At 59.3% G+C, this 57,671-nt stretch carries 53 protein-coding genes, 2 tRNA genes and 2 rRNA genes (2 of these 57 running past the window's edge); 31 read left to right on the top strand and 26 right to left on the bottom strand.

Annotated features, from left to right (window positions below):
• The 4 genes in view from MRY17_RS03515 to hemA are tightly spaced (each overlapping or abutting the next) and all read right to left on the bottom strand, a layout consistent with a single transcriptional unit that may run on beyond the window.
• Positions 1-410 carry the 5' portion of a molybdopterin-synthase adenylyltransferase MoeB gene (locus MRY17_RS03515; RefSeq protein WP_243353302.1) on the bottom strand. Its footprint begins 346 nt before the window's first position, so only the first 410 of its 756 coding nucleotides appear in the window; the start codon lies at positions 408-410; its stop codon lies off the left edge, out of view.
• Positions 404-1,234 carry a peptide chain release factor N(5)-glutamine methyltransferase gene (gene prmC / locus MRY17_RS03510; RefSeq protein WP_243353301.1) on the bottom strand — a complete coding sequence of 277 codons (831 nt, stop codon included), beginning with the start codon at positions 1,232-1,234 and terminating at the stop codon, positions 404-406. The genes MRY17_RS03515 and prmC overlap by 7 nt, the downstream gene beginning before the upstream one ends.
• Positions 1,235-2,317 (bottom strand): peptide chain release factor 1, encoded by a 1,083-nt coding sequence (gene prfA / locus MRY17_RS03505; protein ID WP_057725882.1) that lies wholly within the window; start codon positions 2,315-2,317, stop codon positions 1,235-1,237.
• Entirely contained in the window at positions 2,314-3,603 is a 1,290-nt protein-coding gene (gene hemA / locus MRY17_RS03500; RefSeq protein ID WP_181282216.1) for a glutamyl-tRNA reductase, read from the bottom strand. The genes prfA and hemA overlap by 4 nt, the downstream gene beginning before the upstream one ends.
• Before the next feature lie 304 nt (positions 3,604-3,907).
• Between hemA and MRY17_RS03495 the strand changes: the two genes are divergently transcribed.
• The 18 genes from MRY17_RS03495 (at position 3,908) to MRY17_RS03410 (ending at position 18,243) form a co-directional block, all read left to right on the top strand.
• Positions 3,908-5,632 carry a tetratricopeptide repeat protein gene (locus tag MRY17_RS03495; RefSeq protein WP_181282215.1) on the top strand — a complete coding sequence of 575 codons (1,725 nt, stop codon included), beginning with the start codon at positions 3,908-3,910 and terminating at the stop codon, positions 5,630-5,632.
• Between the two features lie 4 nt (positions 5,633-5,636).
• Positions 5,637-6,254, top strand: coding sequence for a lipoprotein insertase outer membrane protein LolB (gene lolB / locus MRY17_RS03490; protein ID WP_065891723.1), 618 nt, complete (start codon positions 5,637-5,639; stop codon positions 6,252-6,254).
• Positions 6,255-6,303: 49 nt separating this feature from the next.
• Positions 6,304-7,107, top strand: a complete 804-nt coding sequence (gene ispE, locus MRY17_RS03485; RefSeq protein ID WP_199771578.1) for a 4-(cytidine 5'-diphospho)-2-C-methyl-D-erythritol kinase — start codon at positions 6,304-6,306, stop codon at positions 7,105-7,107.
• Between the two features lie 37 nt (positions 7,108-7,144).
• A tRNA-Gln gene (locus tag MRY17_RS03480) sits at positions 7,145-7,219 on the top strand.
• 46 nt (positions 7,220-7,265) lie between these two features.
• Positions 7,266-8,207: a ribose-phosphate pyrophosphokinase gene (locus MRY17_RS03475; protein WP_003208392.1), complete on the top strand. Its 942-nt coding sequence runs from the start codon at positions 7,266-7,268 to the stop codon at positions 8,205-8,207.
• Between the two features lie 136 nt (positions 8,208-8,343).
• Positions 8,344-8,946, top strand: coding sequence for a 50S ribosomal protein L25/general stress protein Ctc (locus tag MRY17_RS03470; RefSeq protein ID WP_124356940.1), 603 nt, complete (start codon positions 8,344-8,346; stop codon positions 8,944-8,946).
• A gap of 167 nt (positions 8,947-9,113) precedes the next feature.
• On the top strand, positions 9,114-9,698 hold the full coding sequence (gene pth, locus MRY17_RS03465; protein WP_003188350.1) for an aminoacyl-tRNA hydrolase: 585 nt from the start codon (positions 9,114-9,116) through the stop codon (positions 9,696-9,698).
• Between the two features lie 21 nt (positions 9,699-9,719).
• Complete coding sequence (gene ychF / locus MRY17_RS03460; RefSeq protein WP_057725888.1) at positions 9,720-10,820, top strand: redox-regulated ATPase YchF; 1,101 nt, start codon at positions 9,720-9,722, stop codon at positions 10,818-10,820.
• A 313-nt stretch (positions 10,821-11,133) separates the two neighbouring features.
• Positions 11,134-12,054, top strand: coding sequence for a sigma 54-interacting transcriptional regulator (locus tag MRY17_RS03455; protein ID WP_199771554.1), 921 nt, complete (start codon positions 11,134-11,136; stop codon positions 12,052-12,054).
• A gap of 158 nt (positions 12,055-12,212) precedes the next feature.
• Entirely contained in the window at positions 12,213-12,398 is a 186-nt protein-coding gene (locus tag MRY17_RS03450) for a hypothetical protein (RefSeq protein ID WP_181282213.1), read from the top strand.
• Between the two features lie 74 nt (positions 12,399-12,472).
• Positions 12,473-12,838 carry a hypothetical protein gene (locus MRY17_RS03445; RefSeq protein ID WP_181282212.1) on the top strand — a complete coding sequence of 122 codons (366 nt, stop codon included), beginning with the start codon at positions 12,473-12,475 and terminating at the stop codon, positions 12,836-12,838.
• 7 nt (positions 12,839-12,845) lie between these two features.
• Positions 12,846-13,652: a type III secretion system inner membrane ring lipoprotein SctJ gene (gene sctJ, locus MRY17_RS03440; RefSeq protein WP_181282211.1), complete on the top strand. Its 807-nt coding sequence runs from the start codon at positions 12,846-12,848 to the stop codon at positions 13,650-13,652.
• Positions 13,653-14,161: 509 nt separating this feature from the next.
• Positions 14,162-14,794 (top strand): type III secretion system stator protein SctL, encoded by a 633-nt coding sequence (sctL, locus tag MRY17_RS03435; protein ID WP_243353300.1) that lies wholly within the window; start codon positions 14,162-14,164, stop codon positions 14,792-14,794.
• 101 nt (positions 14,795-14,895) lie between these two features.
• Positions 14,896-15,132, top strand: a complete 237-nt coding sequence (locus tag MRY17_RS03430; RefSeq protein WP_124356934.1) for a hypothetical protein — start codon at positions 14,896-14,898, stop codon at positions 15,130-15,132.
• Positions 15,119-15,547, top strand: coding sequence for a type III secretion protein (locus tag MRY17_RS03425; RefSeq protein WP_191956587.1), 429 nt, complete (start codon positions 15,119-15,121; stop codon positions 15,545-15,547). The genes MRY17_RS03430 and MRY17_RS03425 overlap by 14 nt, the downstream gene beginning before the upstream one ends.
• On the top strand, positions 15,540-17,675 hold the full coding sequence (gene sctC / locus MRY17_RS03420; RefSeq protein ID WP_243353299.1) for a type III secretion system outer membrane ring subunit SctC: 2,136 nt from the start codon (positions 15,540-15,542) through the stop codon (positions 17,673-17,675). Before MRY17_RS03425 ends, sctC begins: the two co-directional genes overlap by 8 nt.
• Positions 17,672-17,875, top strand: coding sequence for an HrpT family type III secretion system protein (hrpT, locus tag MRY17_RS03415; protein WP_124356931.1), 204 nt, complete (start codon positions 17,672-17,674; stop codon positions 17,873-17,875). The genes sctC and hrpT overlap by 4 nt, the downstream gene beginning before the upstream one ends.
• Positions 17,876-17,985: 110 nt before the next feature.
• Entirely contained in the window at positions 17,986-18,243 is a 258-nt protein-coding gene (locus tag MRY17_RS03410; RefSeq protein ID WP_347710227.1) for a hypothetical protein, read from the top strand.
• Here the strand turns inward: MRY17_RS03410 and sctU are convergent, their stop codons facing one another.
• The 11 genes from sctU to sctW all read right to left on the bottom strand — a co-directional run bounded on the left by sctU (position 18,244) and on the right by sctW (position 28,387).
• Positions 18,244-19,341: a type III secretion system export apparatus subunit SctU gene (gene sctU, locus MRY17_RS03405; RefSeq protein ID WP_181282207.1), complete on the bottom strand. Its 1,098-nt coding sequence runs from the start codon at positions 19,339-19,341 to the stop codon at positions 18,244-18,246.
• The gene (sctT, locus tag MRY17_RS03400; protein WP_243353297.1) at positions 19,338-20,126 is read right to left on the bottom strand and encodes a type III secretion system export apparatus subunit SctT; all 789 of its coding nucleotides are present in this window, start codon (positions 20,124-20,126) and stop codon (positions 19,338-19,340) included. Before sctT ends, sctU begins: the two co-directional genes overlap by 4 nt.
• Before the next feature lie 10 nt (positions 20,127-20,136).
• Positions 20,137-20,400: a type III secretion system export apparatus subunit SctS gene (sctS, locus tag MRY17_RS03395; RefSeq protein ID WP_124356927.1), complete on the bottom strand. Its 264-nt coding sequence runs from the start codon at positions 20,398-20,400 to the stop codon at positions 20,137-20,139.
• Positions 20,401-20,407: 7 nt separating this feature from the next.
• Complete coding sequence (gene sctR / locus MRY17_RS03390; RefSeq protein WP_124356926.1) at positions 20,408-21,061, bottom strand: type III secretion system export apparatus subunit SctR; 654 nt, start codon at positions 21,059-21,061, stop codon at positions 20,408-20,410.
• Complete coding sequence (locus tag MRY17_RS03385; protein WP_243353296.1) at positions 21,058-22,071, bottom strand: FliM/FliN family flagellar motor switch protein; 1,014 nt, start codon at positions 22,069-22,071, stop codon at positions 21,058-21,060. The genes sctR and MRY17_RS03385 overlap by 4 nt, the downstream gene beginning before the upstream one ends.
• Complete coding sequence (locus MRY17_RS03380; RefSeq protein ID WP_243353295.1) at positions 22,065-22,424, bottom strand: type III secretion system HrpP C-terminal domain-containing protein; 360 nt, start codon at positions 22,422-22,424, stop codon at positions 22,065-22,067. Before MRY17_RS03380 ends, MRY17_RS03385 begins: the two co-directional genes overlap by 7 nt.
• A 101-nt stretch (positions 22,425-22,525) precedes the next feature.
• The gene (locus tag MRY17_RS03375) at positions 22,526-22,954 is read right to left on the bottom strand and encodes a YscO family type III secretion system apparatus protein (RefSeq protein WP_181282204.1); all 429 of its coding nucleotides are present in this window, start codon (positions 22,952-22,954) and stop codon (positions 22,526-22,528) included.
• Positions 22,941-24,299, bottom strand: coding sequence for a FliI/YscN family ATPase (locus MRY17_RS03370; protein WP_243353294.1), 1,359 nt, complete (start codon positions 24,297-24,299; stop codon positions 22,941-22,943). Before MRY17_RS03370 ends, MRY17_RS03375 begins: the two co-directional genes overlap by 14 nt.
• Positions 24,296-25,195, bottom strand: a complete 900-nt coding sequence (locus tag MRY17_RS03365) for an FHA domain-containing protein (RefSeq protein ID WP_243353910.1) — start codon at positions 25,193-25,195, stop codon at positions 24,296-24,298. Before MRY17_RS03365 ends, MRY17_RS03370 begins: the two co-directional genes overlap by 4 nt.
• A 37-nt stretch (positions 25,196-25,232) precedes the next feature.
• Positions 25,233-27,326, bottom strand: a complete 2,094-nt coding sequence (gene sctV, locus MRY17_RS03360) for a type III secretion system export apparatus subunit SctV (RefSeq protein ID WP_181282203.1) — start codon at positions 27,324-27,326, stop codon at positions 25,233-25,235.
• Positions 27,323-28,387: a type III secretion system gatekeeper subunit SctW gene (sctW, locus tag MRY17_RS03355; RefSeq protein ID WP_191956584.1), complete on the bottom strand. Its 1,065-nt coding sequence runs from the start codon at positions 28,385-28,387 to the stop codon at positions 27,323-27,325. The genes sctV and sctW overlap by 4 nt, the downstream gene beginning before the upstream one ends.
• A gap of 264 nt (positions 28,388-28,651) precedes the next feature.
• On the opposite strand from sctW, the gene MRY17_RS03350 reads away from it, so the two are divergent.
• The 3 genes from MRY17_RS03350 (at position 28,652) to MRY17_RS03340 (ending at position 30,440) form a co-directional block, all read left to right on the top strand.
• Positions 28,652-29,203, top strand: a complete 552-nt coding sequence (locus tag MRY17_RS03350) for an RNA polymerase sigma factor (protein ID WP_181282201.1) — start codon at positions 28,652-28,654, stop codon at positions 29,201-29,203.
• 222 nt (positions 29,204-29,425) lie between these two features.
• Positions 29,426-29,502, top strand: a tRNA-Met gene (locus MRY17_RS03345).
• Between the two features lie 158 nt (positions 29,503-29,660).
• Entirely contained in the window at positions 29,661-30,440 is a 780-nt protein-coding gene (locus tag MRY17_RS03340; RefSeq protein WP_181282200.1) for a PhzF family phenazine biosynthesis protein, read from the top strand.
• Positions 30,441-30,486: 46 nt separating this feature from the next.
• Here the strand turns inward: MRY17_RS03340 and MRY17_RS03335 are convergent, their stop codons facing one another.
• Positions 30,487-34,656 carry an AvrE-family type 3 secretion system effector gene (locus MRY17_RS03335; RefSeq protein WP_243353293.1) on the bottom strand — a complete coding sequence of 1,390 codons (4,170 nt, stop codon included), beginning with the start codon at positions 34,654-34,656 and terminating at the stop codon, positions 30,487-30,489.
• A gap of 317 nt (positions 34,657-34,973) precedes the next feature.
• Between MRY17_RS03335 and ggt the strand changes: the two genes are divergently transcribed.
• Positions 34,974-36,803, top strand: coding sequence for a gamma-glutamyltransferase (gene ggt / locus MRY17_RS03330; protein ID WP_243353292.1), 1,830 nt, complete (start codon positions 34,974-34,976; stop codon positions 36,801-36,803).
• A gap of 61 nt (positions 36,804-36,864) precedes the next feature.
• Here the strand turns inward: ggt and MRY17_RS03325 are convergent, their stop codons facing one another.
• A complete protein-coding gene (locus tag MRY17_RS03325; protein ID WP_065888066.1) occupies positions 36,865-37,503 on the bottom strand; it encodes a LysE family translocator in 639 nt (212 codons plus the stop codon).
• Between the two features lie 138 nt (positions 37,504-37,641).
• Between MRY17_RS03325 and MRY17_RS03320 the strand changes: the two genes are divergently transcribed.
• Both MRY17_RS03320 and MRY17_RS03315 read left to right on the top strand, forming a co-directional pair.
• Positions 37,642-38,451: an AraC family transcriptional regulator gene (locus MRY17_RS03320; RefSeq protein WP_243353291.1), complete on the top strand. Its 810-nt coding sequence runs from the start codon at positions 37,642-37,644 to the stop codon at positions 38,449-38,451.
• A gap of 491 nt (positions 38,452-38,942) precedes the next feature.
• On the top strand, positions 38,943-39,179 hold the full coding sequence (locus MRY17_RS03315; RefSeq protein WP_065888068.1) for a hypothetical protein: 237 nt from the start codon (positions 38,943-38,945) through the stop codon (positions 39,177-39,179).
• Between the two features lie 136 nt (positions 39,180-39,315).
• Here the strand turns inward: MRY17_RS03315 and MRY17_RS03310 are convergent, their stop codons facing one another.
• Positions 39,316-40,605: an MFS transporter gene (locus MRY17_RS03310; RefSeq protein ID WP_243353290.1), complete on the bottom strand. Its 1,290-nt coding sequence runs from the start codon at positions 40,603-40,605 to the stop codon at positions 39,316-39,318.
• 185 nt (positions 40,606-40,790) lie between these two features.
• Here MRY17_RS03310 and MRY17_RS03305 point away from each other — a divergent pair, with 185 nt between their 5' ends.
• The 3 genes from MRY17_RS03305 to MRY17_RS03295 all read left to right on the top strand — a co-directional run bounded on the left by MRY17_RS03305 (position 40,791) and on the right by MRY17_RS03295 (position 45,334).
• Complete coding sequence (locus tag MRY17_RS03305) at positions 40,791-42,209, top strand: short-chain fatty acid transporter (protein WP_181282195.1); 1,419 nt, start codon at positions 40,791-40,793, stop codon at positions 42,207-42,209.
• A gap of 132 nt (positions 42,210-42,341) precedes the next feature.
• The gene (acpA, locus tag MRY17_RS03300) at positions 42,342-44,042 is read left to right on the top strand and encodes an acid phosphatase (protein WP_243353289.1); all 1,701 of its coding nucleotides are present in this window, start codon (positions 42,342-42,344) and stop codon (positions 44,040-44,042) included.
• A gap of 122 nt (positions 44,043-44,164) precedes the next feature.
• The gene (locus MRY17_RS03295; RefSeq protein WP_243353288.1) at positions 44,165-45,334 is read left to right on the top strand and encodes a hypothetical protein; all 1,170 of its coding nucleotides are present in this window, start codon (positions 44,165-44,167) and stop codon (positions 45,332-45,334) included.
• A gap of 58 nt (positions 45,335-45,392) precedes the next feature.
• On the opposite strand, the gene can is transcribed toward MRY17_RS03295, so the two are convergent.
• The gene (can, locus tag MRY17_RS03290; RefSeq protein WP_003188288.1) at positions 45,393-46,037 is read right to left on the bottom strand and encodes a carbonate dehydratase; all 645 of its coding nucleotides are present in this window, start codon (positions 46,035-46,037) and stop codon (positions 45,393-45,395) included.
• A 139-nt stretch (positions 46,038-46,176) separates the two neighbouring features.
• Between can and MRY17_RS03285 the strand changes: the two genes are divergently transcribed.
• On the top strand, positions 46,177-46,581 hold the full coding sequence (locus tag MRY17_RS03285) for a serine kinase/phosphatase (RefSeq protein WP_243353287.1): 405 nt from the start codon (positions 46,177-46,179) through the stop codon (positions 46,579-46,581).
• A 166-nt stretch (positions 46,582-46,747) separates the two neighbouring features.
• Here the strand turns inward: MRY17_RS03285 and rimI are convergent, their stop codons facing one another.
• Both rimI and MRY17_RS03275 read right to left on the bottom strand, forming a co-directional pair.
• Positions 46,748-47,200 (bottom strand): ribosomal protein S18-alanine N-acetyltransferase, encoded by a 453-nt coding sequence (rimI, locus tag MRY17_RS03280; protein WP_243353286.1) that lies wholly within the window; start codon positions 47,198-47,200, stop codon positions 46,748-46,750.
• Entirely contained in the window at positions 47,193-47,936 is a 744-nt protein-coding gene (locus MRY17_RS03275) for an energy transducer TonB (protein WP_124360459.1), read from the bottom strand. Before MRY17_RS03275 ends, rimI begins: the two co-directional genes overlap by 8 nt.
• Before the next feature lie 187 nt (positions 47,937-48,123).
• On the opposite strand from MRY17_RS03275, the gene mksB reads away from it, so the two are divergent.
• Genes mksB through mksF form a run of 3 tightly spaced genes read left to right on the top strand, consistent with a single transcriptional unit; the run spans position 48,124 to position 52,935 of the window.
• The gene (mksB, locus tag MRY17_RS03270; protein WP_181284918.1) at positions 48,124-49,401 is read left to right on the top strand and encodes an Mks condensin complex protein MksB; all 1,278 of its coding nucleotides are present in this window, start codon (positions 48,124-48,126) and stop codon (positions 49,399-49,401) included.
• Positions 49,391-50,098 carry an Mks condensin complex protein MksE gene (gene mksE / locus MRY17_RS03265; RefSeq protein ID WP_057725924.1) on the top strand — a complete coding sequence of 236 codons (708 nt, stop codon included), beginning with the start codon at positions 49,391-49,393 and terminating at the stop codon, positions 50,096-50,098. The genes mksB and mksE overlap by 11 nt, the downstream gene beginning before the upstream one ends.
• Complete coding sequence (gene mksF, locus MRY17_RS03260; protein WP_243353285.1) at positions 50,095-52,935, top strand: Mks condensin complex protein MksF; 2,841 nt, start codon at positions 50,095-50,097, stop codon at positions 52,933-52,935. Before mksE ends, mksF begins: the two co-directional genes overlap by 4 nt.
• 176 nt (positions 52,936-53,111) lie before the next feature.
• Here mksF and MRY17_RS03255 read toward each other — a convergent pair whose 3' ends face one another.
• The 5 genes from MRY17_RS03255 to MRY17_RS03235 all read right to left on the bottom strand — a co-directional run.
• Complete coding sequence (locus tag MRY17_RS03255) at positions 53,112-55,415, bottom strand: PqiB family protein (RefSeq protein WP_181284920.1); 2,304 nt, start codon at positions 55,413-55,415, stop codon at positions 53,112-53,114.
• Positions 55,408-56,031 (bottom strand): paraquat-inducible protein A, encoded by a 624-nt coding sequence (locus MRY17_RS03250; RefSeq protein WP_181284921.1) that lies wholly within the window; start codon positions 56,029-56,031, stop codon positions 55,408-55,410. Before MRY17_RS03250 ends, MRY17_RS03255 begins: the two co-directional genes overlap by 8 nt.
• Entirely contained in the window at positions 56,018-56,677 is a 660-nt protein-coding gene (locus MRY17_RS03245) for a paraquat-inducible protein A (protein ID WP_191956567.1), read from the bottom strand. Before MRY17_RS03245 ends, MRY17_RS03250 begins: the two co-directional genes overlap by 14 nt.
• Positions 56,678-56,824: 147 nt before the next feature.
• A 5S ribosomal RNA gene (rrf, locus tag MRY17_RS03240) occupies positions 56,825-56,940 on the bottom strand.
• Positions 56,941-57,091: 151 nt separating this feature from the next.
• Positions 57,092-57,671 (bottom strand): 23S ribosomal RNA (locus tag MRY17_RS03235) (it continues 2,312 nt past the right edge of the window).

Raw genomic sequence — 57,671 nt, 5'->3', positions numbered from 1 at the left:
TTGACCGCTTCGCGGGTGGAAAAGTTGTCGCTGCAATCGAGTACCACGTCCACTGCCGCAACTGCCGCCACCAATGAATCGGCATCCAGCGCGGCGCGATGGGCGACCAGTGTGACCTCGGGATTGATCGCGCTCAGCCGGCCCATGGCCGAATCGACCTTGGTCTGCCCGACGCTGTGGGTGTCGTGGATGATCTGGCGTTGCAGGTTGGTCAGGTCGACCGTGTCGAAATCCGCCAGATGCAGCTCGCCCACCCCGGCGGCCGCCAGGTACAGCGCGACCGGCGCACCCAGCCCCCCCAGGCCGACGATCAATGCGCGGCTTTTTTTCAGGCGCAACTGGCCGTCGATGTCGACCTGCTGCAACAGAATCTGCCGGCTGTAGCGCAACAGCTCGCGGTCACTCAGCACGGGCGGCGTCCCAGGGTGATGCGTTCATGGCCGCCGAGGTCGATGCGGCTGTGCACTTCGTCAAAGCCTTCACCGAGCAACAGCTCGCGCACGGCCGAGGCCTGGTCGTAGCCATGCTCCAGCAACAGACGGCCACCGGCATTCAAGTGGGCCGGGGCTTGTGTGATGATCAGGCGCAGGTCGTCCAGCCCGTCATGGCCGGCCACCAGTGCGCTGGCCGGCTCGAAGCGCACATCGCCTGCCGCCAGGTGCGGATCGTTGGCGGCGATATACGGCGGGTTGCTGATGATCAGGTCATAGCGATGCCCTTGCAACGCACTGAACCAATGGCTATTGAGCACCGCCACGTTAGTGAGGTGCAGCCGCTGGCGGTTGCGCTCGGCCAGGGCCACGGCTTCCAGCACGCGGTCGACCGCCGTGACCTGCCACATCGGGCGTTCACTGGCCAGGGCCAGGGCGATGGCACCGCTGCCAGTGCCCAGGTCCAGGACCCTGGCGGGCATCGCCTGCAACAATTCCAGGGCGGCTTCCACCAGCAGTTCCGTATCCGGACGCGGGATCAGCGTGTGCGGGGCGACCTCCAGGTCCAGCTTCCAGAAACCTTGCTGGCCGAGGATATAGGCCACCGGCTCACCGCCGCGACGGCGCTGCAGATAGTCCGCAAAAGCCAGCGCGTGTTCGCTGCTGACGATCTTTTCCGGCCAGGTGTGCAAGTAGCTGCGGGATTTGCCCAGGGCTGCGGCCAGCAACAATTCGGCATCCAGGCGCGCAGTGGGCGAGTCGGGCAGGTCGGCGGCGCGCAACAGGCTGGCAATGATGGTCATTTATTCACCTATCGCCGCCAACTGATCGGCCTGGTATTCGGCGAGCAGCGGCTCGATCACCGCGTCCACGCCACCGGCAAGGATTTCGTCCAGGGAATACAGGGTGAGGTTGACGCGATGGTCGGTGACCCGGCCCTGGGCAAAGTTATAGGTGCGGATGCGCTCGGAACGGTCGCCCGAACCCACCAGCAACTTGCGCTCGCTGGCGATCGCGTTGGCGGCGGCGCTGGTCTGCTGATCATTCAACTTGGCCGATAGCCAGGACATCGCCCGCGCGCGGTTCTTGTGCTGGGAACGTTCTTCCTGGCATTCCACCACGATGCCCGACGGCAAGTGGGTGATGCGGATCGCCGAGTCGGTCTTGTTGACGTGCTGGCCGCCCGCACCCGACGAGCGGTAGGTGTCGACGCGCAAGTCCGCCGGGTTGATCTCGATCGCTTCCTGCTCGTCCGGCTCGGGCAACACCGCCACGGTACAGGCCGAGGTGTGGATACGGCCTTGGGACTCGGTCGCCGGGACGCGCTGCACACGGTGTACGCCGGACTCGAACTTGAGCTTGCCGTAGACGTTATCGCCTTCAACCCGCGCAATGACTTCCTTATAGCCGCCGTGCTCGCCTTCGTTCTCGGAGAGGATTTCCACCCGCCAGCCGCGACGCTCGGCATAACGCGAGTACATGCGAAACAGGTCGCCGGAGAAAATCGCCGCCTCGTCGCCACCGGTGCCGGCACGGATTTCGAGGAACACGTTGCGCCCGTCGTTAGGGTCTTTGGGCAGCAACATCCGTTGCAGGTCGCCTTCCAGCTCAGCGAGTTTTTCCTTGGCCTCGCGCACTTCTTCCACGGCCATTTCGCGCATGTCCGGGTCGTTGTCCTTGAGCAGCGCCTGCGCGCCCTCAAGGTCGGCCTGCACTTTGAGCAGGTTTTTGTAGGTGACCACCACCGGTTCAACTTCGGCGTATTCCTTGGAATAGGCGCGGAACTTGGTTTGATCGGAGATGACCTCGCCATCGCCGAGCAAGGCGGTCAGTTCTTCGAAACGGTCCTGGAGTACATCCAGCTTATTGAGCAGTGAAGCTTTCATTGCGGTTTTTTATCCGAAGAGCTATCTGACGCGCCCTCACCGAGGGCAAAGAGTTCCTGGGCCATGGCCAGCGCATCGAGGCGGCCTTCGGCGGTAAGCTTTTTCAACTGTACGCTGGGGGCGTGGAGCAGCTTGTTGGTCAGGCCACGGGCCAGTTGCATCAACACCTCTTCGGCGCTGCTGCCATTGGCCAATAGGCGCTGGGCCTTGATCAGCTCCTCATCGCGCAGGCGTTCGCCCTGCTGACGATACGCCTTGAGCACGTCTACCGCCGCCAGCTCGCGCAGGCGCACCATGAAATCTTCAGCGCCGACGCTGACCATTTCTTCGGCGGCCTGGGCAGCGCCCTGGCGGCTCTTGAGGTTTTCGGCGACCACTTCGTGCAAATCATCGACGCTATAGAGGTAAACGTCGTCCAACTCGCCGACTTCGGGCTCGATATCCCGGGGAACGGCGATATCCACCATAAAGATCGGCTTGTGCTTGCGCAGCTTCAATGCGCTTTCGACCGCGCCCTTGCCCAGGATCGGCAACTGGCTGGCGGTGGAGCTGATGACGATGTCGCTGCGCACCAGCTCAGCCGGGATGTCCGACAGCAGCACAGCATGCGCGCCGAACTGCTCGGCAAGGATGCTCGCGCGCTCAAGCGTGCGGTTGGCCACCACGATACGCTTCACGCCCAGCTCGTGCAGGTGACGGGCGACCAGGGTAATGGTTTCGCCCGCACCGATCAGCAGCGCCTGGCTGCGCTGCAAGTCGCTGAAAATCTGCTTGGCCAGGCTGACGGCGGCAAACGCCACAGACACCGGGTTCTCGCCGATGGCCGTGTCGGTGCGCACTTGCTTGGCTGAATTGAAGGTGGCCTGGAACAGACGCCCCAGCAGCGGCCCGACAGTGCCGGCCTCGCGGGCCACGGCGTAGGCCGACTTCATCTGGCCAAGAATCTGCGGTTCGCCCAACACCAGCGAATCCAGACCGGACGCCACGCGCATCATGTGACGAACGGCCGCATCGTCTTCATGCACGTAGGCGCTGGCGCGCAGGTCATCGAGGCTCAAATGGTGATAATCGGCCAGCCAGCGCAGCACCACATCCGCAGACAGATGTTCCTGCTCTATATAAAGCTCACTGCGATTGCAGGTCGAAAGGATTGCAGCTTCGCGGCTGTCGGTAAGCCGGCACAGCTGCTGCAAGGCCTCAACCAACTGCTCTGGGGTAAACGCTACGCGCTCGCGCACGTCTACGGAGGCAGTCTTGTGGTTAATACCGAGTGCGAGAAAGGCCATTCAATATCGCTGATGATGTCGGGAAGCCGACAATTGTCCTACTTCGAAAGATCCAGAACAACCACCGTCGTCTATTGTCCCTATACGTTGTGCCTATAAAGGCACCCTGTAGGAGCGAGCTTGCTCGCGAAAAACGCAGGAACACCGCTGAGTGCCAGGCTTCCCGCGTTATCGTTGACGATCTTCGCGAGCAAGCTCGCTCCTACAAGGTGGAGCAATAAGCGTATTCCGAGTGCCCCGGTTATGTTTGGCCGAAGGCTTGTGTCATGATGATCCGACCGCAGGTTAGTCGTCCTCTTCCTATATGAATAGATCTTCCGCGTTGCTCCTTGCTTTTGTCTTCCTCAGCGGCTGCCAGGCCATGGCACCCGTGTCGCCGGACGCTGCGCAGCCGGTGGAGGACAGCACCCCCGTCCCTGAAAAGCCCAAGGTTTATTCCTCGTTCAGCGAAGAAACGGTCTACAGCCTGCTGACCGCCGAACTGGCCGGCCAGCGTAATCGCTTCGATATCGCCCTCGACAATTACGTCACCCAGGCCATCAATACCCAGGACCCCGGTATCTCGGAGCGGGCGTTTCGCATCGCCGAGTACCTGGGCGCAGACCAGGCCGCGCTGGACGCCTCGTTGATCTGGGCGAAAAACGCCCCGGACGACCTGGAGGCTCAACGTGCAGCCGCCGTGCAGTTGGCACGCGCCGGGCGCTATGACGACTCCATGATCTACATGGAAAAAGTCTTGCAGGGCAAGGGCGATACGCATTTCGACTTCCTGGCATTGTCGGCCGCCGACACCGATCAGGACACACGCAATGGGCTGATGAAGAGTTTCGACCGCCTGCTGCAAAAGCATCCAAAGAACAGCCAGTTGATTTTCGGAAAAGCCTTGCTGCTGCAACAGGACGATGAAGCCGACGCCGCCCTCAAGCTGCTGGAACAGAACCCGCCGGAAGACGGTGAAATCGCACCGATTCTGCTGCGCGCACGCTTGCTGCAGAACCTCAACCGCGGCAAGGAAGCGATCCCGCTGCTGGAAAAAAGTATCAAGAAATATCCGGACGACAAGCGCCTGCGCCTGACTTACGCGCGGATGCTGGTTGAGCAGGACCGTATGGAGGACGCCAAAGTGCAGTTCGCCAACCTGGTCCAGCAATACCCGGACGACGACGAGCTGCGCTATTCCCTCGCGCTGGTGTGCCTGGAAGCCAAGGCCTGGGACGAGGCCAAGGGCTATCTGGAAGAGCTGGTGGCGCGCGAAAGCCACGTGGACTCGGCACACCTGAACCTCGGCCGCATCGCTGAAGAGCGCAACGACCCGCAAGCGGCCCTGGTTGAATACGCCCAGGTCGGCCCGGGCAACGATTATTTGCCGGCGCAGTTGCGCCAGGCCGATATCCTGATGAGCAATGGTCGTACCGACGAAGCGGAGAAACGCCTGGCTGCGGCCCGCGATGCCGAACCGGACTACGCGATCCAGTTGTACCTGATCCAGGCCGAAACCCTGTCGGCCAATAACCAGGGCGAACGCGCATGGAAATTGTTGCAACAAGCGTTGCTGCAATACCCCGACGACCTCAACCTGCTGTATACCCGAGCCATGCAGGCGGAAAAACGCAATGACCTGGCGCAGATGGAAAAAGACCTGCGCCTGATCATCAAGCGTGACCCGGACAACGCCATGGCACTCAACGCCCTTGGGTATACCTTGTCCGACCGCACCACGCGCTACGCCGAAGCCAAGGCGCTGATCGAACAAGCCCACAAGCTCAACCCGGAAGACCCGGCCGTGCTCGACAGCCTGGGCTGGGTCAACTATCGCCTGGGCAATCTCGACGAGGCCGAGCGCCTGCTGCGCCAGGCGCTGGAGCGCTTCCCCGATCATGAAGTCGCCGCACACCTGGGCGAGGTGCTGTGGGCCAATGGCAAGCAGCGCGAAGCGCGACAGATCTGGGAAAAATTCCTCAAGGAACAACCCGAAAGCCCCATTCTGCGCGGCACCATCAAGCGCTTGACCGGATCCGAGACCCTATAAGCTTATGTTTTTGCGCCACGTTATCGTTTTCAGTTTCATCGCCCTGCTCGCCGGTTGTGCGGGTTTTGGTTCACGCGAATCCGTTGAAGGCCAGGGCAACCCGGCACAATGGCAACAGCACAAGGACCAGCTCAGCAGCATCGACGGCTGGCAGATCGAAGGTAAGGTCGGGGTGCGCGCGCCGAAGGACTCCGGCAGCGGCACCTTGTTCTGGCTGCAACGACAGGATTACTACGATATTCGCCTCTCCGGCCCACTGGGTCGCGGTGCGGCCCGCCTGACCGGCCGACCGGGGCAAGTGAGCCTTGAAGTGGCCAACCAGGGCCGCTACGAAGCAACCTCCCCGGAAGAACTGCTGGAACAGCAGATCGGCTGGAAACTGCCCGTATCGCACCTGGTTTGGTGGGTGCGGGGACTCCCGGCGCCGGACAGCAAAAGCCGCCTGAGCCTCAATGGCGACAGTCGCCTGGCCTCCCTGGAGCAGGATGGCTGGCAGGTCGAGTACCTGAGCTATGTGCAACAGAACGGTTACTGGCTGCCCGAACGCATCAAGCTGCACGGCACCGACCTTGACGTCACGCTGGTGATCAAGGACTGGCAACCGCGCAAGCTGGGGCAATAACGTGACTGCCGCAAAACTCACGCTGCCCTCCCCCGCCAAACTCAATCTGATGCTGCACATCCTGGGCCGTCGCGAAGACGGCTACCACGAGCTGCAGACGCTGTTTCAATTTCTCGATTACGGCGATGAATTGACGTTCGCCGTGCGTGACGATGGCGTGATCAAGCTGCACACCGAATTCGCAGGCGTGCCCCACGACAGCAACCTGATCGTGAAAGCGGCGAAAAATCTTCAGCAGCAATCCGGCTGCCAACTCGGCATCGATATCTGGATCGATAAAGTCCTGCCCATGGGCGGCGGTATCGGTGGGGGCAGCTCAAATGCCGCGACCACATTGCTTGGGCTCAACCACTTGTGGCAATTGGGCTGGGACCAGGATCGCCTGGCTGCACTGGGCCTCACGCTCGGTGCTGACGTCCCGGTTTTCGTGCGTGGGCATGCCGCATTTGCTGAGGGTGTGGGAGAGAAACTGACCCCTGTAGACCCCGAAGAGCCGTGGTATCTCGTGCTTGTGCCGCAAGTATCTGTAAGTACAGCAGAAATTTTTTCAGATCCGTTGTTGACACGTAACTCTTCTCCCATTAAAGTGCGCCCCGTTCCCAAGGGAAACAGTCGAAATGACTGCTTACCGGTTGTAGCAAGGCGTTATCCAGAAGTACGTAACGCTTTGAATTTGTTAGGTAAATTTACCGAAGCAAAATTAACCGGAACTGGAAGTTGTGTGTTTGGGGGCTTCCCAAGCAAAGCTGAAGCTGATAAAGTCTCGGCCCTTCTTACAGAGACCCTTACAGGGTTTGTAGCAAAGGGAAGCAACGTTTCGATGTTGCATCGCAAGCTGCAAAATCTGCTCTAAAAGGAATCGAGTGTTAGGCACTCGTTGCAACAGATACAGGGGCGTCGCCAAGCGGTAAGGCAGCAGGTTTTGATCCTGCCATGCGTTGGTTCGAATCCAGCCGCCCCTGCCATTTTCTAATACTCATCCAGGTTACCCTCAGCCTCTAGGTACTGCGCGTGTCCAAGATGATGGTCTTTACGGGGAATGCCAACCCCGATCTGGCTCGACGTGTCGTACGTCAGCTGCATATCCCTCTCGGTGACATCTCTGTCGGTAAATTCTCCGACGGCGAAATTACAGCCGAGATCAATGAAAACGTTCGCGGTAAAGACGTCTTCATTATCCAGCCGACCTGCGCTCCGACCAACGATAACCTGATGGAACTCGTCGTGATGGCTGATGCCTTCCGCCGCTCCTCAGCGACTCGAATCACAGCTGTAATCCCTTACTTTGGTTATGCCCGTCAGGATCGCCGTCCGCGTTCCGCACGTGTGGCCATCAGCGCGAAAGTCGTTGCTGACATGCTGACCGTGGTAGGTATCGACCGTGTGCTCACGGTTGACCTGCACGCTGACCAGATCCAGGGATTCTTCGATATTCCGGTAGACAACATCTACGGCTCCCCCGTTCTGGTGGATGACATCGAAGACCAGCGCTTTGAAAACCTGATGATTGTGTCCCCGGACATTGGTGGCGTCGTGCGTGCACGGGCTGTTGCCAAATCCCTGGGCGTGGACCTCGGGATCATCGACAAACGCCGCGAGAAAGCCAATCACTCTGAAGTGATGCATATCATCGGTGATGTCGAAGGGCGTACCTGTATTCTGGTTGATGACATGGTCGACACCGCCGGCACCCTGTGCCATGCGGCGAAAGCCTTGAAAGAGCACGGTGCCGCAAAAGTCTTCGCCTACTGCACGCACCCTGTGCTGTCGGGCCGAGCGATCGAGAACATCGAGAATTCCATGCTGGACGAACTGGTGGTGACTAACACCATCCCGTTGTCCGCTGCAGCTCAAGCCTGTTCGCGTATCCGTCAACTGGATATCGCACCGGTAGTTGCCGAAGCGGTTCGCCGCATCAGCAACGAAGAATCGATCAGCGCGATGTTCCGCTAAGGGTCATACCTGCGGATCACTCACTGACGAAAAGCGCCCCGCCCCAGCATTCCGCTGGGGCGGGGCTTTTTTGCCCATATCGAGTTCGGCGCTGGTCGCAAACGCCCCTCGATCATGGCTATTTTGGAGATACAACATGAACGATTTTACTCTGAACGCCCAAGCGCGTACTGACCTGGGGAAAGGTGCGAGCCGCCGCCTGCGTCACGCCGCCAACATCCCAGCCGTTGTCTACGGTGGTAACAAGCCTGCTGAATCCGTGACCATTCTGGCCAAGGAAATCGCCAAGCTGTTCGAAAACGAAGCGGCCTACAGCCACGTTATCGAACTGAACGTCGATGGCGCCAAGCAGAACGTGATCGTTAAAGCGATGCAGCGTCACCCTTCCAAGCAGTTCATCATGCACGCTGACTTCGTTCGCGTTGTAGCTGGCCAGAAACTGACCGCTATCGTGCCTGTGCACTTTGTGGGTGAAGAAGCGCCGGTCAAGAAAGGCGGTGTTGTTTCCCACACCACCACCGAGATCGAAGTGACCTGCTTGCCGAAAGACCTGCCTGAGTTCATCGAAGTCGACCTGTCGGCTGCTGAAATCGGCACCATCATTCACCTGTCCGACCTCAAGGCCCCTAAAGGCGTTGAGTTCGTTGCACTGGCTCACAACGACGACAAGGCTGTTGCCAACGTCCACGCGCCACGTGTTGTAGCTGAAGATGAAGCTGGCGAACCCGCTGCAGAGTAATACGCTCTGTAACGAAGGAGCTTGAGGAAACATCGCGGACCGAAACGTAGCGAGAAAGCGGGCGATAACGCGGCGTTTACTCTTGAGTAAATGATGTAATGTTGTCCACTTTCGCCGCACTCAAGTCAGGCGATGTTATCCACAACTCCAAAGGAAGGGCCCCTGTCGTGACTGCCATCAAACTGATCGTTGGCCTGGGAAATCCAGGCGCCGAATACGAACAGACCCGGCATAACGCGGGGGCCCTTTTTGTTGAGCGCATCGCCCACGCCCAAGGCATCAACCTTGTGGCCGATCGCAAATATTTTGGCCTGACCGGGCGTTTCTCGCACCAGGGTCAGGATGTTCGTCTGCTGATTCCCACCACCTACATGAACCGCAGCGGCCAGGCTGTCGCGGCGCTTGCGGGATTCTTCCGGATCAAGCCCGAAGAAATCCTGGTGGCCCATGACGAACTGGACCTGCCACCCGGCGTTGCCAAACTCAAGTTGGGCGGCGGGCATGGTGGGCACAATGGCCTGCGCGACATCATCGCGCAGCTGGGTAATCAGAATAATTTCTACCGTCTGCGGCTCGGCATTGGCCACCCAGGCGTTGCCAGTATGGTTTCAAATTTCGTCCTGGGTCGTGCGCCACGCGCCGAACAGGAAAAACTCGATGCCAGCATCGATTTTGCCCTCGGCGTGCTGCCGGATATCTTCGCCGGTGAATGGAACCGTGCGATGAAAAACCTGCACAGCCAGAAGGCCTGACTTTTACCGAGGGGAAACACCATGGGATTCAATTGCGGCATCGTCGGCCTTCCCAACGTCGGCAAATCCACCCTGTTCAACGCCCTGACCAAGTCCGGTATCGCAGCGGAGAACTTCCCCTTCTGCACCATCGAGCCCAACAGCGGTATCGTGGCCATGCCTGACCCGCGCCTGGCGGCGTTGGCGGCCATCGTCAACCCCAAGCGCATCCTGCCGACCACCATGGAATTCGTCGACATTGCCGGCCTGGTAGCCGGCGCCTCGAAAGGTGAAGGCCTGGGCAACAAGTTCCTCGCCAACATCCGTGAGACCGATGCCATCGCCCACGTGGTCCGCTGCTTTGAAGACGAGAACGTGATTCATGTCTCCAACAGCGTCGACCCCAAGCGCGACATCGAGATTATCGACCTGGAACTGATCTTCGCCGACCTCGACAGCTGCGAAAAGCAACTGCAGAAAGTCGCGCGTAACGCCAAGGGCGGTGACAAGGATGCAGTGGTCCAGAAGGGCCTGCTGGAGCAGTTGATCGCTCACTTCACCGAAGGCAAGCCTGCGCGCAGCTTGATGAAGAACATGAGCACCGACGAAAAAGCGGTAATCAAGGGCTTCCACCTGCTGACCACCAAGCCGGTAATGTACATCGCCAACGTTGCTGAAGACGGCTTCGAAAACAATCCGCTGCTGGATGTGGTCAAAGCCATCGCCGACGAAGAAGGTGCGATCGTTGTACCGGTATGCAACAAGATTGAAGCGGAAATCGCCGAGCTGGACGATGGCGAAGAAAAAGACATGTTCCTCGAGGCCCTGGGCCTGGAAGAGCCTGGCCTGAACCGCGTGATCCGCGCCGGTTACGAAATGCTGCACCTGCAGACCTATTTCACCGCCGGTGTAGAAGAAGTGCGCGCGTGGACCGTGAAGGTCGGTGCCACCGCGCCACAGGCTGCTGGCGTGATCCACACCGACTTTGAAAAAGGCTTTATCCGTGCCGAGGTGATCGCTTACAACGACTTCATCCAGTACAAGGGTGAGGCCGGTGCCAAGGAAGCCGGTAAGTGGCGCTTGGAAGGTAAGGAATACATTGTCAAGGATGGTGATGTGATGCACTTCAGGTTCAACGTATAAGCCGCAACGCAACTTCATATGTAAGAAAAAGCCGATGCAATGCATCGGCTTTTTTGTGGGTGCTACTTCCACTTTCAATACTTATAAATAGCAAAAGTTAAAGTTTAAGACTTATCCTACTCAACATCCCACCCTCTAATGAGAAAAAGGCTTGCACAAGACATACATTTCGCTCACCTTGATTTCTATCACAACCAGATCACTTTTCTTATTCAATCCCCCATACTCTCCTTATCATTTACGTTCCAGTGGCCCGAACTTACAGGCAGCCCCATCAACAACGATTTGAACGCAACAACGGAGCACTCACATCATGGCGGCCCTTCAAAAGGACAGCGAAGTTGCCCACCCACTCATTGAAAGTACAGACATTGAACAAACTCTAAAGAGCACGGCTCCTCTTAAAATAGACATTCTGTTACTGGGTGAAACCGGCACGGGCAAAGACACACTGGCCCAACAAATTCATCGTTTATCCGGCCGTCAGGGCAACTTCGTTGCCGTGAACTGTGCCGCCATTCCCGAAAGCCTCGCGGAAGGCCAGTTATTCGGTGTGAACAGTGGCGCCTACACCGGTGCGGTCCAATCCCGTGCGGGGTTCATCGAGGCCGCTCACTTGGGCACTCTGTATCTGGATGAGGTCGACAGTATGCCGCTGTCGCTGCAAGCGAAACTTTTGCGTGTACTGGAATCTCGGGGTGTCGAACGACTGGGCTCGACGCGCTTTATCCCCGTTGATATGCGCGTCATTGCATCTGCCCAACAATCACTTGGCGACATGGTCGAACGCGGCACCTTTCGGCGCGACCTCTATTACCGCCTCAATGTCGTCAGCATCAATCTAACGCCTCTACGAGACCGACAGGAACGAATTATCCCACTGTTTTTGAGTATGGTTCGCCAGGAGGCAGAACATTTTAATTACACCGCGCCAACACCATCCGGCGCATTAATTCAGCAACTGCTATGCCATACCTGGCTTGGCAACATACGCGAGCTGCGATCTGCCGCCAAACGTTTTGTGCTGGGACTGACGCCACTTTGCGAGCCCGCAGGGGATGAGAATTCGCAAAGTTTGAGGGGAAGACTGCAACAAATAGAAAAAACGCTCATAGAAGCCGCGCTAAAACGCCATGACTACTGCGTGGAGCGTGCAGCATTAGAGCTCGGAACGTCCAAGCGAACACTCTATTATCGATTGAAGCACCTGAACATATTGCGCTGTCTGGATTGAAAACTGTTACATATGCATAGAAACATCTTGAAATCCTGATTTAGGAACCTTCTGGCGTTACTTTGCCACATATTTCACGAGCTTCAGCTCGCTAGCTATCAGGCAGGAATACCCGCCTGATGTGCCATCAACCTACGCTATCAGTAAAGGTACTCACTATGTCTAATCCTATTGGTAACCCTTTTCAGTCATTCGGCGGCGGCGTTGACAACACGACGACGAAAGCAATAAGTGATCAGCTGATGCGAGAAAAAAATGCGCAAAACCTTAAACAGACGAAAGACGGTATTGATATGGAATATTCAAACAAAGTGATGCAGCAAATCGGTCAGGCGAAAGCCTAAACGCCAGACTTACTGCCTCCTTTGTTGTTTCCAGGAGGCAGTTCTCTCCCCCACTAGTACTCACGGAGCTTCCTATGATCTCTAAAATTGAGTGGGCACCAGAGACTCGAATGGCCACCCAGGAAAATGGAATAACGACCGCCTCCAGCACCTCCTCGCTGGACAGCCATTTTTTTTCCTCCGAGTTGGCCGTCGGCGAACCTGTCAGGCAGGGAGCACCTGCCATTGGCACGCATTTCCTGGCTGAACAATCCGTTCACTTGAAGCAGAAATTTGACGCTGCCTCCAAAGGTCTGAACGACTTGGTCAAGAAGGACTATTCCATTAAGTCAGCTCAGGTTCCGCAGGCCTTGGTCGAGAGTAAAGAAATACTGACCGTGGCGGTCAAGATCATAAAACACTGTTCCTCGATGATAGAAAAAACCACCAATCTTCAGTAGGTCGTGTATGCGCAACCGCCACCTCACTTGTTTACTCCTCGCGCTGACGTTGTTACTGAGCGGCTGCGGGGAGCGCATTGATCTTTACCGGCAATTGTCCGAGCAGGAAGCCAATGATGTGATCGCGGCGCTGGCAGACAAACAAATCCGCGCCCAGAAGTCGTTGGAAAAAGACGGTGTCGTGGTTCGCGTCCAATCCAGCGACATTGCCCGCGCAGTACGAACGCTGGAAGCGGTCGGACTGCCAAAGGCTGCACGCTCGACGCTGGGCGAGATCTTCCGAAAAGAGGGTGTCATCTCGACGCCATTGGAAGAGCGAGCCCGTTACATCTACGCATTATCCCAGGAATTGGAGGCTACCTTATCCAACATTGACGGCGTCGTTATTGCCCGTGTCCATGTCGTGCTGCCTGAAAGGATAGCGCCCGGCGAACCCGTGCAACCTGCCTCGGCTTCGGTCTTTATCAAATACGATCCAAGACTGGAACCTGACAATATAAGTCCACGTGTTCGCAGGCTGGTTGCCGGCAGCATCCCAGGCATGACAGACACCGTGAATAACCCTCAGAAGCTCACCGTGACTTTTGTGCCGGCAGCGGCCTACATCGAACGGGAGCGCCTGGTCTATCTGGGGGCATTTATGGTGCCCGAATCCGACCTGTTTTTCTGGCAAGTCACATTGGCGGTGATGCTCATCTCAATTGCGCTGGCGGGCGTCGCAGCAATGTGGTGGCTGCAAAAAGCCCGGCGACCGCAGGTGATGCCGTCCGATACGCCAGCGATGGTTGCAAAAACGACCGAATCCCATGCATGAGCTTCACGCGTGGGTTTACTGGTGGGCCTGCCCATGGGATCAGTCACGGCACCAATGGGGCGCCTTTGACCTCAACTCCGCCGCAGCAAAAGCACTGTGCCGTAGCAGGCATGAACTGATCAGTCTAGCCCTGGGCATCACGCCATGCTTGCCGATTCAACCGTCACCCGCTCTGCTGAAGATGGTATTGGCGTCTGCGGAACAACGCGACTTGATGCTGTTGCTGATCGATGGCATTTACTACCCGCACCACGACTCCGAGTTGAGCACCAACAATCGCCTTTGGTGCGCACGTTTATCCAAAGCCATGCCCCCGGCTTCAAGCGATACGCGGGAAGATCCTTTGCACTACCTGCACGACTGGGTAGAACCGTCCGTGTGGCAGCGCTTGCGCTTGAGCTTCGCGCGCCGACGCGTACAGGTACTTGAAAGCACAAAGGCACCGGAACCAAGAGGCAAGCTGGATACCGTCTGGCAAGCGGCCATATGGCGGGCCACGTCCGCGACAGATGAAGACCCTCAAGCTGATCCTCCAGGAGTTTCGCCTCACGATGCTATGCCGACGCAAGATTGAACTGTCAATTGCAACAGCGACCCTGCCTTACCCCTTGATTCCGAAAGCGCTGATGGCCGACAGCCAGTGCGCCGAACACTTGCTCAGCGATGCCCAGGCCCAGGCCGAAGTGCTGCTGCGTCAGGCTCAGGAGCAAAGCGAGATGTTACTGGAACGTGCGCAGGCCGAGTTCTGGCAGAAGTCTAATCGTCAATTGCAGAGATGGGAGGCCGAGCGCCAGCTGATCTGCGGTCAACTCGAAAAGGCCGCCAGGGCAATCACTACCCAAGCGCTGAGCAAACTATTGGAACTGGTGCCTCCCGCTGAACGCATCAACGCCATACTCAAGAAAATGCTGGATGTTCAAGTCCCCGCAATCAAGGCCACCCTGGCCTGTCACCCCGAGGATCATGCGCATGTGGAGCAATGGTTGAACCTGCACAGTCAAGCGCCTTGGAGCCTGCGCCTGGACGCTACCCTTGCCGCTCAAACGCTCATTCTTGAAACCGACGAAGGCAGCTTTCACGTTCAATGGTCTGCTGCCGTCGATAACCTGTTGGCGCTGGATTCATCGAGTATCGACGGGTAAGCATTTTCCGATTGAGGCGTCATATTGCCTTGCAAATATGCCTGAGCGGAACCGTTACAAGACTTGAACCACACATGGGCAAAGCCACTGGAGATTAGCCCATGAGTTACGACTACCGACAACATCAAAGACAGTTCAGAGAACTGGACAATGTCAATCAACGCATTAAAGAGTTGGGTGACGGAATGGAGGATGATCTCGATAACGAAACATTCGCGGCGTTAATGGATGAGGCGTTGAAACTGAAGATGGATGCCAACCACCTGATGACCTCCACGTTTGCCCTGACCAATTACATGGCTGACAAAGGAAAAATCGTCTTTGATGGCATTCCTTGACGGCAATGACTCATGGGCGCGCTGGTTCAGTGGCACAGAACCGGAAATCAATCTAGTTGAAGCAGAGAGCATTATCGTTCTTCGCCGCGATTCAAGCATGTACGTGCTCAGTGTCCAACTGACGCGCCACGCGCCGCTGAATATCGAGCTTGAGACTTGGATGCGCCTGGGTGCCGCCAGCCTGAACCACTTCGCCGGAGCGCTCGCTCAAGCACCTGCCGATGGCACGCTCTGGTTAATTCATTGCCTGGAACAAGGGCAAGATCAAAAAAAATTGTTGCAATGCCTGGAGGCACTTCTCAACCAGCGTGACACGTGGCTTGCAGTTATTCCACGCCTCTCAAGACTGCGCCGTGAAGCGCCTTCCCTATCTCGATATTCGCTATCGCGTTACCTAGAGAACAATCATGAATAATAAAGCCGACAAGCACGGCCGCTTGCGTGACAGCTCATCCTTACTATCCCCCAAACGCGCGCGTTGGCGCGGCCTGTTACTTCTGTCGTGGTTAGTGTTGCCCATGCAAAGCGCGCTGGCCGCAATACCCAGTGAATGGAAAAACACTGCATATGCCTATGAAGCCGAGCATAAACCTCTACGGGAGGTACTCGAAGACTTCGCTCAAACCTTCGGCACGCAACTGCAGATCGAGGGCCTGCTGGACGGCACCGTAAATGGGAAAATTCGCGCCAACACGCCGCAATCGCTATTGGACAGACTCGGCATCGAACATCGCTTCCAGTGGTATATGTACAACAACACCCTCTTTATCAGCGCACTGGACCAACAGGAGTCGGCACGCCTGGAGGTGTCTTCGGAAACCATCGCGGACTTGAAGCAAGCGTTAACCGATATAGGACTGCTCGATAGCCGTTTTGGGTGGGGGGAGCTCCCCGAGGATGGCGTGGTACTGATCTCTGGTCCCAGGCACTATATTGAATTGATCAAGAAGTTCAGCAGCCAGCGCAAGTCTGCGGATGAGAAACAAAGCGTGCTGACCTTTGCATTGAAATTCGCCAATGCCGCGGATCGCCAGGTCGATTATCGAGGTGAAAAGCTCAACATTCCTGGCGTCGCCACCATGTTAAAGGGGTTGTTGGAGCCACGCACACCTGCTGCTGCGTCGACGCGTATCAACACGCCGTCGCCGCAGTTGCAGCAGGCGGTGACAGGGCCCCGATTGAACAATCCCTTACTGAGCCAGGCATTGGGCATATCCCAATCACCGGACGCCTTGAGCAGTGGTGCCACCCTGACATCTCGCGCTCCGGTCAACAACAGCAGGGTTCGGGTTGAAGCGGATGTGCGCAATAACGCGGTTCTTATCTACGATTTGCCCGAACGCCAGGCAATGTACCGCGAGCTGATCACTCAGCTCGACGTAGCGCGCAAGCTACTGGAAATCGACGCAATCATTCTGGATATCGAGCGAGATCAACTGCGCGAGTTCGGGATCAGGTGGGGCTTTCAGAACAGCCGTTTTCGAGGCCGCGTCGATAATGTGGGGCCCGGCATGTCGTCGCAGCTTTCGATCAGTAACCGTAACGGCTTCTTTGCGGACATAAGCGCCCTGGAAACCAAAGGACTGGCGACCATGGTGTCGAATCCGTCAATCCTGACCCTGGAAAACCAACCCGCGGTGATCGATTTCAACCGTACGCAATACCTGGTGGCCGGTAGGGAGAATGCGACCATCTTACCCGTCACTGTCGGCACCAGCGTTCAAGTCGTCCCAAGGGTCATTACCTCCAGAGGCAGCCACCAGGTTCATCTGCAGGTAGACATCGAAGACGGCAACTTCAATGAACCCAACCTCGTGAGCAAAACCCCGGACGTCAGTCGAGGCAAGGTCAGTACCCAAGCCGTAATGGAGGAACAACGCTCCCTGGTGATCGGCGGATTCCATGTTACCGAAAACTCGGACAGGCAAAACAAAGTCCCACTGCTGGGCGATATACCGCTGCTGGGCAAAGCGTTGTTCTCCTCCAGTGAACGCCGGAACAGCCGTCGCGAGCGCCTGTTCATCCTGACACCGCGGGTCATTGGTGATCAGGCTGATCCTTCGCGATATTTGCCGGTGGCCGATCAAGCCGAGTTGCAGGCCGCACTCAAACCGCTGGCAAGGCGCACTTCGCCCTATCAACCGGTCATCAAGCGCAGCGACATCACCAGCACATTGGCCTATCTCGTCAGCGGCGAGGTGCCCAAGACCTTCAAGTCGGCGCCCATACCGTTAGGCCTGGAAACACTGTGCAACACTCGCGACCTATTAGCGCTGAACACTGAACGCAGTCAGTGGTATGCCGGCCCGGATTTCAACGTGGCGGTCGTCGTACTGCGCAACCAGTTCAAACGCAATGTGCGGATCGACGAAAAGGAATGCAGCACTTCACAAACCCTGGCGGTCAGCGTCTGGCCGCGCGCCTGGCTCAAACCGGGAGAAGAAGCCGAGGTATTCATTGCCATGCGCCCGGTGGTGAAAGACGAACACATAGGTGTATCCCGCCCTTCACTGCTCACCCAACCCCGGAAAGATACGCCATGAACCACTCACTGTTAGCCGCTACGCTCATTGGTGCAACACTGCTGGTTGTGGGCTGCACCCCCACTTGTAAAGGCGACTCGTGCTCACGCCCACAATCGAGCAAGGATACGCTGGTCGTGTGGTGGCCACCGCACATGCGTGCAGAGCCGGGCCCGTCGGGAGAGCGTTCGGATTATCAGACGGTGTCGCTGGAACGATGAGAGTCCTGCACACTGTCGATGGCTCACATCACCGAGCCTTTCTGAACAGCTTGTTGGGGGGCAGCGATGCCGCCCAACTTCAGATAGCTTACGGAATCAGTGCCTACGCCATGCGTGCTGGCGCTCGCCGGGGACTGACCGTAAAGCTGGCACGGGAGGTGCTGCACCCCAGGCAGTTACAGCAGACCCTGCAGCGACGTTTCGAACAGCCGATTGCCTTTGATGGGTGCTTTATTTACCTCGACTCCCCGGGAAACCTGTTGATCTGGCATGTGCTGCCGGCATCGCAAGATGCGCTCGACAGGACCCTTGCCCGGTTGCTCTCGTTGGTCAACCTTGAGGTCAGGGCCAGTTGCGCCGTCACATAGTCAACGTCGTTCAATTTCCGGTAACGTCAGGGTTTCACGCTTGGCTTCATCATCCAGTACGCGCAAGGTCCGATAGATCAGCGCCACGGCCTGCAATGTCTCGCGCGGAATCCCGGCGCCCAGTTTCCTCTCATATAACGTGCGAGCCAACCAGACACACTGGATGACCGGCACATTGGCAGCCTTCGCCCGATCGATCAATGCACGAGCCTGGGCATCAGTGCCTTTGTCTACCAAAAGTGGCAGTGGCGTTTTACCGGAGCGGTAGTACAAGGCCACAGCAAAATGCGTAGGGTTCACCACGAGCATGTCTGACTCTTCCAGTTTGGGCAGTTTGACCTTGGGTTCTTCCTGGGCAAGCTGATAAGCCAGCGAACGCCGCTGTCCCTTCACATGGGGGTCGCCCTCCATGTTCTTGTACTCCTTGATCACCTCCTCATGTGTCATACGCATGCGCTTGGCAAAAAAGTGTTTCTGCATCGCCATGTCAATCAAGGCCATCACCAACAACAGCCCCAGGCAAACATGCAATAAGTGACGAAACAGCTGGATAAGTGCCTGGATGTAGGTGGGCAGGTCACTGCCGGCCAGGTTAATCAGTGCGTCCAGTGAAGGGACGATCACCACGTACAGAATCCATCCCAGGAGCAGAGCCTTCGCCACGCTCATCAACAGGCCCATGACCTTTTGCGCAGAAAACATTTGTTTGAGCTGACTGAGGGGATTCAGACGATTGAAATCCAGCTTCAGGCTCTCCGGAGCGAACAGAAAACCGAACTGCATCCAGCCACTGATCAACTTCACCAGAATCGCCACGCCGGCCATCAGCAGGGCAAATGAGAAGAACACGATCAGCGCATCCATCAGCACCTCTTCCAAGGCGCGCACGAAAGGCTGATTCATGCGCGACAAGGGCAACGCCATCAACTGCTCCAAGCGCTGCATACTAATGTCTGCGGTATACAAGGCAATCTCGCTCAAGGCCGTCAACACCAGCAACTTCCCCACATCCTGACTTTGCGCAACCTGGCCTTTTTTACGCTGGTCACGCAGTTTTTTGGGGCTGGCCGGGTGCTTTTTCTCTCCAGAGTCACTCATGGCTTCGCCGCTTGAAAGAGCAAGCCGAGCGTGTGCTTGAGGTCGCCCAGCAGGCTCAAGCGGCCGACGATCAAGTCTTGCAACAGCGGGAAGTACAAGATCAGGATTATCAACCCGAGAAGGCTTTTGCCCGGAGGCGCCAGGGTCGACACCTGCAACTGTTGGGCATAGAGGCCAAGCAGCGCGATACCAAACTCCAATAGCAGCAACACGGCAATAAAAGGCGCCGCGTAGAGCATCATGTGCGTCAACGTATCATTGAGCAGACCCAGAAACACCGCGAAGCCGTTTACCGCTGCCAATGGCAACCAGGCTGTCGGTGGCCAGACCAGGTAACTGTCCCAGATGATCTGAGTCAGCGCAGCCAATCCAAGGACCTCGACCAATAGAAAGATGACCAGTTGCTTGAAAAGATGCCCCACGGGGGTTGCATCCGGTCCAAGGGAGGGGTTGAGTTGACCACCGGCCAGAGCGCCACGCTGGTTATCCAATAACGCCCCCACTGACTCGAACATCCAGAACGGCATGAGCAACAAGGTTCCAAGTAAAAGCCCCAGCGCAGCTTCCTTGAAGACCAGTCCGCTGATCATCAGGTCCGAATACTCCTGGCCTTTCAATGCCGCATAAATGCCCGGGGCGGGGATCATTGCCAAGACGACGACGATGATGTGTCGAGTCATACCTTTGAGGTGCTGGAAGCAGAAGGCGGGCACCAGAAAAGCACAGGGATAGATGCGCGCCATGGCGATCAGCAAACTGGGAAGGAAATCAACGAAAGTCAGCACGCAAGAAGCCTCAATTGGGTGCCGAGCGGGCAACCATGTCGAACATCAAGTTGATCAACTGAATCAACTCCACGCCCATCCAACGGCCCGTCAGTATGAGGGTTATGCCAACTGCCACCAGCTTGATGCCAAATGGCAACGTCTGATCCTGTATCTGCATCAAGGCCTGTACCAGTGAGGTCAGTACGCCGACGATCACCGCTACGAGCAACGGAGGAGCGGATAACACCACCACCAGCAACATGCCTTGTTTGAACAACACAATCGGTTCCATAGGCTACTCAAAGATAAGAAAGGAACAGGCTGTCCAACAAACGCGACCATCCGGAAACCAAGACGAATAACAACAGCTTGAGCGGTAGCGAGATAGTCATGGGCGAGACCATCTGCATGCCCAATGCCAACAGTAAGTTGGAGACAATAAGGTCGATGACGATAAAGGGGATATAAATCAGAAACCCTATCTCGAAGCCTGCCTGTAATTGCGACAGGACAAAGCCCGGCACCAGCAGGATCAAATCTTCACGCTGAACCTCTTGGGCGATGTCAGGCGGCCACATCCGTGCGGTGTTCTCCTTGAGATGGGTCAGTACATCCGGATCGGTATTTCGCTTCATGAATGCGCGCAGCGGTTCAATAGCGACAAGTCCCGTCTCCTGCATGGCCTGCACGCTGGTCAAGTCGAGTGGGGAAGCCTTCAACGTCTGGGAGATCTCATAGCCAACGGGAGCCATGATGAACATCGTGGCTGCTAGCGCAATGCCATTGATGGCCATGCTGGGCGGAACCTGCTGCACACCAATAGCGTTGCGGGTAATCATCAGCACAATGACGATTTTCAAAAAGGACGTGGAAACAATCAACAACATCGGCATCAGTGCCAGGGAACCGAGAAACAGCGCAAGAACAAGAGGATCAATCCCCTGGGATATCATTGGGAAAGCGCCACGCGGGATAATTGTAAGCCGAGCTGACCGTCGACCTCGACCAACTGGCCCCGCGCAATCGGACGATCCCCATAGTAAAGCCCGGCCATTCCCGGTGCGTACCCGTTGACACCCAGTACGGTGCCCGGCGCGAGATTGCGCAACTCTCCAAGCGTCAGGTTCATTGTGCCGCAGCGAACGTTAAGGGCCATGCTTAACTCATCGAAGGGTTCGGGACCGAACACGTCCTTGATCGGCTGATCGTCCCCATGCTCCGGGGGTAGGCTCAATGCAAACTCTTCATCCACGGATGTTTCCTCAATAGCGGTAAGCGTCAGGCTCAGCGGCCCGGATGCATCGTTAATCTGTCCATACAAGCGTCGCCCACCGACGCGTACGTAACCTGCGCCCTGGATCTGGAAAAAGGCTTGTTCGAGTATCAACACGTCGCCGCCCTGGAGGCTGCAGACCTGTGCAATGGGTAACCGCAGGCGACCGAGCGTGAGGCTGAATGCCAACTGGAACTGATCTGAAATAGGCTTGGCGGTCGACCTCCATCGACCTGCTTCGCACAACGCCAGGAAGCTATCAGGCGATAGCCACACGTAGCCCACGACGCGCACGCTTCCTTGGCTTACGGTCAGCCGACAGCCGAAGTTGAGATTTTTAGCGGCGGATATCAAACGCAGATGACCAAACAGCGCCTTTATCTGCGGGCTAAGGTGGTATTCGAACAATGCCCAGAACCAGGAGTCCGGATCATTAGAGGTAGCAGCGAGTGTCACAGGACAGTCGCCCAACAAACTGAACTGCGGCCCCGGCTCCCCGAACGCCAACACGCCTCGAGCCGTTTCAAAAAACAATGGCCTGACACCTTGCGGCGCGCGCGCGGGCTCAAGCAACAACTCACCCTGACGCCCAGCGACCTGAAACTCCATGCTCAGACCACGGCCCAGACGACGCCGAGCAGCCAACGAGTCAGTCTTGACCGAGCGCAAGCGCAGTGGCTGCATCAACATGTCGACGTCCCGTCAATCACTTGAAGGTTGACTGGGTGACCCAGGATCTCGACCATCCGGCTTTGGCAGCACTGGCGTACCCCCGTCAGCCACCGCGCCGTGGTGTCCTGCTCCGCTTGCAGTTCAATCCCCCAAGCGTCATGTTCTCGTTGAACGCGCGCGCGGATACGTCCTAGCCGAGGTACATAGAGGGCCACTTGCAGCGGCCATTGTGAAACCCCGCTGAGCCGGGGAATCAATTGATCAGTCAACGCGCCGATCATGGCAAGCTCAACGGTTACACGCGAAGCCTCGCCACTGCCTGCGGCATGTCCAGGGAACTGTTCATCGTCAGCGAACATCTGGCTGAACATCCGTCCGTATTCCAGATGCGGAACAATGCGCTCCCATGCTTCAGGATCTCCATGCTGTTCATGCGGCCGCGGGCGCTCGCTCCTCTCCGGTGGCACTCGAGTCATATAGCCTCCTCTGACAACAGCTTGGCTAACTCATGAAGCTTCTCGACCTCGCGCAAGCACTCGGTGACCCGCTTCTGCACAAGGCTCACCTGTATCTCTTGCTGCTCTCGTTGCCCATGCAGGCTTTGCAACTGAACAACCTCACGTTGTGTGCTGGCCGACAAACTGCGTTCCTGCGCACCCCAGGCTTTCAAGTCCTTGAACGTCATCACCGTACCCTGGTGCTGTTTGAGCAACTGCTCGGTTCGCCGAGCTTCTTCGACGCGGGTCTGTTCAAGCACCTGCTGCGCCTGCTCGATTTGTGCGAGCAAGGCTCGCTGGTGCCTTTTGGCGGCACTCAACTCGCGTTCGACACGGTCTGCTCGATGCCGCCGCAGGCGTCGCAACGTTTCTATCTCGACTTTGAGCGGCTCAGAAAGGGACATGGGCGGTCAACTCCGTCAGATGGGCCAGCGTCGTCGTGATGGCTGAAGGTTCGCGCAAGTCCTGGCGTAGAAAGCTATCCACCGCCTGGCGGCTATCCACTGCCATGTCGGTCAGGGCATCGCTGCCGGCCTGATATTCACCCAGCTTGAGCATCAACTCGATCTGCTGGTACGCCGACAACAGCCGTCGCAGTGCGGTACCGGCCTTGATATGCGCGGGCTCGGCGACGTTGGTCAAAATCCGCGACAGGCTGGCCAGCACATCAACCGCCGGATAGTGACCACGCTCGGCCAATTTGCGAGACAGCACGATATGCCCGTCCAACAGCGAACGAACTTCATCAGCCACCGGATCGCTCATGGAGTCCTGCTCGATCAGCACCGTGTAGATCGCGGTAATCACCCCCTCACGTGTCAGCCCCGCACGCTCCACCAGTCGCGGTAACAAGCTGTACACCGAAGGCGGCAAACCACCGCGCCCCAGGGGTTCGCCGGCGGCCAGGCCGATTTCACGCTGGGCCCTCGCAAATCGCGTCAAGGAATCGATCAACAGCAACACGCGCTTGCCCTTGCGTCGATAACCTTCGGCCAGGGCGGTTGCCGTGAAGGCAGCGCGTGCACGTTCCATGCTCGAGCGGTCCGAGGTGGAACAAACCAGCACCGCCTTGGCGCGCAATTGATCATCGAGTTCATGATCAAGAAACTCGCGCAGCTCTCGGCCACGCTCACCGATCAGGCCGAACACGATCACATCGCAGTCCACGTTACGGGCGATTTCGGCCAACAAGGTGGTCTTGCCGCACCCTGCGCCGGCAAACAAACCGACACGCTGCCCCTCGCCCAGCGTCATCAACCCATCAATCGAGCGAACCCCGGTGGGCAGCGCCCGGTTGATCCTTGGTCGCTCGGTCGGCAGGGGCGCCTCGCACAGCACCGTGCTCGCGTCGACCCCATCGATTTCAACAAAGGCACTGGGACCGTCACCCGCGATGGGGCGACCAAACCCATCCAGCACCTGCCCCAGCAACTCATCGCTGACGCGCACGCGATGCGGTACACCCAGGCGTTCGACACTGGCCCCCACACGCACGCCTTCCAGATTACCCAACGCACTGAGCACCGCATCCTGCTGATCGAACCCGATGATTTCGGCCAACATGCAATCGCCGGGCTTCTTTTCCACACGACAAAGATCACCGATACGGGCCTGGGGCAGTCGGCATTGCAGCAGCATGCCGTTGACGCGCTGGATGCGACCGCGCATCGACACCGGCGCAAAGCTCGCCAACGCCTGAGACTGGCTTGACCGCCACGCTTCGAGGCGCGCCTGCGCCACCTCGTTCACCAGCGCACCTCATACCGCTGCTTGCCGTCGAATACGACCTTGCTGTTATCGATCAATACCAGACGCAAGCCGTCCACCTCGTCTCCCACAAAAAGACGCTCCCCCTCCTCCAGCACAACATGGCCGTTGGGACCGCTAACGATCTGCAAAATTTTGAACGGCAAAGCGCGATCCGTTACACGCACGCGACTGAGCACAGGGACTGTGGTATCGAACAGCTCGGCAAAACGGGTAAGCATGCGTGCCACCATCTCTACTTCTTCCGAAGAAACGTCCCCATTGAGGACGATCTGGCCATTGATCACTTGCAAGCTCACGCGCTGGGTCAGTTCCCGTTCGCTGAGCATTTTCAACAACTGCTGGCGCACCTCGAACGACGAGTCCAGTTCAGGCTTTTGAATCACCGCCGGCATCAGCGACGCCTGAGCATTGCGCTCCCCACTGAAAATAATGCCGACCACCGTCGTGAGCACGGCAAACGCAAGTGCCAGGCTGAGCAAACGCTTTTGCTGGGACGAAGGGATTGATGACAGTTTCAACGCAAGCGGCGCGTGCCCCCCAGGCTCGGAGGACAGTGATGCGGGCGCGGGTGCCTGCGGCCAGGGCTGATCGGCCGGGCTGACACACAGGCGAACGGAGCCGATCAAAAAGACCGTGTTCAGCGCAAGCTCGCCGATCTGCGCCAACACCTGCCCATCGCTGTCTTTAAGAAGCCCAGCCTCGGCCTGCACCGACCAGCGATCATCGGCCAAGCGCAAACGCGCGTGATGCTCGACGACCTCGGGATCGTTCAACAGCAGATCGGCGTCCGGGTTGGCACCCAGGCTCCATTGCTCGCCAAATAACGGCAGCGCGGCGCCCTGATGCAAGCCATCCAGCACTCGCAGCTCGAACATCATGGTGCCGCCCTCGATCTGTCTATGAACAAGCGGCTCATGCCACGGCCCCGCGCAACAGTTCGTCCTGCCCCAGGTCAAATCGGCCCAGGACCTTTACCTTGGAATTGCTCCCCAGCTCGGCGAACGACATCACCGGCACATGGTTGAACTCATCCAGCAACAGGGCACGCAAGGGACTGCGCAGGTCTTGAGCCACCAGCAGCACGCTCTTGGTTTTGGGCCGTAGCGCAAACGCCTGGTTGAGCAGGCCGACCAGGGCAGCGCTGCTGTCGTTATCGAGAGCAAAAAACACGCCGCTCTGGGTTTGGCGCAAGGCCTCGCGCAGGATGTTTTCGGTTTGCGGCGACAGCAGCCACGCGTGCAGGCCATCGGCCTCGCTGTACTGGTGAAAGATCTGAGACTTGAGCGCAATACGTGCGTAATCGGCCAGGGCATCCGGTTCGCGCTCATGCTGGCCGTACTCGATCAACGACTCGACGATCAACCGCACGGCACGCAATGGGACGCCCTCGGCCGCCAGGCGCTGCAGTACCGAAGAAAAACGTGAAAGCGGCATGATGCGTTGCAGTTCCTGCACCAGTTCCGGCTGGTTGTGTTCAAGCCAGCTGAGGATCGACTTGCTTTCCTGGATGCCAAGAAACCGCGGCCCGCTAAGGAGCATCGCCCGCTTCATGCGTTCGATGACCAGGCTTTGGGCGCTGAAACGCTCGATCTGTGGGTCGTCGAGCAACGGATCATCAGGGCTGAGCCACAGCCAATCCGCTTCGTCCCGCTCAGGCAGCCCTCTTTCCCCTCTGTCCGGAGGTGGTGCCAAGGCGGCGTACTCGACCGCTACCCGGTCGCTGAGGGTCGCCGTCACGACCGGTACTTCATGCACGCAAAAGCGCATCTCATCGACAGCCAGCGACTCACTGAACTCGGCTTCGAACGGCGGTAGCGTCAAACCGATATTGGCGACCAGCGCATTTCGGGCCTGACGAATCTTTTGAACGATGTCGATGACCTCGGGGGTGTTGTACAGCTTCGGGTTGAACTGCAGCAGATACGGTCGTGACGGGTCGAAGCCACGCAGGTCTTCATTACCGTTCTCTTCCGGACGAACCGCTTTCTCATCCGGCGTCGCAGGGGCGTCCTCGCGCTGACGCTGGCGCATGAGGTAGTAACCCAGGCTGCCGGTCATCATCGAAATCAGAATGAACACCACGGTGGGCATGCCGGGGAGCGTGGCAAAGGCCAGCATGCCCACCGACGCGATCATCCAGCTCTTGGGCTCGCTGGTCATTTGCCGGGCAATTTCGGCGCCCATGTTGCTGACGCCCTTGCGTCCATCCGGCGCCACTCGGGTGATGATCATGCCGGCCGTCAGGGAGATCAGCAGCGCGGGAATCTGCGCGATCAAGCCATCACCGATGGTCAGCACCGAATACAGCGCCATTGACTCACCTGCGCTCATGCCGTGCTGGAACATGCCGGTCGAGAAGCCCCCGAGCAGGTTGATGACCACGATGATCAAACCGGCAATAGCGTCGCCCTTGACGAACTTCATGGCCCCGTCCATGGCCCCGAACAGCTGGCTTTCGCGGGATAACTGCTCACGTTTGTCCCGTGCCTGTGCACCGTCGATCAGCCCGGCGCGCAGGTCACTGTCGATCGACATCTGCTTGCCCGGCATCGCATCCAGGCTGAAGCGGGCAGCCACCTCAGCGACCCGCTCCGAACCTTTGGTGATCACCAGGAAGTTGACGATGGTCAGGATCATGAAGATCACCAGGCCCACCGCCAGATTGCCACCCACCACGAAATTGCCGAACGCTTCCACAATGTCGCCCGCGTCCTGCTCCAGCAGAATCAAGCGCGTGGTAGCGATCGACAGCGCCAGACGAAACATGGTGGTCAGCAGCAGGATCGATGGGAACGACGAGAACGCCAGCGGCCCTGGCAGGTACAGCGCCAGTACGATCAACAAGCAGGAAATACAGATATTCAACGCGATCAGGATGTCCACCAGCCAGGTGGGCAGCGGCACAATGAAGATGAACACGATGGCCATGACCACCACCGCGCCCAGCACTTCGGCACGCCGTGCCACCTTGAGCAGCACGCCATTGATCGATGACAGCAGTGTCACCCGTACGTCCTCGTCTCGCCGGGGAACTTCAGGTGGCCACGCTCTTCGCGGGCCCAGTCGAGCATAACGTTCTTGAAAACCTTCACGGCAGATGCCTGGGATTGAGCATCAAGCCACCAGGCGATGGGTAGAGCCTTTACTTCCCTGGACAATTCATTGAGCGAGTGCAGCCGCGCGGCAAGCAGTGTCCCCCCAAATTCGCTGGCCAGCCTCTGCACCTCAAGCGAATCGATACCGGTACTGGCGTAACCCAGAAAACGCTGTAACAAATCCACCGGATTGTAATCGACGTTCAGACGCTGGATCAGCGCCGCGCAATTGCCCAGCACTGAGCGTAATTCGCGACACTCTCCCAACCCTTTAAGCAAGAGACGCAATTTTTCCGTGGGCACTGACTGTGTGTGCGCTGCAATGTCGCCGTTCAGAGCCTGGGTCATCAGGTCAACGCCTTTGGGAAAGTCCGTCAGGCCGTACATTTTCAATAGCGTTTGCAGCATCAATGCCAGGGATTGGCGAACGACCACGGAAGCGTAATAAAGCGCGCGCACGTCCTGACGCTCCCGCGGGTCAGCGCTGGCTTCTTTCAATGCCAGGGCGATATTCAGACCTGCCTGGATTGGCCCGCCGAAATTCTGTTTCAGCTCTTTCAGGGCGCCGCGAGCCAGGTCCTCTTCTACCTTCAATCCGTCGGTCTTCGCTTCGTTGGCGATGTACTGAAGCACCACGAAGGCACGCGCGGGGTCACTGCCGGCGAGGCTTACCAATTTTTCGACAGTGGGCTTGCGCAGCAACTCGAAACGAAGCCGACGGACAACGGTTTCCAGTGTGGCTTGGCCGGGGTGACCGAGCTGTTCATACAGCTGCGCGAGTTCCGCCACCGGTGAGACTTTCGCGCCAATGGACCGCCGACCCAGGGCTTGCGCATTAAGTGCCACTTCTTCGTTGAAAATCTGCGCAATGTCATCCAGGGCCAGCGACCGGCTCGGCGCTTCGACAACGCTGACACTGGGCTTTTCCGAGGGTTGGATCTGCTGCACATCGTTGAAGGATTCGACTTTCATGGGCGGGCCAGAATGGGAAGTTTGTGTCCCTATGTGGCAAGCCGCCGCAATCCAGTTCCATCAAAACGTTTCACGGCGATGGCGATGAAAATACCTGCACGCCCACATCGCACTCTTTGCAAGTTACGGCAAAAAAAAACCAATACGTAAAATACATATTTATATAAATCAAATAGTTATGTGCTTTTCCCATTTGGCATAGCCAGTGCAAACGGGGTCCCTATCGAAACCATTTCGATCGAGCCTTCCCGGAGGAAAAACAACATGAAAATACCTATTGGTGATCTCGCTCACCTCGTCGGCAGTTCGCCTCAGTTCATGGTTCAACTGACGGACGACCAGCAAAAGAAACTGCGACGCTTCATTCATAAACGCGTACTCAACCCCGAAGATGCGGACGACCTTCTGCAACTGACTTACCTGGAAGCGTGGCGCAACCGAGAGCGTTTCAGCGGCCAGGCCACGCTCAGCACCTGGATGTGCGGGATTGCCCAGAATCTGATCCGCAACCACTTCAGACGCATGTATGCCAAACCCGTGCATTGCGAGTTCGATGAGTCCTTGTGGCATGGCCAGGACGAACACAACAGTCTGGATTGGGAGTTTGAAGTCAACCGACGTCTGGAAAAAACCCTGAGTGCCATCGATCATCTGCCGGTGGAAATGCGCAAAACACTATACGCTTCGCTCGAAACAGACGGCAGCTATCAGGACACTGCCGATGCGCTGGACATCCCCATCGGCACGGTACGCTCACGCTTGTCACGGGCGCGCGAACAGCTTAAACGCGTGACTCACAACCCGTTGCTGCCGTAAGTTCCCGCCACAAAAACCGTTGGGCGAAAAGGATATCTGCCCAACTCGACCGACGCTTTACGTACGCGACGGCCAGAGCCTGCCGCCACAAGAGCGCACCCGCCTTTTATCCCACCACTCGTCGCCATTTAGCCTGTTTTCGGTTAAACGGTTGAAAGCGTAGAAAAAATTCAAAAATCCCCTTGACGCATTGCCGTTCTACGCGAATAATGCGCGCCACTTGGCTACATAGCTCAGTTGGTTAGAGCATAGCATTCATAATGCTGGGGTCCGGGGTTCAAGTCCCTGTGTAGCCACCAAGTACTAAAAACGGCTTACCGAAAGGTAGGCCGTTTTTTTATGCCCGCAGAACGCCTCGCCGATGTATTGATGCGCTCAAAAATACTCCCTATCTGTATTTTGACGCTCTGCGCACCCGCTGTTAGTGTCCAGCCTCCCCCACCACGGAGCGCTCCCGATGCAACTGGACATCTACCAAGTCGACGCCTTCAGCCAGCATGCCTTCGGCGGCAACCCGGCGGCGGTGTGCCCGCTCACCGAGTGGCTGACGGACGAGCAACTGCAACACATCGCCGCCGAAAACAATCTGTCGGAAACCGCGTTCTTCGTGCCCCGTGGCGACGTTTATGAACTGCGCTGGTTAACCCCGGAAGTGGAAGTGGACCTGTGTGGCCACGCCACCCTGGCTGCGGCGTGGGTGCTGATTCACAAGTTGCCGGACGCGCCGCGCGTGTTGCGCTTCGCCACGCGCAGCGGCGAGCTTCGGGTGACGCGCAATGGCGATGAACTGGCCATGGACTTTCCGGCCAGGCAACCCGAACGCTGCGAGCCGCCAAGCGGAATGTTAAGCGCATTGGGGATCGATAACGCCGAGGTGTTCGGCACCGACGACTATATCGTGCTGGTGGAAGATGAGGCACAAGTGGCGGCACTCGCGCCGGATTTCGCACGGCTCAAGGGCCTGCCTAAACGCGGGATTGCCGTCACCGCCAGGAGCACGCGCTTTGACTTTGTTTCGCGCTGGTTCGGCCCCAATGTAGGGGTCAATGAAGACCCGGTCACAGGCTCCGCGCATACGTCGCTGGCACCGTTCTGGGCCGAGCGCCTGGGCAAATCGCAATTGACCGCCGAGCAAGGCGGCAAGCGCAAAGGCCAATTGCGCTGTGAGCTGCAAGGTGACCGGGTCATCATCTCCGGTAAAGCCGTGCTGTATATGCAAGGTGTGATTCATCTGTAAACGAAGCGGCTTGCCTGACGTCAAGCCGCTTTCATCCTGACTGCCTTCAGGCCATCGCACTCGGCGTTCTAATACGCTGGTCCGCCAAGTCAACCGTCAGGTCATGGCGCGGCAGGGGGCTCAATGTGTCATTCAAGTTCATGCGCAACGGCGTGTCCGGGTTCGCCCCGTATTCGAAGTCGACGTTGACATGCTGTTGCGTGTGACTGAGCGAGGCGCTGCTGGAAAAGCTGAGGCTGGTCAGGGCCGGCAATGACATGCCATGGGTCTGGGTCGCGGTGTAGTTCATGCTCATGCTTTTCACACGCAGGTTGTTGGGATCTTTCAGCGCTCGCCTGATCAACGGCTCGGTGCTTTCGCCCGCCAGGTGACGATGCTCGATCGTGTGCAGAACCTGCGGTTTGAGTTCCATGCCGAGCGTCACGGAGGTGCCTTCACCCCGCTGCAGTTGTTGGATGATCCGGGCCAATTGCGGGTCCTCACCGAGCCACTGCACGATGGCTGCCTTGTTACCCGGCGCGACATCGTCCAGCCAGGCAAATCGCCCGTTGTCCTGCAGCCCCACCCTTGTCACGCTGGATTCGACCGACGCCAGCTGACGCAAACCGGCTTTCATCAGGGTGTGCTGGGTCACGCATTTTTCCAGCGACTGGCCGATGGCGTGGTAGTCATCCAGCTTCGTCGCTGAAGGAGGATGCGCCGCCATGAAACGCTGCAACATCGCCAACTGCTCCTGCGGGTCAGCCGACAAAGCCATGACGGCCAGGTCCTGCCTGAACTGCGGTGAGTACTGCGACAGGCGCTTGTGGATATCCTCGATCTGAGCCTGGGTTACCGGTTGCGCAGGCTTGAAGGAAAAATCGACGGCACGGGATTGCCCACGGTCAAATTTCACCCTGACCGAGACTTCCGGCAAGGCGAAGGCGATAGCCGTCGGCCCGTCCGCTTCACCTCTGCCCAGCGCCAGCGCGTTGACCGGCGCAAAGTTGGCCCCAGCTTCAGCCTGCGCCAGCCATTGCACGTTACGCTCCTCGTGATGGCTGGTATCCGTCGCTGAACGCACGGTGGACTGGTGCGCATCCGTGTGCATCAGGTTGATATGGCCTACCCCGCCGAGGCCGGCGCGTATCACCGAATCAAACTCGGCGATACGTTCCTGCGGGTTGTACATCAGCCGCAGTTGGGCAAGCCCGTCCAGACTCACGTCGGCACTGACTCTAGAACCTCCTCCAGACGCGTGTTCCTTGCCCAGCGCCAGTAAGTCCTGGAGTCCCCCGGATTGCCCCATCAGAATCGATATCATCTTGCCGAAGTCAGCCTCCTTCACGTCAAAACCGATACTCGACTCGCTGTTTTTCTCGGCGCTCGCTATCAATTCACCCGCCACCCTCAGGCCAGGTCCAACGGCCCCCCCGCTTTGGCCCAACGTCACACCAAAACCCAAGGAGCCGGTCAGGCGTCGCGTGTCGTCGATGCTGATCTCAACGCGAGCGCCCTGGTCGGTACGGCTGATACTCACACCATGGGTATGGGATTTCGAGGCCTCCAGAAAAAACTCCAAAGGCGCCACCGGTTTTATGCCCGTTGTTATCACACCCAGACTTTTGCCTTGGGTTCGGCTCGGGCTGAGGGTCTGACCACTTTCCATTTGCCGCACTTGCTGCGTCATCGCGTCCTTTATGGACGCATCGGCGGGCAATCCCAGCAGCCCCGAAAGGTGCCAATGCAAGGCGGACCCTGGAGTGCCGAGATCCTTGGCCAACAGTTTGAAGTTGTCATACAGGGATTCTGCCTGGTCGTAACTGACAATCTTCTGGCTGGACAGCGTGTGCACAGGGCTCTCTTCAAAGCCTTTCATCACTGCCTTGAGCGACGCCTCGATTCTTTTCAAGGCGCTTGGGCTATGGCCGGACGTGCTGCCCAGTTCCTCAACCAGCTCCGCCAGTTGCTTGAGCGTGCCGGCATGGTGGATCAGGTCGCCCTCGATGATCGCCGAAGGGTGGCCGAGGTCACGTTTACGCTCCGGTTTCCACTCGGGCAACCTCAGGCCCTGCCCTTCGAAGTTGGCCAGCAGCGCTGCCGTGGGCTTCTCGGATGAGGGGTCAACCCGTTTGAAGGCTTCATACAACTGGTGCAGCGTCGAGTCGGTGCTCATCACCGCTCGGCTGAGCCTGGGCTGTGGGTCCAATGACAGCCCATGCAGGTCACCTAACAAGCGGGCGCTCGCCTGGCTGCTTTCTTTGACGTTGGTCAGCGCCTGACTGAGCTGCTGGGCCAGTGCCTGTCGCGGCCCAGGCTCGCCCATGGCCGCAAGACGAGAGCTCAGGCCTGCGCCCACAGGCTTGCTTCTGGAGAGCGACTCGAGCTGTTGGTGCAGGCGTTTGTCGTCAGCGTATACACTCTTCAATCCCCGGCGACCGTTGATGTGATGCCCAATGGACTGGCCTTTCTCACCCAGGGCTTGCAAAGGATGGAAGTGCGCCTTGATCCCCTGGAAAAAATTGCGCTGGGTGGGTATCCCTTCGCGTGTTTGCCCAAACACATTGCTACTGGCCGTCAGTGCGCCCCCTGACACAGACGCGCGCATCTGGGGGGCCGCTAATGTATCGGCCAATGAAGCCTGCTGCACCGCCGGTCGCACCGGTCCCCACGCCATTGCGCTTGGGGCCGCATTATCCAATCGATGGAACTGCCTGTTCCAACCGCCGATCAAGTGTTTGTCAGCGCCCATGCGCAGGGACTCCAGAGATTGTCCCTGCGGCAATTCAACCTGGGTCCAGTGCTGTACAGCGGCGTCGCCGCCCTGCCAGGCTTGGCGATCCAACCTGAACAACCGGCCCTCTCGGCTGTGGGCATAGAGATTGGCTTCGTGATCCAGCGCCAGCGTTTTTATGGCAATTACCGGTGTAAGCGGCAATGGACTGAAGACCCCGTCCAGGCAGACTTGAAGCTGGTGGTCTTTATTGACGGTGACAAAGTGACGGCCATCGGCTACCGCAAAGCCAGTGACAGGCTCCTTGACCTTGCCCGCGAGCACCTCATCCAGTGACACCTGAGGCCGCGGTTTGGGCAGTGCGCTCAAGTCATGGCTGGCGCCTTCATACACCGGCTCACGCACTTTACTGATCGTCACCGCTTTGAGTTGTCCCTCCTGCAGCACATAGGCACGGCCGTCCAGGCCACGCTCCAAATGGGCCACCCCCTGGTGCGCGGACTTGTCCCAGCGTTGCGCGGCCGCATCCCAACTCAGCAAGTTGCCTGAATCAAACGCAACCTTGCCTCGCGGCCCGAGATCGACCGCCGTCGTCAGTGCCTGGCGGCTGGGCAAAGGCAGGCCTTTCTCAATGCCCTTGACCAGTACGTCGCTGAGGTTCCACTGCGGGCGCAGTTTGCGTGTGTCGCCCAGGGGTGAGCTGTGCAGTTGCTCACGGGTATCGCGAATCTGAGCATTGAGCTGGCCGCTGTCATCGTGAAAAAAACCCTCGACACGCACAGCGCCTTTGAGCGCCTGTTCCAGGGCGTCGAGCGATTGCGGCTGCATCGGCAACCTACCGTCCCGCGCCAGACGCAGATCCGCGCGCAGCAGTTCACCGTCGGCAGTCGTACCGTACAGGGCGCTGCCCGCCAGACCGATTCGCGTGAGTTGCACGGGTGCGCCGCGTTCATCGACCGGACGTACGGCCGCCCCGTCGGCACCTTGAATATGCACAACCGATGCGCCCCGGGCCTCGCTCAATACCGCCGAAACCCGGCCCTCGGCGCTGCTGTCCAGTGTCCCCCGGGGCATCTTCAACAGTTGCCCCTCACGGGTCAGGCCAATGCGGCTATAAGCCCGGTCATCCGCGTCGGGCAACCAGGACAGGGTGAGGGGTTCGAAGCGATACAGACGTCCTTCATCCAGACGAAACTGCTTGCCCTCGGCGGTCGTCTGTACACCGCTGACGCTCGCCAAGTGTCCCCGACCGGGTGACGACACGCGACCCTCGCCGCCGCCAGTGTCGGGCAGGCTGCTTCTGAATACCGCCGCGACGGCGGGCGTGGGCTGAATATGGAACAGGTAATCTCGCTCATCCCTCAAACGCAACGTGCCGGCGACTGAGGCGCCATCGGCAACATAATGTTTGTTCGGTGCGTTGAGATGGCGGGCGATGTCACGTGCCACCTGGGTCGTATCAGGTTCCAGCCGCCCGCCTTCGAGGCGCATATCGAACAGCATTGAAGCGGGGTTCAGCGATTGATAGGAGGACAGTGGCTGGACAGATACCGTGGCCGGGGAGGAATAAGCATTGTCGTGGCGAGCATGCTCGCTAACGTCATGTTGTGAGTGGGGCAAACCATCTAGTCTTCTGTGCATAACGAGCTCCAGAAATAGATAAATACCAGTTAACGAGTGAGCGTTTACCTCGTTTTGGTTCCAGCGCCGCGAAATGATCACGACCTGATTGGCTCAACCGGAAAAAAACAGTCAACCCGAACTATCCTCTCCTGTGCTGCGCTAAAGTCTGCCGTCAGGAAGACCAGATCATTCTCAAAATGAACGGAGTTCAGCGCGTGCTTGTAATTTCCCGCCGTCGATTAGCCACCTTTGCCATCACGCTCGCCCTGGCCGGCTGCCACACCTCAGTCAACGAACAGCCACCCGCACCGGAGTTGGGTTCGGGCTATCGCACCGACCTTGTCACTCGCCACGCCGCGCGCCATATGGCTGCGGCCGCCAACCCACTGGCCGCCGAAGCCGGGCGCGAGATGTTGCGCCAGGGCGGTTCGGCCATCGATGCGGCGATCGCCATGCAAGCGGTGCTGACGCTGGTGGAACCGCAATCCTCCGGCATCGGCGGCGGCGCATTCATCATGCTGTGGGACGGCGAAAACGTACACGCCTACGATGGCCGTGAAACCGCTCCGGCCGGGGTGACAGAGCGGTTGTTCCTGAAGGCCGACGGTGCGCCCATGGCGTTCACCGATGCGCAGATTGGCGGGCGTTCGGTGGGCACGCCGGGGGTGTTGCGGGCATTGGAAATGGCGCATAAAAAGAGCGGCCGCCTGCCATGGGCCAAGTTGTTCGAACCGGCGATTCGTCTGTCCGAACAGGGTTTCGCGATCTCCCCGCGCCTGCACAGTCTGATCGCCGCCGACCGCTTTATCGCGCAGTCGCCGGAAATGGCTGCGTACTTTCTGAATGCCGATGGTTCGCCAAAAGCCACCGGCACAGTGCTGAAGAACCCGGCGCTGGCGAAGGTGTTCAAACGTATCGCCAAGGAGGGGCCGGACGCGCTCTATCAAGGCCCGATAGCCGATGAAATCGCACGCAAAGTGCAGGGCCATCGCAATGCCGGCAGCTTGACCCGGGCGGACCTCCAGGGCTATGCCGCCAAGGAACGCAAGCCGTTGTGTACCGACTACAAACAATGGAAAGTCTGCGGCATGCCGCCGCCCTCGTCCGGCGGAATCGCTGTTGCGCAGATCCTCGGCACCTTGCAGGCGTTGGAAAAGCACGATCCTCGCCGGGCGATCGCGCCGATGACGCCGGTCAAGAGCCCCTCCCCCGCCGGGCTTGAACCCACGCCAGAGGCCGTGCACCTGATCGCCGAAGCCGGGCGCCTGGCGTTCGCCGACCGAGCGCTATACGTGGCTGATGCGGACTTCACGCCGGTACCGGTCGCCGGCCTCGTTGCGCCAGATTACCTGGCCCGGCGCGCCGCGCTGGTGGGTGAGCGCAGCATGGGCATCGCCAAGCCAGGTCAGCCGGCAGGCCTTCAGGTCGCCTACGCGCCGGACCGTTCGCCGCTGCGCATCTCCACCTCGCAAGTGGTGGCTGTGGATGACCAGGGCGGTGCCGTCTCGATGACCACCACGGTGGAGGCGGCGTTCGGCTCCCACGTCATGGTCCAGGGCTTTTTGCTCAATAATCAGATGACCGACTTCTCATTCATCCCCGAAGAAAACGGCCAACCCGTCGCCAACCGCGTGCAACCCGGCAAGCGTCCGCGCTCGGCGATGGCACCGACGCTGGTGTTCGATCGCCAGAGCGGTGAGTTGCTGGCCACCGTGGGGTCGCCGGGCGGCTCGCAGATTATTGAGTACGTGAGCAAAACACTGGTCGCGATGCTGGATTGGAAACTCGACCCACAGGCCGCTATCGGCCTGCCGAACTTCGGCAGCCGCAATGGCGCAACCGAGCTGGAGGCCGGGCTGTTCAGCACGGGCGTGAAGCAGGCCTTGAAGAGCAAAGGCCATGAACTGAGCGAAATCGACATGACCAGCGGCGTCCAGGCGATCGTTCGCACACGTGACGCCCAGGGCAAGGTGTCATTGAGCGGTGGCGCGGACCCGCGGCGTGAAGGCGAAGCGCTGGGCGACTGATTCAACCTGGGTGGGAGGGCGCTTGCTCCCTCACCCCCCATTTAAGCCCTGTAACAGAGGGTCAGCGATTCGCGATCAGATGTGAACCGAACAAGACGTAGCATCCCCCGGCAAAACGATCGAGCCATTTGCGCGAACGGCTGTAAAGAGTGGCCATGCGCTCGCTGGAAAACAGCAGTGCCACACTGGTGTACCAACTGAACGACAAGGTCGCCATGACGATCACCGCCAACGTCAGCAACACCGGCGAAGGCGACGGCGGCATGGTGGATGCGAAGATAGTGGCGACGAACAGCGCCGCCTTGGGGTTGGACAGGTTACCCAAAAGCCCCAGACGCCAGGCGGAAAACAACGAGCGCCGCGCCGCATCCGGCAACGGAGTCTGGCCCATGCTGGTTGCCGAGCGCTTGAACAATTTCAGCCCCAGGTAAATCAAATAGCAGCCACCGATGATCTTGAACGCCAGGTACAACATAGGCGCGGCCGTAAACAGCGACTTGATCCCCAGCCCACCCGCCAACCCCCACAGGATCGTACCGGTGGCCACGCCCGCCGAAGCCACCACACCATGTCGGCGCGAACAGCTGGCGGCCAATTGGGCGGTGTTGAAGAAGTTGGGCCCGGGCGTGACCACGGCCACCGTCCACAGCAGGGCCAACGAGACCAGCGGCGCCACATAGGCGGGGTTGAACAGTTCCATCGCGGCCAGCTCCTTCAAGGCAATACGCAGCCTGGATCATAGGCCTGGCCGAACAACTGCACAATCGTACAAGACCCCGGCAGACAAGGGGCGCAGACTCGGTTAACGTGTTTCCACCTCCTTTTGTGACAAGTCACCATGGGCAATCCCACCCACACGCTGGACTGGCTGCACCGCGCGCCGCACGCCAGCGGCCTGGACCGTATCGAGGCGTACTTTGCCGGCTTCGCCTTCGACCCCCATCGCCATGACACCTACGCCATCGGGCGCACGTTGTTCGGCGTGCAGAGTTTTCATTATCGCGGCGGCATGACCCACAGCTTGCCCGGCACCACCATGGTGATTCACCCCGATGAAACCCATGACGGTCGCGCGGGCAGCGATGAGGGTTTCAAGTACCGGATGATCTACGTGGAGCCGGCGCTGATCCAGCAGATCCTCGGCGGCAAGCCGCTGCCCTTCATACCCGGCGGCGTGTCCACCGACCTGCGGCTGCACCGCGCCAGCGAGGTATTGCTGCAAAGCCTGGACTGCCCGATCGACCCGATGCAGGAGCAGGACGCCATGTTCGACCTGGCCCACGCGCTGAGCGATGCGTCCGGCGTCATCACCAGCCGCAAATCCTTTGATTACATCGCCGCCGAGCGCGCCCGGGAATTTATCCACAGCGCCCTGGGCCGCAGCATCACCCTGGATGAAATCGCCGATCACGCCGCGCGTGACCGTTGGGCGCTGTCGCGGGATTTCCGCTTGCTGTTCGGCACCAGCCCCTACCGCTACCTGACCATGCGGCGGCTGGACCTGGTACGCCAATTGTTGGCCCAGGGCCAACCTTTGGTGGATGCAGCGATGACCGCCGGCTTCTCTGACCAGAGCCACATGACCCGGCAGTTTCGCAACACCTACGGCATGCCGCCCTCACGCTGGGTGAAAATGCTCGGACGCTGATTCAAGACCTGATGCTTTTTGTAGGAGCGAGCTTGCTCGCGAAAAACGCCAACGATAACGCGTACTTCCTAAATGAACGCGGTGCCTGTGAGTTTTTCGCGAGCAAGCTCGCTCCTACAGACGGCATCAGGGCCTGCCCCCTCCCACAATTCAGATAAGGTGGCGTTGCTGGCATTTGGTCATGGTTTGTAAAGGGCCAGCAAGCCGTGTCCCTTTAAATTGCAGGACGTTTCCGAGACAATCCCCGCCGCCTTGTGCCTGTTGGAATCGATGGCTAGTCTTCGGCCCGTCACTGCCTTTCAGTGATCGGGTTTAGTCGCCCGGATTTAATAGGCGCATGGTCCTCCATGAGGTTTTATGGTGGCTGTGCGCAGGGCGCCCTAGGGTGCGCCGGACTTTGCCTATTTGCCGGTCGACTAACCTGCGTACAGCCGCCACCCAACGTTTAGTCGCGACGGGGTCGGCTCCTTTGAGTTAATAGGAGTTACACCATGACCAAAGCACTTCCCGATCCACCCATGGATTGCCTCGTCGTCAATGAAGAACTCAGCTTCGAAGACGCCCAACTTTACATTTCCCATCTGATCCACAGCGCATCAGCCACGGTGTGGGACTGTTGCGATCACCTGCAACCCCACGACCGCGCCCGAATCCATGCCGCATGGCACTTACTGGAGATGGCCAAAACGGTGGTAAACCGCACCATCGAGTGCATGCCACGAACCTGAAAACACTACAAAACCAATGTGGGAGGGGGCTTGCCCCCGATAGCGGTGTATCAGCGACAGACAGGCTGGCTGACACACCGCGATCGGAGGCAAGCCCCCTCCCACATGAATCACGATCATCGTCCTGACCTGAGCCTCAGCCAGCCAGGGTGTGGCGCGAGCCGAACCGCGCCACACAGGCCACGCCCACCGCCCCCATCACCGCGCAATACCCCACGCAAATCCACGGACTGGCGGGCATCAGCGCAATCAGCAACAACGGTGTAGTACTTGCCCAGAGTGCGTAGGCAATGTTGTAGGTAAAGGAAATGCCCGACACCCGCACCTGCGCCGGAAACAGCCCGACCATCACCGACGGCACCGCGCCCACCACGCCGCAGCTCAGGCCCGCCACGGCATACGCCGCGCCCAGCCAGACCCCGCCGCTGATCAGGCTGGCATACAGGATAAACACCCCCACCGGCAGCAACAGGCTGTAGACCACTACCGCGCGCCACGCGCCGATACGGTCCACCAGCAGCCCCGCGAGGACGCAGCCGATATTCAGGAAGACGATGCCCAGGGCGCTCAGGGCAAAGGTGTGGCTGGGGCTCATGCCGAAGGTTTTCTGCATCATGGTCGGGGTGATGACCACCAGCACCACCACCGCCGACGTCAGCACGCAGGTGAGGATCATCGCCGGCAGCAGCACGGCGCGATGGTCACGCAGCACGGTGCGCAAGGGCATTTCGGCGGCGGCCTGGCGGCGGGCCTGCATTTCCAGGAACACCGGCGTTTCGCTGAGCCAGCGGCGCAGCCATACGCCGATCACGCCGAATACCCCGCCGAGCAGGAAGGGGAAACGCCAGGCGTAGTCGAGAATCTCGGCCGGGGTGAAGACCTGTGCAAGCAGTGTGGCCGTGAGCGCACCGAGCAGGTAACCGAAGGTCAGGCCAGCCTGCAGGAAACCCAGGGCATAACCACGATGACTGCGCGGGGCGTGCTCGGCGACGAAGGTCCAGGCGCTGGGTACCTCACCGCCCACCGCGGCGCCTTGCAACACGCGCAGCGCCAGCAGGATCAGCGGTGCGAAATAGCCGATCTGCGCGTAGGTCGGCATGATTCCGATCAGCAGGCAGGGCAAGGCCATCATCAGGATGCTCAAGCTGAACACGCGCTTGCGTCCCAGGTGATCGGCAAAGTGCGCCATCAGGATGCCGCCCAACGGGCGGGCCAGGTAGCCGGTCACGAAAATGCCGAAGCTCTGCAACAGGCGCAGCCACTCGGGCATTTCCGGCGGGAAGAACAGTTGGCTGAGGGTCAGCGCAAAGAACACGAAGATAATGAAGTCGTAGATTTCCAGGGCGCCGCCGAGGGCGGCCAGGCCCAGGGTTTTGTAGTCGGAGCGGGAAAAACGCTGCGCCCGTGGGGAAAAGGTGGCAGTCATGTGCAGGCTCGGCAGACAAACAAAATGGCGTGCAGATTATGAGCTGAACCGGATCCTGGCAATCGCGGCGGATATATTTGTTTTACTCATTGATCGATGAAGATAACGATATTCCCAAATCAATGAGCAAAGAGGAACATGCCGCAAAACTGCCCACCCCATAATAAATACAAGAGGAAAGACCCGTGGCCGATGCTATCGAAGAAAGCCGCTATGCCCGATTTGCCCTGCGCTGCTCCACCTTCGCCGAGCGCTGGTTCCCGGACTCGTGGGTGTTCGCCGCCCTCGCCGTGATCCTTGTCGCCGTGGCCACCCTGGGCATGGGCGCTGCGCCCACTGAAGCTGCCAAGGCGTTTGGCGATGGGTTCTGGAGCCTCATTCCCTTCACCATGCAGATGGCCTTCGTGGTGATCGGTGGTTATGTGGTCGCCAGTTCGCCGCCTGCGGTAAAGCTGATTGACCGCCTGGCGCGCATCCCGAAGAACGGCCGGTCGGCGGTGGCCTGGGTCGCGTTGATTTCCATGGTGGCCTCCCTGCTCAACTGGGGCCTGTCCCTGGTATTCGGCGGCTTGCTGGTGCGTGCACTGGCGCGTCGCACGGACCTGCGCATGGACTACCGTGCCGCCGGCGCCGCGGCCTATCTGGGCCTGGGCGCCGTGTGGGCACTGGGCTTGTCGTCATCGGCCGCGCAGTTGCAGGCCAATCCGGCCAGCTTGCCGCCGTCGATTCTGGCGATCACCGGGATGATCCCGTTTACCGAGACCATCTTCCTGTGGCAATCGGGCGTGATGTTGCTGGCGCTGATCGTGGTCTCGCTGATCATCGCCTACGCCACCGCGCCGGGCCCGAACAGCGCGCGGGATGCCAAGGCCTGCGGTGTCGACCCCGCGTTCAACCTGCCCAAGCCGCAGGCGCCGACCCGACCCGGCGAATGGCTGGAACACAGCCCGCTGCTGACGATTGCGCTGGCGCTGCTGGCGGCCGGCTGGCTGTTCCACGAGTTCTCGAGCAAACCGGCGATCAGCGCCATCTCTGGGCTCAACACCTATAACTTCCTGTTCATCATGGTCGGCGCGCTGCTGCACTGGCGCCCGCGCAGCTTCCTGGACGCCGTGGCCCGCGCCGTGCCGACCACCACGGGCGTGCTGATCCAATTCCCGCTGTACGGCTCGATTGCAGCGCTGATGACCGTGGTCAAAGGCGGCGACGGCCAGACCCTGGCGCACCATATTTCGCTGTTCTTCACCTCCATCGCGTCCCACGACACCTACGCACTGCTGATGGGCGTGTACTCGGCGGTGCTGGGCTTCTTCATCCCGTCCGGCGGCGGCAAGTGGATCATCGAAGCGCCCTACGTGATGCAGGTGGCCAATGACCTGCAATATCATTTGGGCTGGGCGGTGCAGATCTACAACGCGGCCGAGGCACTGCCGAACCTGATCAACCCGTTCTATATGCTGCCGCTGCTCGGGGTGCTGGGGTTGAAGGCGCGAGATCTGATCGGGTTTTCGTTTGTGCAATTGCTGGTGCACACGCCGCTGGTATTGTTTCTGCTGTGGGCGTTGGGGACGACATTGACGTATTTGCCGCCGGTGATGCCTTAGGAGCAGCCGCAAGCTGCAAGTTTTCAGCTACAAGCTTCAAGCTTGCAGCTTGTAGCTGCCTTAATCCCGTCACATTGCATTGCTACCGTCCTGCGAAACATCTTGCAACATCTCGCCAAGGACTCCCGCGCAATGAGTGACGAGCACGAAGATCGCCCTTCCACAGATTCCGTAGGCCAGCCGCCGGTTGACTCCAGTCGCCGACGATTCCTGGGGGGCGCTGCGGTGCTGGGGGTGGGCGCGACCTTGAGTGCCTGCGGCAATACCGGCGAGGCACCGGAAAAACCGGCGGTGCGGCCACTCACATCAACCGAGCTGGACAAGGCGCTGCGCGACCAGGTGAAAACCGTCGTCGTGATTTACGCGGAGAACCGCAGCTTCAACAATCTGTTTGCGGATTTCCCCGGGCTGGAGAAACCGCTCTCGGCGCTTTCCGCTACGGATTACCAGCAGCACGACCGCGATGGCAGCGTATTGCCCACCCTCCCCCCGACCTGGGGGGGTGTGCTGCAGGTCGGCCCGCAAAGCGTGGACGGGGTGACGTACCCGAGCGCCGTGCAATTCCAGGAAAACCTGCCCAACGCACCGTTCGCCCTCAAGGGCCCGAATGCCGAGGACTTGCCGCTGAGCCTGGTGACCCGTGACTTGTGGCACGTGTTCTATCAGAACCAGATGCAGATCAACGGCGGCAAAAATGACGGTTTCGTGGCCTGGGGCGATTCCGGCGGCCTGGTGATGGGCCATTACGCCCAGAGCCGTTACTCCCTGCGCCTGTGGGACGTGGCGAGGGAGTTTGTGCTGTGCGATAACTTCTTCCAGGGCGCGTTCGGCGGCTCGTTCCTTAACCATCAATACCTGATCAGCGCCACCGCACCGACCTATCCCAATGCTGCGCAATCGGTGGCCAAGGCGCAGATCGCCACGCTGCAAAGCGACGACCCCGGCGACACGCGCCTCAAACCCCTGGACACCTCGCCGCCCAGTGCCATGACCGGCCCGCCACAGTTCGGCCCCAGCGCCTTGACGCCGGACGGTTACGCGGTCAACACGCTGGCGCCGCCCTACTGGCCGACCTGGATCCGCGACCCGCAAAACCCCGATTATTCCAAACCGGACCTGCCCAACGTGCTGGTGCCGCAAACCCATGAACATATTGGCGACAAGCTCTCGAAGAAGAACATCGACTGGGCCTGGTACGCCGGCGCGTGGCAAGCCACCCTCGATCAATTCAAGGACTCGGGCGGTATCCCCAAGATTCCGAACTTCCAGTATCACCATCAGCCCTTCAACTACTTCAAGCAGCAGGGCCCCGAGAACCGTGCGGAACGTGACAAACGCTTGCGCGATGGCGGCTTGGGCGATGAAGCGAGCACCAACAGATTCTTCGCCGACGCCCAGGCGGGCAAACTGCCTGCCGTGAGTTTCTACAAGCCCCAGGGCAACCTGAACATGCACGCCGGCTATGCCGATGTGGCCTCGGGCGACCGCCACATCGTGCGCGCCCTGAAGGTGCTGCAGGAAAGCCCGCAGTGGAACAACATGGTGGTGGTGGTGACCGTCGATGAAAACGGCGGCTGGTGGGACCACGTGGCACCGCCCAAGGGCGACCGCTGGGGCCCGGGCACGCGAGTGCCGGCGCTGGTGGTGTCGCCGTTCGCGCGTAAAGGCACGGTTGACCATACGGTCTACGACACGGCGTCGATCCTGCGTTTGATCACCCGGGTGTTTGAGCTGGAGACCCTGGATGGCCTCAAGCAAAGGGACGATGCGATGCGCGCCCGCGGCCAGAAACCCATGGGGGATTTGAGCAACGCCTTGCAGTTCAGCGTTTAGCGTCACTTATCCAATCGCGACACCCGCTGCGATTTAGTACGCGGTTTTCCTGGTCAGCCGCTACTGTGTGAAGGTGGGCTTTCACCCCGCGCAGACGGGCTTTCGCTGACAAGGAATCAACTATGTTCAAACCAACCACGCTGGCCTTGACCCTGGCCGCACTGCTGGCCAGTGCGGTCGTACAGGCCGACATCGAAGTGCCGTTGGGCAGCACGCAACGTGTTACCCGGTTATTCGCGTTTCCCAACAACTGCAATGTGATCTGTTTTCGGCCCTGGACGCTGGAGCAGACCGCCGAGCACTATTTGAACCAGAGCCTGCAGCGTGACGGCTACAGCCGGGCAAAGGTCGGCGTCAAGGTGCACGACGATCAGGTCGCCGCAACCTTCAGCGGCGTGCCGGATGACTACGGCCAGCCCCTGACAGCCCTGCTCGATACCGCCGACCTGGCTTACCAGGGCGCCAGCCAGCTCAACACCGACGGCAAGTGGGCCTACAACTGGTACTTGTTCCTGCCGCTGGGCATGGCCCTGGAAAACCGCAAAAGTATCGAGCTGTTGCACTTCCCGCCGGATTATTCGCTGACCCAGGCCCAGGACTACCTGGAATCGGCCACCACCGACCGCTGGGCGACCTTGCTCACCAGCAATGGCATTCCTGCCGGCGAAACCCCGGCCTATCAGACCATTATCGATATCGCTCCCATCGCCGCGCCGTCCAATGCAGGTAAAGACCTGGAAGCGGTCTACAGCTATTTCACCGACTACCAGACCCGCATGGTCAAGGAGTTGAGCCTGCGCCCCGGCGGTTCCTTGCCGATGGTGGCCTTCGGCGCGCCGGTGCGCAGTTGGATCAAGCAACAATACGGGCAGACCGTGGCGGTGCTGGGCCTGGCGCAGATCAGCCCGGAGCCGGGCAAGCCGGTGTGGGTGCTCGGCGCCAACCACCCGAGCTACATCTGGTACGCGGCCAGCCCGGACACCTATGACGGCAATGAGCAAAAAGCCGATGAGGCCGGCCTGAAAGTAATGGGCCAGGACCTGAGCGCGGCCTGCTGGCAAGCCGGCATGGGCCAGAAACCCGCCAGCGACGCGAATGTGTTGCTCAAGGCATGCATGAACACCTGGCAGGTCACGCGCAAAGAGCAGACCTGCGAGTTGTTCTACACCTCGGTGCGCAACCTGACTCCCGAGCAGGCCAACGCCAAATGCGCCACGCCCACCCTCAAAGCCCAGTTGAAGCAGCTGCGCAGTGCCGCACCGGTTCCCACCCTCGCTCCGCCCGCGTTGTGAACCATGGCAACGATTTCCACTGCCAGATCTGACAGTGGAAATCGATCAATAAACGCTCTTAGGCTTCGCCCAGCGGTCGCAGACGGTACTGCGGCGGCAGTTGCTCGAAGCCACTGATGGTGGTGTTCAAGCTCTTCCAGCGGCCATCCTTGATGCCGTAGATGCAGCCATGAATCGACAGGCTCTGCCCGCGGTGCCAGGCGTTCTGCACAATGCTGGTATGGCCGACGTTGGCCACCTGCTGAATCACGTTCAGCTCGCACATGCGGTCTACCCGCTCCTCTTCTGTGGGCAACTGGGCCAGCACGTCGCGATTCTCGTAGTAAAGATCACGAATGGTGCGCAGCCAGCCGTCGATCAGGCCGAACTGGCGGTCCTGCATCGACGCGCGTACGCCGCCGCAGCCATAGTGGCCGGTGACGAGGATGTGTTTGACCTTGAGTACATCGACTGCGTACTGGATCACCGACAGGCAGTTGAGGTCAGTGTGCAGCACCACGTTGGCCACGTTGCGGTGCACGAACAGATCACCGGGCAGCATGCCGACGATCTCGTTGGCCGGTACGCGTGCATCGGAACAACCGATCCAAAGGTATTCCGGGGTTTGCTGGCGGGCGAGCTTGGCGAAGAATTCGGGATCTTCCTGTTTGATCGCATCCGCCCAGCGTTCGTTGTTGTCTAGCAGGTCTTGTAATTCGTTCATCAGGGAAAGCCTCAGGAATGATGCGCAGTTTTGTGACTGACAAGCCCTCGTCCGGGTCACGCCTGGCGCAAATTAGCTTGAATCTTTGGAGCGCATAGCCTGTCCACACACTATAAGCCCCACAGTATGAGGATTGGCCATGACTGAATCACGACGTCCCTACGGCGCTACGCAGCCCGAACCGATTGATGATAATGAAGATCGCATGGGCTCGATGCGCGAGCTGGATTTTGATGAAGAAGACCAGACGGCGGAAATTGGCGATGAAATACCGCGTGGCGAGCGCGAACATCTGATGCCCGACGAACGGGTGCGCGAAGCGGGCATGACCGGTGCTTCGACGGATGATCATGAATCGACCGATGACGACATGAGCCCGGAAACGCTGATCCATGAGGATGGCGCACGGGATGCGCGGGAAGAAGGTGAAGACCGCGCGGCGGACTACGAACTGAGCGTCGTCGGTGAAGAGGATATTGGCGGCGGAAATGGCCTGGATGAGGCCGAACTGGCCGACCTGGACCCACTCAACCGCAAGCGCTGACACAACACAGTTCAAAATGTGGGAGGGGGCTTGCCCCCGATGACGTCGGCACAGCAAACACTGATGTTGGTTGAGCCACCGCTATCGGGGGCAAGCCCCCTCCCACAGGGGATCGGCGCTAACTGATTGGCATTAGGGCAACCCACCTCCCACATGGATTTCGGTGCTAGTCGACCAGGGTGCAGGCCATGACGACCGCATCTTCGCGGCCACCCACAGCCGGGTAGTAATCCCGGCGACGGCCAATCTCGTTGAAGCCATAGCTCTCATACAGGCGAAACGCGCCGGTATTGCTGTCCCGCACTTCCAGGAAACACTCTCGAGCGTTGGCTGCGTAGGCGCGGGACATCAGATGTTCCAGCAGCGCCAACCCCAACCCTCGGCCCTGATTCTCCGGCTTGACGGTGATATTCAGCAGGTGCGCCTCATCGAGGATGATCTGCACCACGCCATGTCCCACCTGCTGCTCGCCTTCGAACATCAGCCAGATCTGGTACTTGCCCAACCCGTCGAGAAAAATGCCCCGGGTCCAGGGGTGGCTGAACGCCGCGTATTCGATCTTGAGCACGGCGTCGAGGTCGGCCTCGGTCATCGGGCGAAAGGATAAAGCCTCACTCATCGGTTGTTTTCCAGCGCGCCATCAGCCGGCGCATGGCTTGCCAGACATCAGCCTTACGCTGTGGCTCTTCCATTAATAATTCCAGGCCCGGCAGGGCCCATACCGAACCCAGGCTTTCAACCTGCAGTTCGCGGTACCAGGCTTCGGCATTGGCCTCACCGGCAAAGCGCACGGCGGGCAGGCCGATCAGCCACAGGCACACGCAGGGTTCGTCTTCCAGGCGTGCCGAGACAAAACTTTGTACAAAATCCCGCGCAGCTTCGGGGCCCTGGTCCATGGTGCCGCGCACCAACAGCGGCCAGCGCACCGGGTCGCCGACGATTTGCGGGCTGTCGGGCAGGCCGGCGGCGCGCAGCATATCCTTGAGCAGCAGGTAGGCGGGGTCGCGCGACTGGAAACGTTCGCCGGTGGGCAACTCCACCAGCAGCAGGCAACGCCCCGCGCGCAGCAGTTGCAGGGCAAAGCGTGGCGGCGGCACCACCGGGGCCTTGACCACCGGGGCGGCCTCTTCGGCAACCACCGCCTTGACCACCGGTGACGGGCGCGGCACCTCGATTTTCGCACGCTCCACCGTCGGCCGCGTTTCGGGCACAGGCTTGACCACCGCAACCGGCGCGGCGGCTTCTTCGCCTGAAGGCTCGAACGCATCAATGGGCTCTGGCACCTCAAACAGCTCGGGCCGCGACGGCGCGGCAAACGGCAGTTCGGTGCGGGGCAGCCAGTTGACCACCTGCATGGCGCTCAAGTAAGCGCGACGTCGGGACTCGATAAGCACAGCTCGGTCACTTGTGGATAACTAAAGAGCGGGGATTCTACCGCTGTTCGGCAACAATCGCCCACTGCACACTGACCGGCTGTGGATAAATCCCGCGCGCGATGCAGTACAATCGCGACTTTTAATCGCCAACCAGCCGGCCATTCCCATGATCGAACCCAAGCGCGTTCTGCGCGCCCTCGCCGAACACTGGGCCTTACTCGAGCCACTGTGCGAACACTTCGACCAAGGCACCCTGAGCCTGAGCGAGCTGCGCGCGCAACTGGCCGCCCAACAACTGGACAGCACGCCCCAGGACATCACCAGCCTGCTGGACGTGTGGATTCGCCTGGATATCCTGGTGCCTGTCGCCAAGAGCCCGAACCGTTTCGAGCTCAACGCGCAGATTCACGACTTCCTGGCGTATCTGCGCAAGGAGCACCGGCTTGGCCTGTGCCTGGAAATCGAAGCCTACCTGCGCCACCTCGAGCGCCTGGCCGGTTATATCCAGGACGCCTTCGACATCCGCGATGGCCACGATCTGGCCCGGCAACTGCGCCTGCTGGACATGCGCGTGCGCGACGTGCTGAAAAAACTCGCCAACGACGAACAGGCCCTCGCGGCCGTGGCCGACCGCGCGAAGACCAGCGACCGCCAGATCCCGTTGCGCCAGCGTTACGCCGAGGTACTGGCCACCTGGGACGAATACGTCGAACCGATGATCCAACTGGTGAACGCCGACGGCGCGTTCGAGCAAGGCGTACGCAAGGTCGAAAATGTGCTGCTGCGCATGCTCACCGAGCAGCAGCGCCTCGGCCAGTTGGTGGACGACGACATGCTGCTGCGCACCCACGCACGCATCCTTGAAATGCAGACCAGCGCCCAGTTGACCTTGCGCCATGCGCGCGAGCTGTTGCTGCCGCTACGCGAAGAAGCACGCCGGCACAATGCCGTGACCCGTGGCGCGGCGCTGGCCCTGTCGGCGATCCGCCGCAAAGGCCTGGACGCGGTGCCACAGGCCGCCATGCCCCTGTTCACCCGCCCGCAAAGCACCTTCCTGGGCAGTGCCAGCCAGGTGGAAGCCTATGTGTATGCCCTGGCCAATTTCGAACCGAAACCGGCCCGCTTCCCCAAGGCGCACAAAACCCACAAGGGCGACGCCCAGCGCGCGCCGCGAACGGTCAAGGAAATGCTCGAACGCTGCGAAGATGCATTGCCGATGCCGGACCTGATGACCTGGCTGCTGGAGCAGGAACCGGACGGCGCCACCGACGAGTTGCTGTACTGGTTCTCGCGGCTCTCGCGGGAAAAACGCTTCAAGCGCGAACGCCTGGAGCGCCGCGACTATCACACACACGAGCACCAGGTCAGCCTGCGCTCCTTCGCCCTGCTCCCGGCCGGCACCGACGCCACCGAGAATTCTGCGAGCACGCCTTATGCATCTTGATCTATCCGAACTGTCCCAACTGGCGCCGATCTTTCGCGAGCTGTTCAAGGGTTACCACGTCAGCCGTCGCGACCCGGAACTGTACGCGCAGCTGTCGAACTTCCAGGACCAGTACCGCACGCTGTTCAAGGCCCTGGGTTTTGAGCTGGTCTGCGATACCCGTGGTTTCTATTACTTCGTGCCGGACTCGGCCATCGCCAGCGCGCAGGTGAACAAGACCGCACAGCGTCTGGCCCTGTTCACCTTCATCCTCGTCGAGCACCTGGCCGACCAGGGCCGCGACCCGGTTGCCGTGCTCGACGGCGGCAGCCTGGGCCGCGATGAGCTGCCGTCGTTGCTGGAAAAGTACCGCGACCTGTTTATCCAGGCCGAAGTGCAGACCCAGGAAGAACTTGAAGAAAAAATCATGCGGCGCATGACCCAGCTGGGCTTTGCCGGCGAAGACAACGGCATCTATCGCTTCCTGCCGCCGATGCATCGTTTCCTTGATGTGTGCCTGTCGGTGCAGCAGGACCGCGACCTCGCTGCCAGCGTGCACAGCGTGTTGCCGCTGCCGGTGCCGGTGATCATCGACGCAGACAGCGATGAAAAACTGCTGAAGACCGATGACCCGCTGGACCTGAGCGACTTCGCTGAAGAAAGCGAAGAAGATGCCCTCGCCCGCGCCATTGCCGAAGAACAGGAGACCGACGCATGAGTAAGGAACGCTACGGCATACGCCGTTTCGCCCTGTTGAACACCGCCGGCTACAGCCTGGGCTTGTTCCCGCTGGAAGAGCCGCTGTCGGTGTACGGCGCGAACAACCTGGGTAAATCCGCGTCGATCAACGCGTTGCAGTTCCCGATCCTGGCGCGCATGTCGGACATGAGTTTCGGCAAATACACCCTGGAACAATCGCGGCGCTTCTACTTTGCCACCGACACCAGCTACATCCTGGTGGAGGTCTCGCTGCCCCACGGCCCGCACGTGATTGGCGTGGTAGGGCGCGGCCCCGGCGGTGGCTTCGGTCACCAGTTCTTTGCCTACGCCGGCAAGCTGGACCTGGCCCACTACCAGAAAAACGACACCTGCCTGCGCCAGAAGGAGTTGTTCACCAACCTTGAGCGCGAAGGCCTGAAAGCCTATGAACTCAAGCCTGATGAACTGCGACGCCTGCTGGTGGGCGGGCACACATCGATCCCGCTGGACCTGACGCTGATCCCCCTGCGCTCCACCAGCGAGCAGAGCCTGAAGACATTCCGTGCGCTGTTTATCAACCTGTTGCACATGCGCGAAATCACCGCGGCAAAACTCAAACAATTGTTCCTTGATGCGTTCGAACACAGCCTGCGCTCCGGCAGCGTCGATTACATCGCCGCGTGCGAGGAAGCCTTCCGCGATGTGCGGCGCATGGAGCAGGACTACCATTCGCTGGTGGCCGCAGGGCCCTTGGTCGAAGCGCTCGCCAATGGTGTGAAACAGCGCGATATTCTGCGCGGCAAATTGCATCGCCTGTCGCCATTGCTGGATTCGCTGCTGGGCACCTGGTCGGACTACGCCAGTGCGCGCAAGGAAGAGCTGACGATACAGGCCGAGCACTATCGCAACGAGCAGGATGCGCTGCAGCACGACCAGCGTGGCGGCACCCAGGAGCTGATGCGCCTGGAGCGCGAGATCAGTGGCATCCAGCGTTGGTTGGGCGAGCTGTCGGTGCTCAAGCATCGCTTCGCGCTGGTCGACGATGTGAGGATACTGGAGCAGCAACTGCTGGCGGCCAAGGACGCTCACGACGAATTGGCCGGTGCGCTGGCGCATTCCCGTCAGTTCAGCGCCGAGGACCTGGACGAGCGTCTGCGCGACCTGGAAAAACGCCTGAAGTCGGTCAGGCAGCAACTGGACCACGCGGACAACAACAGCTACGCCAAGCTGCGCGAGGAATTTTCGCAGCAGGATGTCGAGCGCCTGATGCGCCTGTTCAACAGTTCGCTGTTCAGCCTGCCGCTGGGCGAACATGGCATCACGCTGGACGAGGAAGGCCAGTGGGTCAAATCCCTGGAGCGGATCCTCGATGGCTTCAAGGGCGAGCGTTTCGAAGTGCCGGGGCTGTCCATCGACATCTCGCACATCGAGCCGCCGGCGTTGCAGGCCCTGGCCGATCGCGCGGCATTGCGCGATCAGAAAGAGCGTCTGGAAAAAGAGCTCAAGCAACTCAAGACCCAGCAGGCCGTGGCCTCCGACCGAGCGGCGAGCAAGACCCAGACCGAAGCGCTGTACCAGCAGGTGCTCGACGCGCAGAAGGCACTGGAGGATTTCCGCCGCGCACAAACCCTGAGTGCGGAAGAAGGCGAGAAGCTGGAAAACCTGGCGCAGATGGAAGCGGCCCAGGACGAATTGAAGCGCTCCAGCGATGCGTTCACCGAGCGCGTCCAGCAATTATCGGCCAAACTGCAACTGGTCGGCCGCCAGATCGGCGACATGGAAGCCAAGCAACGTACGCTGGACGACGCCTTGCGCCGGCGTCAGCTGTTGCCGGCGGACCTGCCCTTCGGCACGCCGTTCATGGACCCGGTCGACGACTCCATGGACAACCTGCTGCCGCTGCTCAACGACTATCAGGACAGCTGGCAGGGCTTGCTGCGTGCCGATGGCCAGATCGAAGCGCTGTATGCCCAGGTGCGCCTCAAGGGTGTGGCCAAGTTCGACAGCGAGGATGACATGGAGCGTCGTCTGCAACTGCTGATCAACGCCTATGCCCACCGTACCGACGAGGCCTTGACCCTGGGCAAGGCACGCCGCGCGGCGGTCACCGATATCGCACGGACCTTGCGCAATATCCGCAGCGACTACGACAGCCTGGAACACCAGCTTGCGTTGTTCAACCGCGAAATCAACAAGCGCCAGGTGTCCAACCTGCAGAGCTTTCGCATTGTGCTGGCACCGAACAAGGAAGCCCTCAAGCATATCGACCAGATCATCCACAGCGCCGGTCAGTATGAAGAGGGCGAGACGTTGTCGGTGTTCGACCTCAGCCAGAGTGCCGAGCAGGACAACAAGAACGAAGAGGCCAAGGAATACCTGGCCCGCCTGGTGGCGGCCAACCATAACCAATTGGGCCTCAAGGACCTGTTCGAACTCGCGTTCGAGATCACCAAGGTAAACGGCCAGCCGGTGATTCATACCGATATCGATGGCGCCGCATCCAACGGCACTACCATGACCATCAAGGCGCTGACCAACATGTACTTGTTGCTGCACTTGATGGACCGTGAACAGGCCGGACGCGTGCGCCTGCCGTACTACCTCGATGAGGCAGCGGATATCGATGAGAAGAACCAGGCAGCCTTGCTGGAAACCAGCCTGCAGTTGGGCTTCGTGCCGATCCTGGCCAGCGTGAAGCCGCAGGTGTCCGCCCAGGTGGCGATCGACCTGGAAGGCGGCAGCGGGCCGAACGGAATCTACATTGATGAGGCGGACTGGAAGTATATCCGTCGACATGATGGGGTGAGGGCGACGATGAATGTGCAGGCGGATGAGCCGGAGTTGGATGAAGTCTGACATGTAGGGCTGAAAAGCAAAAAGGCCGCGATCTTCTGGATCGCGGCCTTTTTTGTGGGCTGGCGTTTTGTATTGAGTTTGAGGGCCTCATCGGGGGCAAGCCCCCTCCCACACTTTGAATGTATTCACAAATCAACATGTGGGAGGGGGCTTGCCCCCGATGGCCGCGCCTCGGTCTACTTGCCCAGTTGAATCTTGGGCGCCCAGGTCAGCCACTCATCCTCAAACTTGTCGAACAGCGCAAAGGTCTGCTGCGGCCGCGCCGGGCTGCCCATGCGTTCACCATCAGGCGTAGCAAAAGCAATACCGCCGGCCACCAGCGTTTCCAGGGACTCGGTACGCACCGTCGCACCCTTGAACAAGCCGAAGTCGAGCCCGAAGCCACTGGTGTTCCAGAAGCGGCTGCCACTGCGGACCAAGGGCGCATATTTTGGTTCGATCAGGATATGCACCAGGACACGGTCGGCGGTCTGCCCCAACTCATAGCCGGTGACTTTGCCGACGGTGACTTCACGGTAGGTGACCGGCACGCCTTCCTTGAGCGAACCACGGCGCGCGGCGCTGAGCGTCAGGCTCAGGCCAGCCTCCCGGTGTGCGGCTTCAGGTGGTTGCGCGAGCGCGACAAAACTCTTCTGCGGGCCAGCGTTTTTCGCCGCCGGCTGCACTTCGATGTACTGCCCGGTGACCAGGGTCTGCAGATTCGCCGTTTTCATCAGGCCCAGTTCAGGCTTGACCACCCAGAACTGACTGCCAACCCGTGCAATGCGGTCGGCCACTTGAGTGATACGCGCGCTGAGCAGCACCGATTGCATGTCGGCACTCAGGTCTACGCTTTCAATCTTGCCCACGTCCAGGCCTTTGAAGCGCACCGGCGTGCCAGGGCTCAAGCCGTCGGCACGATCAACCTTGATGGTTACCAGGGTGCCATGCCGATTGGCGGCGTCCTTGTCGGCAAACAGGCGGAAACGCGGGATGTGCCTTTTCAGCGGCACATTCGGTTCCGGCGTTTCGAAGGCGATACCACCGGCCATCAGGCTGGCCAGGGATTCACTTTTCACTTGGATACCGCTGGTAAGTCCGCCGGTGAGGGTGACACCGCTGGCATTCCAGAAACGGGTCGAACCATTGACCAGGCTTTCATACTCTTTCTCGATATGAACACCGATCACCAATTGCTTTTTCTTGCGTGAGAACTGGTAGCTCTGCACCGAACCGACCTTGACCTGCTTGTACAGAATCGGGCTGCCGACATCCAGCGAGCCCAGGTTGTCGGTGAGCAACACCATGTGCAGGCCCGGGGAGCGCAGGTCCAACGGTGGTGCCTTGGCGCGCGCCACGTATTCACGTTGTGGCGGGGTGCCCTTGTCGCCGGGGCGGATGGCGATGTAGTTTCCTTTGACCAAAGCCTCCAGGCCGGTGATACCGGCCAGGGAGATGGACGGTTTGACCACCCAGAATTGCGTGTCCTGCACCAGATAGTCTTCGGCCAGGGGATCGAGGGTCAATTCAGCGCTGGCACTGGACAGGTCCGGGTCGATCTTCAGGGTTTTCAGGCTGCCGACCTCAATGCCCTTGTACATCACTGGCGTACGCCCAGCCTGCAGGCCTTCGAAGTCAGTAAGCTTGACCTTGACCTTGATGCCCGCGGCGGCGGCGTCGAAATCCTCGTACAGGCGAAACGGCAGGCTCGGGTCGGTTGGCGGGCTGTCCTTGCGATTTTCCGGCGTAGCGAAGGCGATACCGCCGGCGACGATGCTTGACAGCGATTCGCTGCGAACCTTCACACCCGACAGGTTCGCATCGATACTGATACCGCTGGCGTTCCAGAAACGCGTATGTTTGCGCACCAGATTGGCGTAGGTCGGTTCGATATAGACCTTGATCTCGACCGTACTATGATCCTCGGACAACAAGTAACTTTTGACCTGGCCCACTTGGATCTGCTTGTAGAACACCGGGCTGCCACGGTTCAGCGAACCCAGACGATCAGCCTTGAGGGTCAGGTGCAAACCCGGCTTGGCATCGGATAACGGCGGCTCTTCGGAGAGTGCCTTGAACTTGCGGGTGGGCTCGCCATCCCCCGGGCTTGCCGCGATGTAGTTACCCGAGACGAGGGTCTCCAAACCCGTGATACCGGCGAGGCTGACGCTGGGTTTGACCAGCCAGAAGCGGGTATTGGTCCTGAGGTACTGCTCGACGTCCTTGTTCATCTCGATCGTGGCAATCACCCCTCGATTATTGCCTTCGTCATCCAGCGCCAGGGCTTTGACCTTACCCACCGTCATGCCTTTGTAGACCACCTCTGTCTTGTTGACTTGAATGCCTTCGCCGCTTTCAAAACGGACCTGGATCTCGAGGCCTTGCTGGGAATAGGCACGCCAACCCAGCCAACCACCGATGATCAGGGCAATCAGGGGCAGCACCCAGATGGCCGACCAGTTGGAGGCCGGGCGGGTTTTAGCTTTAGGCAAATCACTCATGGTCGTCATCCGACTCCGTGTTATCCCAAATCAGTCGGGGATCGAAGGTTACTGCGGCAAGCATCGTCAAGATCACCACACTGGCGAACGCTGCAGCGCCGAGATTGGCCTCGACACTGGCAAGTCGCCCAAAGTTTACGACCGCCACCAAGATGGCGATCACGAAGATATCCAGCATGGACCAGCGACCGATGAATTCGATAAAACGGTACATGATAATGCGTTGTTGCGCGGACAGCGGTTGGCGGCGCTGCACCGAGAACAGCAGCAGGCCGATACCCACCAGCTTGAACGTGGGCACCAGGATACTGGCGATGAACACCACGGCGGCAATGGGAAACATGCCGTGCTGTACCAGCTGGATCACGCCGGACATGATGGTGCTGGGGTCGCCTTGGCCGAGGGAGTTGACGGTCATGATGGGCAGCACGTTGGCGGGGATATACAGGATCGCCGCTGTGATCAGCAGTGCCCAGGTGCGTATGAGGCTATTGGGGCGACGTGCATGGATCAGCGCACCGCAACGGCTGCAGAGCTGCTCATCGGCGTCCGCTTCCTGCTTGTTCAGCTCATGACATTCAGTACAAACCAGAATGCCAGCATCAATCGCCCGCATGGTCATCCTCTCCTGACAACGCCTGCCAGATCTGGTGGGGGGACATCACCACTTCGAGCAGAATCTGAACCATTAATAGACTGACAAAGCACACCAGACCCAGGCCGAGCGTAATGGAGGCCATATCCGCGAGCTTCACGAGCGCAACCAGGACGCCCATCAAGTAGACCTCCAACATCCCCCAGTCTTTCAGATGGTGGTAGATACGGTAGAACAGCAGTCCATAACTGCGACCGATATTCCAGCGGATGCTGAGCAATACGGCCAATTGGCAAAACAACTTGACCAGCGGAATAGCCATGCTGCAAAGGAACACCACGGCGGCCACACCTTGCATACCGGTGTTGAACAGGCCGACTACGCCGGTCCACACAGTGTCCTCGGAGGACTGCCCGAGTAGATTGAGCTGCATGATGGGTAAAAAGTTCGCGGGTATGTACAGCAACAGTGCTGCCAGCACCAGGGCCAGGCTTCGCTCGACCACATTGTGACGGTGAGCGTATAGCTCGTAGCCGCAACGTGGACATTCAGCTTTTTCACCAAGGGCGAGTACGGGTTTGCGCATCAGCAGATCGCACTCATGGCATGCCACCAGTTCGTCCAGCGGTAAGTCCGACACCTCAAGGGCATCAACCGGATCGGGCATAAATAGGGCTCGGGCTCTAAAAAAGGTTAGGCGCTTATTCTAGTGGTCTGGTTCAGAAATAACTGTGCAAATTTGTTGGCAGGAATGCTTTTCGACCGCCCAAAACAAAACCCCATCTGCTTTCGCAAATGGGGTTTCGGAATTTAATCTTGACGATGACCTACTCTCACATGGGGAAACCCCACACTACCATCGGCGATGCATCGTTTCACTGCTGAGTTCGGGATGGGATCAGGTGGTTCCAATGCTCTATGGTCGTCAAGAAATTCGGGTACTGAGTCGTGACCTGTTGGCCTCGCTTCAGCAAATTGGGGATGTGATAGTTTTCGGTGTTTTGTGAGCGTCGAACTTTCGGTTCATCTCGTCTTCACACACCGCAATCTGGCCTTTCGACTCAAATTGCTTGGGTGTTATATGGTCAAGCCTCACGGGCAATTAGTATTGGTTAGCTCAACGCCTCACAGCGCTTACACACCCAACCTATCAACGTCGTAGTCTTCGACGGCCCTTCAGGGAACTCAAGGTTCCAGTGAGATCTCATCTTGAGGCTAGTTTCCCGCTTAGATGCTTTCAGCGGTTATCTATTCCGAACATAGCTACCCGGCAATGCCACTGGCGTGACAACCGGAACACCAGAGGTTCGTCCACTCCGGTCCTCTCGTACTAGGAGCAGCCCCTCTCAAATCTCAAACGTCCACGGCAGATAGGGACCGAACTGTCTCACGACGTTCTAAACCCAGCTCGCGTACCACTTTAAATGGCGAACAGCCATACCCTTGGGACCGGCTTCAGCCCCAGGATGTGATGAGCCGACATCGAGGTGCCAAACACCGCCGTCGATATGAACTCTTGGGCGGTATCAGCCTGTTATCCCCGGAGTACCTTTTATCCGTTGAGCGATGGCCCTTCCATACAGAACCACCGGATCACTAAGACCTACTTTCGTACCTGCTCGACGTGTCTGTCTCGCAGTCAAGCGCGCTTTTGCCTTTAT

This window comes from Pseudomonas orientalis (assembly GCF_022807995.1).
Taxonomy (GTDB): Bacteria; Pseudomonadota; Gammaproteobacteria; order Pseudomonadales; family Pseudomonadaceae; genus Aquipseudomonas; species Aquipseudomonas orientalis_B.
This window is presented reverse-complemented; position numbering and strand designations above follow the sequence as displayed.

Coding starts and splice junctions, on each gene's coding strand:
- prmC (WP_243353301.1), bottom strand. CDS start 1,234: ATGACCATCATTGCCAGCCTGTTGCGCGCCGCCGACCTGCCCGACTCG.
- prfA (WP_057725882.1), bottom strand. CDS start 2,317: ATGAAAGCTTCACTGCTCAATAAGCTGGATGTACTCCAGGACCGTTTC.
- hemA (WP_181282216.1), bottom strand. CDS start 3,603: ATGGCCTTTCTCGCACTCGGTATTAACCACAAGACTGCCTCCGTAGAC.
- MRY17_RS03495 (WP_181282215.1), top strand. CDS start 3,908: ATGAATAGATCTTCCGCGTTGCTCCTTGCTTTTGTCTTCCTCAGCGGC.
- lolB (WP_065891723.1), top strand. CDS start 5,637: ATGTTTTTGCGCCACGTTATCGTTTTCAGTTTCATCGCCCTGCTCGCC.
- ispE (WP_199771578.1), top strand. CDS start 6,304: ATGCTGCACATCCTGGGCCGTCGCGAAGACGGCTACCACGAGCTGCAG.
- MRY17_RS03470 (WP_124356940.1), top strand. CDS start 8,344: ATGAACGATTTTACTCTGAACGCCCAAGCGCGTACTGACCTGGGGAAA.
- ychF (WP_057725888.1), top strand. CDS start 9,720: ATGGGATTCAATTGCGGCATCGTCGGCCTTCCCAACGTCGGCAAATCC.
- MRY17_RS03455 (WP_199771554.1), top strand. CDS start 11,134: ATGGCGGCCCTTCAAAAGGACAGCGAAGTTGCCCACCCACTCATTGAA.
- MRY17_RS03450 (WP_181282213.1), top strand. CDS start 12,213: ATGTCTAATCCTATTGGTAACCCTTTTCAGTCATTCGGCGGCGGCGTT.
- MRY17_RS03445 (WP_181282212.1), top strand. CDS start 12,473: ATGATCTCTAAAATTGAGTGGGCACCAGAGACTCGAATGGCCACCCAG.
- sctJ (WP_181282211.1), top strand. CDS start 12,846: ATGCGCAACCGCCACCTCACTTGTTTACTCCTCGCGCTGACGTTGTTA.
- sctL (WP_243353300.1), top strand. CDS start 14,162: ATGAAGACCCTCAAGCTGATCCTCCAGGAGTTTCGCCTCACGATGCTA.
- MRY17_RS03430 (WP_124356934.1), top strand. CDS start 14,896: ATGAGTTACGACTACCGACAACATCAAAGACAGTTCAGAGAACTGGAC.
- MRY17_RS03425 (WP_191956587.1), top strand. CDS start 15,119: ATGGCATTCCTTGACGGCAATGACTCATGGGCGCGCTGGTTCAGTGGC.
- sctC (WP_243353299.1), top strand. CDS start 15,540: ATGAATAATAAAGCCGACAAGCACGGCCGCTTGCGTGACAGCTCATCC.
- hrpT (WP_124356931.1), top strand. CDS start 17,672: ATGAACCACTCACTGTTAGCCGCTACGCTCATTGGTGCAACACTGCTG.
- MRY17_RS03410 (WP_347710227.1), top strand. CDS start 17,986: ATGCGTGCTGGCGCTCGCCGGGGACTGACCGTAAAGCTGGCACGGGAG.
- sctU (WP_181282207.1), bottom strand. CDS start 19,341: ATGAGTGACTCTGGAGAGAAAAAGCACCCGGCCAGCCCCAAAAAACTG.
- sctS (WP_124356927.1), bottom strand. CDS start 20,400: ATGGAACCGATTGTGTTGTTCAAACAAGGCATGTTGCTGGTGGTGGTG.
- sctR (WP_124356926.1), bottom strand. CDS start 21,061: ATGATATCCCAGGGGATTGATCCTCTTGTTCTTGCGCTGTTTCTCGGT.
- MRY17_RS03385 (WP_243353296.1), bottom strand. CDS start 22,071: ATGTTGATGCAGCCACTGCGCTTGCGCTCGGTCAAGACTGACTCGTTG.
- MRY17_RS03380 (WP_243353295.1), bottom strand. CDS start 22,424: ATGTTCAGCCAGATGTTCGCTGACGATGAACAGTTCCCTGGACATGCC.
- MRY17_RS03375 (WP_181282204.1), bottom strand. CDS start 22,954: ATGTCCCTTTCTGAGCCGCTCAAAGTCGAGATAGAAACGTTGCGACGC.
- MRY17_RS03365 (WP_243353910.1), bottom strand. CDS start 25,195: ATGTTCGAGCTGCGAGTGCTGGATGGCTTGCATCAGGGCGCCGCGCTG.
- sctW (WP_191956584.1), bottom strand. CDS start 28,387: ATGAAAGTCGAATCCTTCAACGATGTGCAGCAGATCCAACCCTCGGAA.
- MRY17_RS03350 (WP_181282201.1), top strand. CDS start 28,652: ATGAAAATACCTATTGGTGATCTCGCTCACCTCGTCGGCAGTTCGCCT.
- MRY17_RS03340 (WP_181282200.1), top strand. CDS start 29,661: ATGCAACTGGACATCTACCAAGTCGACGCCTTCAGCCAGCATGCCTTC.
- MRY17_RS03335 (WP_243353293.1), bottom strand. CDS start 34,656: ATGCTGTTCGATATGCGCCTCGAAGGCGGGCGGCTGGAACCTGATACG.
- ggt (WP_243353292.1), top strand. CDS start 34,974: ATGAACGGAGTTCAGCGCGTGCTTGTAATTTCCCGCCGTCGATTAGCC.
- MRY17_RS03325 (WP_065888066.1), bottom strand. CDS start 37,503: ATGGAACTGTTCAACCCCGCCTATGTGGCGCCGCTGGTCTCGTTGGCC.
- MRY17_RS03320 (WP_243353291.1), top strand. CDS start 37,642: ATGGGCAATCCCACCCACACGCTGGACTGGCTGCACCGCGCGCCGCAC.
- MRY17_RS03315 (WP_065888068.1), top strand. CDS start 38,943: ATGACCAAAGCACTTCCCGATCCACCCATGGATTGCCTCGTCGTCAAT.
- MRY17_RS03310 (WP_243353290.1), bottom strand. CDS start 40,605: ATGACTGCCACCTTTTCCCCACGGGCGCAGCGTTTTTCCCGCTCCGAC.
- acpA (WP_243353289.1), top strand. CDS start 42,342: ATGAGTGACGAGCACGAAGATCGCCCTTCCACAGATTCCGTAGGCCAG.
- MRY17_RS03295 (WP_243353288.1), top strand. CDS start 44,165: ATGTTCAAACCAACCACGCTGGCCTTGACCCTGGCCGCACTGCTGGCC.
- can (WP_003188288.1), bottom strand. CDS start 46,037: ATGAACGAATTACAAGACCTGCTAGACAACAACGAACGCTGGGCGGAT.
- MRY17_RS03285 (WP_243353287.1), top strand. CDS start 46,177: ATGACTGAATCACGACGTCCCTACGGCGCTACGCAGCCCGAACCGATT.
- rimI (WP_243353286.1), bottom strand. CDS start 47,200: ATGAGTGAGGCTTTATCCTTTCGCCCGATGACCGAGGCCGACCTCGAC.
- MRY17_RS03275 (WP_124360459.1), bottom strand. CDS start 47,936: ATGCAGGTGGTCAACTGGCTGCCCCGCACCGAACTGCCGTTTGCCGCG.
- mksB (WP_181284918.1), top strand. CDS start 48,124: ATGATCGAACCCAAGCGCGTTCTGCGCGCCCTCGCCGAACACTGGGCC.
- mksE (WP_057725924.1), top strand. CDS start 49,391: ATGCATCTTGATCTATCCGAACTGTCCCAACTGGCGCCGATCTTTCGC.
- mksF (WP_243353285.1), top strand. CDS start 50,095: ATGAGTAAGGAACGCTACGGCATACGCCGTTTCGCCCTGTTGAACACC.
- MRY17_RS03255 (WP_181284920.1), bottom strand. CDS start 55,415: ATGAGTGATTTGCCTAAAGCTAAAACCCGCCCGGCCTCCAACTGGTCG.
- MRY17_RS03250 (WP_181284921.1), bottom strand. CDS start 56,031: ATGCGGGCGATTGATGCTGGCATTCTGGTTTGTACTGAATGTCATGAG.
- MRY17_RS03245 (WP_191956567.1), bottom strand. CDS start 56,677: ATGCCCGATCCGGTTGATGCCCTTGAGGTGTCGGACTTACCGCTGGAC.